The sequence below is a fragment of the Arthrobacter sp. R4 genome (genome assembly GCF_051365025.1).
GTDB lineage: Bacteria > Actinomycetota > Actinomycetes > Actinomycetales > Micrococcaceae > Arthrobacter.
Window position 1 is genome coordinate 1 of sequence record NZ_JBLWIJ010000001.1, and the last position, 55,737, is coordinate 55,737.

At 63.6% G+C, this 55,737-nt stretch carries 51 protein-coding genes, 2 tRNA genes, 1 rRNA gene, 1 pseudogene and 2 riboswitches (1 of these 57 only partly in view); of the genes and pseudogenes, 30 read left to right on the top strand and 25 right to left on the bottom strand.

Features of this window, described 5'->3' with window-relative positions; genetic code table 11:
• The first annotated feature begins 204 nt into the window (after window positions 1-204).
• Window positions 205-321: ribosomal RNA gene (gene rrf, locus ACLKOZ_RS00005) — 5S ribosomal RNA — on the top strand.
• A gap of 151 nt (window positions 322-472) precedes the next feature.
• Complete coding sequence (locus ACLKOZ_RS00010) at window positions 473-979, top strand: SRPBCC domain-containing protein (RefSeq protein WP_436472134.1); 507 nt, start codon at window positions 473-475, stop codon at window positions 977-979.
• Here ACLKOZ_RS00010 and ACLKOZ_RS00015 read toward each other — a convergent pair.
• The gene (locus ACLKOZ_RS00015) at window positions 971-2,017 is read right to left on the bottom strand and encodes a LacI family DNA-binding transcriptional regulator (protein ID WP_436472135.1); all 1,047 of its coding nucleotides are present in this window, start codon (window positions 2,015-2,017) and stop codon (window positions 971-973) included. The genes ACLKOZ_RS00010 and ACLKOZ_RS00015 overlap by 9 nt on opposite strands.
• A 5-nt stretch (window positions 2,018-2,022) precedes the next feature.
• Window positions 2,023-3,750, bottom strand: a complete 1,728-nt coding sequence (locus ACLKOZ_RS00020; protein ID WP_436472136.1) for a glycoside hydrolase family 13 protein — start codon at window positions 3,748-3,750, stop codon at window positions 2,023-2,025.
• Window positions 3,751-3,951: 201 nt separating this feature from the next.
• On the opposite strand from ACLKOZ_RS00020, the gene ACLKOZ_RS00025 reads away from it, so the two are divergent.
• Window positions 3,952-5,322: an FAD-binding oxidoreductase gene (locus tag ACLKOZ_RS00025; protein WP_436472137.1), complete on the top strand. Its 1,371-nt coding sequence runs from the start codon at window positions 3,952-3,954 to the stop codon at window positions 5,320-5,322.
• Window positions 5,323-5,448: 126 nt separating this feature from the next.
• Here the strand turns inward: ACLKOZ_RS00025 and ACLKOZ_RS00030 are convergent, their stop codons facing one another.
• The 4 genes from ACLKOZ_RS00030 to otsA form a co-directional block, all read right to left on the bottom strand.
• Window positions 5,449-6,867 (bottom strand): DUF4032 domain-containing protein, encoded by a 1,419-nt coding sequence (locus tag ACLKOZ_RS00030; protein ID WP_337346298.1) that lies wholly within the window; start codon window positions 6,865-6,867, stop codon window positions 5,449-5,451.
• Window positions 6,868-7,039: 172 nt separating this feature from the next.
• Window positions 7,040-8,122: an ABC transporter ATP-binding protein gene (locus ACLKOZ_RS00035; RefSeq protein ID WP_337346299.1), complete on the bottom strand. Its 1,083-nt coding sequence runs from the start codon at window positions 8,120-8,122 to the stop codon at window positions 7,040-7,042.
• Between the two features lie 220 nt (window positions 8,123-8,342).
• Window positions 8,343-9,188, bottom strand: coding sequence for a trehalose-phosphatase (otsB, locus tag ACLKOZ_RS00040; RefSeq protein WP_436472138.1), 846 nt, complete (start codon window positions 9,186-9,188; stop codon window positions 8,343-8,345).
• Complete coding sequence (gene otsA / locus ACLKOZ_RS00045) at window positions 9,178-10,680, bottom strand: alpha,alpha-trehalose-phosphate synthase (UDP-forming) (protein WP_436472139.1); 1,503 nt, start codon at window positions 10,678-10,680, stop codon at window positions 9,178-9,180. Before otsA ends, otsB begins: the two co-directional genes overlap by 11 nt.
• 179 nt (window positions 10,681-10,859) lie before the next feature.
• Between otsA and ACLKOZ_RS00050 the strand changes: the two genes are divergently transcribed.
• The 5 genes from ACLKOZ_RS00050 (at window position 10,860) to ACLKOZ_RS00070 (ending at window position 14,966) form a co-directional block, all read left to right on the top strand.
• Window positions 10,860-11,747 carry a DsbA family protein gene (locus tag ACLKOZ_RS00050; protein WP_436472140.1) on the top strand — a complete coding sequence of 296 codons (888 nt, stop codon included), beginning with the start codon at window positions 10,860-10,862 and terminating at the stop codon, window positions 11,745-11,747.
• Between the two features lie 152 nt (window positions 11,748-11,899).
• Window positions 11,900-11,976 (top strand) — tRNA-Thr (locus ACLKOZ_RS00055).
• Between the two features lie 137 nt (window positions 11,977-12,113).
• Window positions 12,114-12,341, top strand: a complete 228-nt coding sequence (locus tag ACLKOZ_RS00060; RefSeq protein ID WP_436472141.1) for a helix-turn-helix transcriptional regulator — start codon at window positions 12,114-12,116, stop codon at window positions 12,339-12,341.
• A complete protein-coding gene (locus tag ACLKOZ_RS00065) occupies window positions 12,341-13,576 on the top strand; it encodes a tyrosine-type recombinase/integrase (RefSeq protein ID WP_436472142.1) in 1,236 nt (411 codons plus the stop codon). Before ACLKOZ_RS00060 ends, ACLKOZ_RS00065 begins: the two co-directional genes overlap by 1 nt.
• Before the next feature lie 580 nt (window positions 13,577-14,156).
• Entirely contained in the window at window positions 14,157-14,966 is an 810-nt protein-coding gene (locus ACLKOZ_RS00070; protein ID WP_436472143.1) for a DUF6994 family protein, read from the top strand.
• Window positions 14,967-14,993: 27 nt separating this feature from the next.
• Here ACLKOZ_RS00070 and ACLKOZ_RS00075 read toward each other — a convergent pair.
• A pseudogene (locus ACLKOZ_RS00075) lies at window positions 14,994-15,453 on the bottom strand (IS5/IS1182 family transposase); the annotation flags it as partial.
• A 655-nt stretch (window positions 15,454-16,108) separates the two neighbouring features.
• On the opposite strand from ACLKOZ_RS00075, the gene ACLKOZ_RS00080 reads away from it, so the two are divergent.
• The gene (locus ACLKOZ_RS00080) at window positions 16,109-16,234 is read left to right on the top strand and encodes a hypothetical protein (RefSeq protein WP_436472144.1); all 126 of its coding nucleotides are present in this window, start codon (window positions 16,109-16,111) and stop codon (window positions 16,232-16,234) included.
• Between the two features lie 32 nt (window positions 16,235-16,266).
• On the opposite strand, the gene ACLKOZ_RS00085 is transcribed toward ACLKOZ_RS00080, so the two are convergent.
• Window positions 16,267-16,950, bottom strand: a complete 684-nt coding sequence (locus tag ACLKOZ_RS00085) for a DUF6994 family protein (protein WP_436472145.1) — start codon at window positions 16,948-16,950, stop codon at window positions 16,267-16,269.
• Window positions 16,951-17,246: 296 nt separating this feature from the next.
• Between ACLKOZ_RS00085 and ACLKOZ_RS00090 the strand changes: the two genes are divergently transcribed.
• The gene (locus tag ACLKOZ_RS00090; RefSeq protein WP_436472146.1) at window positions 17,247-17,372 is read left to right on the top strand and encodes a hypothetical protein; all 126 of its coding nucleotides are present in this window, start codon (window positions 17,247-17,249) and stop codon (window positions 17,370-17,372) included.
• A gap of 22 nt (window positions 17,373-17,394) precedes the next feature.
• On the opposite strand, the gene ACLKOZ_RS00095 is transcribed toward ACLKOZ_RS00090, so the two are convergent.
• The 6 genes from ACLKOZ_RS00095 to ACLKOZ_RS00120 all read right to left on the bottom strand — a co-directional run bounded on the left by ACLKOZ_RS00095 (window position 17,395) and on the right by ACLKOZ_RS00120 (window position 22,697).
• Window positions 17,395-18,084 carry a DUF6994 family protein gene (locus ACLKOZ_RS00095; RefSeq protein ID WP_436472147.1) on the bottom strand — a complete coding sequence of 230 codons (690 nt, stop codon included), beginning with the start codon at window positions 18,082-18,084 and terminating at the stop codon, window positions 17,395-17,397.
• Between the two features lie 1,465 nt (window positions 18,085-19,549).
• Window positions 19,550-19,675, bottom strand: a complete 126-nt coding sequence (locus ACLKOZ_RS00100; protein ID WP_436472148.1) for a hypothetical protein — start codon at window positions 19,673-19,675, stop codon at window positions 19,550-19,552.
• Window positions 19,672-20,457: a metallophosphoesterase family protein gene (locus ACLKOZ_RS00105; RefSeq protein ID WP_436472149.1), complete on the bottom strand. Its 786-nt coding sequence runs from the start codon at window positions 20,455-20,457 to the stop codon at window positions 19,672-19,674. The genes ACLKOZ_RS00100 and ACLKOZ_RS00105 overlap by 4 nt, the downstream gene beginning before the upstream one ends.
• Window positions 20,454-20,771 carry a hypothetical protein gene (locus ACLKOZ_RS00110; RefSeq protein ID WP_436472150.1) on the bottom strand — a complete coding sequence of 106 codons (318 nt, stop codon included), beginning with the start codon at window positions 20,769-20,771 and terminating at the stop codon, window positions 20,454-20,456. Before ACLKOZ_RS00110 ends, ACLKOZ_RS00105 begins: the two co-directional genes overlap by 4 nt.
• Window positions 20,772-21,406: 635 nt before the next feature.
• Window positions 21,407-21,790: a hypothetical protein gene (locus tag ACLKOZ_RS00115; RefSeq protein WP_436472151.1), complete on the bottom strand. Its 384-nt coding sequence runs from the start codon at window positions 21,788-21,790 to the stop codon at window positions 21,407-21,409.
• Window positions 21,791-22,010: 220 nt separating this feature from the next.
• Window positions 22,011-22,697, bottom strand: a complete 687-nt coding sequence (locus tag ACLKOZ_RS00120) for a hypothetical protein (protein ID WP_436472152.1) — start codon at window positions 22,695-22,697, stop codon at window positions 22,011-22,013.
• 902 nt (window positions 22,698-23,599) lie between these two features.
• Here ACLKOZ_RS00120 and ACLKOZ_RS00125 point away from each other — a divergent pair.
• Window positions 23,600-23,669, top strand: a tRNA-Ser gene (locus ACLKOZ_RS00125).
• 179 nt (window positions 23,670-23,848) lie between these two features.
• Here the strand turns inward: ACLKOZ_RS00125 and ACLKOZ_RS00130 are convergent.
• From ACLKOZ_RS00130 to ACLKOZ_RS00140, 3 genes are all read right to left on the bottom strand, one after another.
• Window positions 23,849-24,808, bottom strand: a complete 960-nt coding sequence (locus ACLKOZ_RS00130; protein ID WP_436472153.1) for a 2-hydroxyacid dehydrogenase — start codon at window positions 24,806-24,808, stop codon at window positions 23,849-23,851.
• On the bottom strand, window positions 24,805-26,004 hold the full coding sequence (locus ACLKOZ_RS00135) for a pyridoxal phosphate-dependent aminotransferase (protein ID WP_436472154.1): 1,200 nt from the start codon (window positions 26,002-26,004) through the stop codon (window positions 24,805-24,807). The genes ACLKOZ_RS00130 and ACLKOZ_RS00135 overlap by 4 nt, the downstream gene beginning before the upstream one ends.
• 142 nt (window positions 26,005-26,146) lie before the next feature.
• Window positions 26,147-26,494: a hypothetical protein gene (locus tag ACLKOZ_RS00140; protein WP_376049184.1), complete on the bottom strand. Its 348-nt coding sequence runs from the start codon at window positions 26,492-26,494 to the stop codon at window positions 26,147-26,149.
• A gap of 164 nt (window positions 26,495-26,658) precedes the next feature.
• On the opposite strand from ACLKOZ_RS00140, the gene ACLKOZ_RS00145 reads away from it, so the two are divergent.
• The 3 genes from ACLKOZ_RS00145 to ACLKOZ_RS00155 all read left to right on the top strand — a co-directional run bounded on the left by ACLKOZ_RS00145 (window position 26,659) and on the right by ACLKOZ_RS00155 (window position 28,111).
• Window positions 26,659-26,856 (top strand): hypothetical protein, encoded by a 198-nt coding sequence (locus ACLKOZ_RS00145; RefSeq protein WP_337350404.1) that lies wholly within the window; start codon window positions 26,659-26,661, stop codon window positions 26,854-26,856.
• A gap of 108 nt (window positions 26,857-26,964) precedes the next feature.
• Entirely contained in the window at window positions 26,965-27,267 is a 303-nt protein-coding gene (locus ACLKOZ_RS00150) for a DUF4193 domain-containing protein (RefSeq protein ID WP_436472223.1), read from the top strand.
• 292 nt (window positions 27,268-27,559) lie between these two features.
• Window positions 27,560-28,111, top strand: a complete 552-nt coding sequence (locus tag ACLKOZ_RS00155; RefSeq protein ID WP_436472155.1) for an AMIN-like domain-containing (lipo)protein — start codon at window positions 27,560-27,562, stop codon at window positions 28,109-28,111.
• A 139-nt stretch (window positions 28,112-28,250) separates the two neighbouring features.
• Here the strand turns inward: ACLKOZ_RS00155 and ACLKOZ_RS00160 are convergent, their stop codons facing one another.
• Genes ACLKOZ_RS00160 through ACLKOZ_RS00170 form a run of 3 tightly spaced genes read right to left on the bottom strand, consistent with a single transcriptional unit; the run spans window position 28,251 to window position 31,898 of the window.
• Window positions 28,251-29,813, bottom strand: coding sequence for an APC family permease (locus ACLKOZ_RS00160; protein ID WP_436472156.1), 1,563 nt, complete (start codon window positions 29,811-29,813; stop codon window positions 28,251-28,253).
• A 13-nt stretch (window positions 29,814-29,826) separates the two neighbouring features.
• A complete protein-coding gene (locus ACLKOZ_RS00165; RefSeq protein ID WP_436472157.1) occupies window positions 29,827-30,852 on the bottom strand; it encodes an agmatine deiminase family protein in 1,026 nt (341 codons plus the stop codon).
• A complete protein-coding gene (locus tag ACLKOZ_RS00170) occupies window positions 30,849-31,898 on the bottom strand; it encodes a nitrilase-related carbon-nitrogen hydrolase (RefSeq protein ID WP_436472158.1) in 1,050 nt (349 codons plus the stop codon). Before ACLKOZ_RS00170 ends, ACLKOZ_RS00165 begins: the two co-directional genes overlap by 4 nt.
• 204 nt (window positions 31,899-32,102) lie before the next feature.
• Here ACLKOZ_RS00170 and ACLKOZ_RS00175 point away from each other — a divergent pair, with 204 nt between their 5' ends.
• Complete coding sequence (locus ACLKOZ_RS00175) at window positions 32,103-32,582, top strand: Dps family protein (protein WP_436472159.1); 480 nt, start codon at window positions 32,103-32,105, stop codon at window positions 32,580-32,582.
• A 106-nt stretch (window positions 32,583-32,688) separates the two neighbouring features.
• Here ACLKOZ_RS00175 and ACLKOZ_RS00180 read toward each other — a convergent pair whose 3' ends face one another.
• Window positions 32,689-34,269: an MFS transporter gene (locus ACLKOZ_RS00180; protein WP_436472160.1), complete on the bottom strand. Its 1,581-nt coding sequence runs from the start codon at window positions 34,267-34,269 to the stop codon at window positions 32,689-32,691.
• A 69-nt stretch (window positions 34,270-34,338) separates the two neighbouring features.
• Between ACLKOZ_RS00180 and ACLKOZ_RS00185 the strand changes: the two genes are divergently transcribed.
• The 6 genes from ACLKOZ_RS00185 to ACLKOZ_RS00210 all read left to right on the top strand — a co-directional run bounded on the left by ACLKOZ_RS00185 (window position 34,339) and on the right by ACLKOZ_RS00210 (window position 42,731).
• The gene (locus tag ACLKOZ_RS00185; protein WP_337346313.1) at window positions 34,339-34,878 is read left to right on the top strand and encodes a TetR/AcrR family transcriptional regulator; all 540 of its coding nucleotides are present in this window, start codon (window positions 34,339-34,341) and stop codon (window positions 34,876-34,878) included.
• 117 nt (window positions 34,879-34,995) lie between these two features.
• A riboswitch (glycine riboswitch) is annotated at window positions 34,996-35,094 on the top strand.
• A riboswitch (glycine riboswitch) is annotated at window positions 35,095-35,242 on the top strand.
• Window positions 35,243-35,280: 38 nt separating this feature from the next.
• Complete coding sequence (gcvP, locus tag ACLKOZ_RS00190) at window positions 35,281-38,181, top strand: aminomethyl-transferring glycine dehydrogenase (protein ID WP_436472161.1); 2,901 nt, start codon at window positions 35,281-35,283, stop codon at window positions 38,179-38,181.
• Window positions 38,182-38,191: 10 nt separating this feature from the next.
• Complete coding sequence (gcvT, locus tag ACLKOZ_RS00195; RefSeq protein ID WP_436472162.1) at window positions 38,192-39,340, top strand: glycine cleavage system aminomethyltransferase GcvT; 1,149 nt, start codon at window positions 38,192-38,194, stop codon at window positions 39,338-39,340.
• 57 nt (window positions 39,341-39,397) lie between these two features.
• Complete coding sequence (gcvH, locus tag ACLKOZ_RS00200; RefSeq protein WP_376045266.1) at window positions 39,398-39,781, top strand: glycine cleavage system protein GcvH; 384 nt, start codon at window positions 39,398-39,400, stop codon at window positions 39,779-39,781.
• The gene (gene glyA / locus ACLKOZ_RS00205) at window positions 39,778-41,103 is read left to right on the top strand and encodes a serine hydroxymethyltransferase (RefSeq protein ID WP_436472163.1); all 1,326 of its coding nucleotides are present in this window, start codon (window positions 39,778-39,780) and stop codon (window positions 41,101-41,103) included. Before gcvH ends, glyA begins: the two co-directional genes overlap by 4 nt.
• A 200-nt stretch (window positions 41,104-41,303) precedes the next feature.
• Window positions 41,304-42,731 (top strand): L-serine ammonia-lyase, encoded by a 1,428-nt coding sequence (locus ACLKOZ_RS00210; RefSeq protein ID WP_376045267.1) that lies wholly within the window; start codon window positions 41,304-41,306, stop codon window positions 42,729-42,731.
• Here the strand turns inward: ACLKOZ_RS00210 and ACLKOZ_RS00215 are convergent.
• Complete coding sequence (locus ACLKOZ_RS00215) at window positions 42,728-43,273, bottom strand: TspO/MBR family protein (RefSeq protein ID WP_436472164.1); 546 nt, start codon at window positions 43,271-43,273, stop codon at window positions 42,728-42,730. The genes ACLKOZ_RS00210 and ACLKOZ_RS00215 overlap by 4 nt on opposite strands.
• A 155-nt stretch (window positions 43,274-43,428) precedes the next feature.
• Here ACLKOZ_RS00215 and ACLKOZ_RS00220 point away from each other — a divergent pair, with 155 nt between their 5' ends.
• The 3 genes from ACLKOZ_RS00220 (at window position 43,429) to ACLKOZ_RS00230 (ending at window position 47,457) form a co-directional block, all read left to right on the top strand.
• Window positions 43,429-44,502, top strand: a complete 1,074-nt coding sequence (locus ACLKOZ_RS00220; protein WP_436472165.1) for a lipid II:glycine glycyltransferase FemX — start codon at window positions 43,429-43,431, stop codon at window positions 44,500-44,502.
• Window positions 44,503-44,582: 80 nt separating this feature from the next.
• On the top strand, window positions 44,583-45,935 hold the full coding sequence (locus ACLKOZ_RS00225) for a peptidoglycan bridge formation glycyltransferase FemA/FemB family protein (protein WP_436472166.1): 1,353 nt from the start codon (window positions 44,583-44,585) through the stop codon (window positions 45,933-45,935).
• Between the two features lie 34 nt (window positions 45,936-45,969).
• Entirely contained in the window at window positions 45,970-47,457 is a 1,488-nt protein-coding gene (locus ACLKOZ_RS00230; protein ID WP_337346322.1) for a threonine/serine ThrE exporter family protein, read from the top strand.
• Window positions 47,458-47,462: 5 nt separating this feature from the next.
• Here the strand turns inward: ACLKOZ_RS00230 and ACLKOZ_RS00235 are convergent, their stop codons facing one another.
• Complete coding sequence (locus ACLKOZ_RS00235) at window positions 47,463-48,305, bottom strand: siderophore-interacting protein (RefSeq protein WP_436472167.1); 843 nt, start codon at window positions 48,303-48,305, stop codon at window positions 47,463-47,465.
• Window positions 48,306-48,319: 14 nt separating this feature from the next.
• Entirely contained in the window at window positions 48,320-49,090 is a 771-nt protein-coding gene (locus ACLKOZ_RS00240) for a uracil-DNA glycosylase (RefSeq protein WP_337346324.1), read from the bottom strand.
• Between the two features lie 124 nt (window positions 49,091-49,214).
• Here ACLKOZ_RS00240 and ACLKOZ_RS00245 point away from each other — a divergent pair, with 124 nt between their 5' ends.
• The 5 genes from ACLKOZ_RS00245 to groL all read left to right on the top strand — a co-directional run bounded on the left by ACLKOZ_RS00245 (window position 49,215) and on the right by groL (window position 53,771).
• Window positions 49,215-49,544, top strand: a complete 330-nt coding sequence (locus ACLKOZ_RS00245) for a DUF3263 domain-containing protein (RefSeq protein WP_337346325.1) — start codon at window positions 49,215-49,217, stop codon at window positions 49,542-49,544.
• A gap of 51 nt (window positions 49,545-49,595) precedes the next feature.
• Window positions 49,596-50,228 (top strand): LytR C-terminal domain-containing protein, encoded by a 633-nt coding sequence (locus tag ACLKOZ_RS00250; protein ID WP_436472168.1) that lies wholly within the window; start codon window positions 49,596-49,598, stop codon window positions 50,226-50,228.
• A gap of 153 nt (window positions 50,229-50,381) precedes the next feature.
• Window positions 50,382-50,588, top strand: coding sequence for a cold-shock protein (locus tag ACLKOZ_RS00255; protein ID WP_337346327.1), 207 nt, complete (start codon window positions 50,382-50,384; stop codon window positions 50,586-50,588).
• The gene (locus tag ACLKOZ_RS00260) at window positions 50,585-51,850 is read left to right on the top strand and encodes an ABC transporter substrate-binding protein (RefSeq protein ID WP_436472169.1); all 1,266 of its coding nucleotides are present in this window, start codon (window positions 50,585-50,587) and stop codon (window positions 51,848-51,850) included. Before ACLKOZ_RS00255 ends, ACLKOZ_RS00260 begins: the two co-directional genes overlap by 4 nt.
• Before the next feature lie 292 nt (window positions 51,851-52,142).
• Complete coding sequence (gene groL / locus ACLKOZ_RS00265) at window positions 52,143-53,771, top strand: chaperonin GroEL (protein WP_337346328.1); 1,629 nt, start codon at window positions 52,143-52,145, stop codon at window positions 53,769-53,771.
• Window positions 53,772-53,875: 104 nt separating this feature from the next.
• Here groL and ACLKOZ_RS00270 read toward each other — a convergent pair whose 3' ends face one another.
• Entirely contained in the window at window positions 53,876-55,186 is a 1,311-nt protein-coding gene (locus ACLKOZ_RS00270) for an ABC transporter substrate-binding protein (protein ID WP_436472170.1), read from the bottom strand.
• Between the two features lie 207 nt (window positions 55,187-55,393).
• On the opposite strand from ACLKOZ_RS00270, the gene ACLKOZ_RS00275 reads away from it, so the two are divergent.
• Window positions 55,394-55,737, top strand: partial view of an RNase H family protein gene (locus ACLKOZ_RS00275; RefSeq protein ID WP_436472171.1) — the 5' portion only. 637 nt of this gene lie beyond the right edge of the window; the window shows 344 of its 981 coding nt (coding positions 1-344); the start codon lies at window positions 55,394-55,396; the stop codon falls past the right edge of the window.

Genomic DNA, 55,737 nt, shown 5'->3' on the forward strand with positions numbered 1-55,737 from the left:
TCCGTGAACGGCATTCAAAAGACGTTCACACCAGGAAAGGGTAAAAAGAAACAAGACTGCTTGCGTCCACTATGTGGTTCCCAAACAACAAACCCGTTGCTTGAGAACATAACTGAATAACAACACCACCGTTCCCTAACAGGAACAGTTGTAACCAGACTTCCCACCCCCCGGCACACACCGGGCAGGGTCGGGTAACAGGGTTACGGCGGTCATAGCGTGGGGGAAACGCCCGGTCCCATTCCGAACCCGGAAGCTAAGACCCACAGCGCCGATGGTACTGCACCCGGGAGGGTGTGGGAGAGTAGGTCACCGCCGGACACACATTAGGCTCAGGCCCCGACAAACACGTCGGGGCCTGACCCATTTAACACACCCCCAACCACCACCGGAACCCGGCAGGCACACCAGAAGATTCCCCACGGGTGCGGTCCTGGGGGTGATTGATGGGGCGCGGGTAAAGTTGCTGTCCATGGATAACCTCTTCAGCCATGCCGGCCCCGCCCCGGATCCTGCCGATGCTCCGGACGCTCTGGACCCCCTCATCCTTACTGTGAGTGTCCCCTGCCACGTTGCCCAGGCCTTTGCCGGCTTTACCGACCACACGCACCTCTGGTGGCCGCTGGAATCCCATGGCGTCTATGGGGCTGGGTCGTACGTGGAATTCGAAGAGAACCTGATCCTGGAAACGGCCGACGACGGCAGGACATCTATATGGGGGACGATCGACGACTGGCAGCCACCGCTGTCTTTCCATGCGACCTGGCACCCCGGGACCACGGCACTGTGGTCCACGGAGCTGCGTGTCGCCTTCAGGGCCGTTCCTGAGGGCACCGAGGTCCGCCTCGTCCACGATGGCTGGGAGGGCGCTGAGGACCCGGCACGGGCGCGCGCTGAGTACGCCGCAGGTTGGCCCGTAGTGCTTGAGCGCTATGTGCGCTTTATGGGCGGCACTCCGGATGAAGGCGAACTAGGATAGCGCCGAGGGCGGTACGGCCGTACTCGTGCGGATGATCAGCTCCGTGGGGTACTCCCGGTCGGTTGCAGTGGGGGGAACGGCCGTGCGGCCATTACCGGGGATCCCGGCGTCGAGCGTTTCGAGCAGCAGCCGGGCTGCGAGGGCACCTTGGCCGCGGGCGTCCTGGTCGATGGTGGTTAGGCCAAAGACGACCCCCAGTTCGTGGCCGTCCATGCCTATGACGGACAGGTCCTCTGGAACCCGCAGGCCGAAGTCCCGGGCAGCGAGGATAGTGCCTATGGCCATCTCGTCCGAGGCCGCGAAGACCGCCGTCGGCCGTTCCGTGCCCAGTCCCAGCAGCCTTCGTGCACTCGCGTAGGCGCCCTGGATGGTGAAGTCCGCTGAGATCTGCCACTCGGGCCGGACGGGCAAGCCGGCATCCTTCATGGCAGCCACAAATCCGGCCTGGCGGATTCCAGGCAGCTTGAACTCCTGATTCAAGGCGGGATCACCGGTCAGGTGGGCGATGCGTGTGTGGCCCAGCTGGATCAGATGGTTGGTCGCCAGGCGGGAGAGGCCCGAATCATTGATTCGAAGTGTAGAGGCTCCTGCCAGCGCTCCGCCGATGCCCACAATGGGGCGATGGACGGCCAGGAGCTGCTGGATCTCGTCGTCGGTGAGCACCAACGCCACGGCGATCACTGCGTCGAGCCGTTTCCGGAGCAAGAAGTCCTTCAGGACGCTCTGGCGCCGCGCCGGCTGGTCGCCCACGTTGTACAGCGTGAGGTCATAGCCGGCGTCCAGCAGGGTCTCGGAGACTCCCTCCAGCACGGATGAGAAGTACCAGCGGTGCACGGACGGCAGCACGAGGCCAACATTATGGTTGCGTCCCGACGCCAGGCTCGACGCATGGTATGACGGGACAAAGCCAAGTTCCTCGGCAGCTGCCTTCGCTAGTTTGCGGCTCTTAGCCGAGACGTTCGCCTTCCCGCTCAGTGCCCGGGACACTGTGGCAATGGACAGGCCGGCGCGGTCGGCAACGTCTTTGATGCCTGCCATAGGTACTACTCCGTGTCGCCGTGCACCAACTGCAGCCAGACGGTTTCACCGGAGGCCAGGAAGTGGCCGGAGTCCGGATCGGCACTGCGGAGAAGGACGTTGCCTGCCGGCATTTCCAGTGGCTCGTGGTTAAGGTTCATAAGCACCAGCGTAGTGCCGTTGACATAAGCGAGGGACGAACCGGTGCACCATTCCTCAGCCCACGCCAAGGAACCACGGCCCAGGCCCAGTTCCCGCCGCAGCGCCAGGGTGCGGCGGTACAGGTTCAGGTGCGACGACGGCGACGCGGCCTGGACGTCCCGCGCCAGCTCGTTAAACGCGGCCGGCAGCGGGAGCCACGGCTGCTCCCCGGAGCCAAAGCCCAGGTGGAGTTCCGCAGCCTTCCAAGGAAGGGGAACCCTGCACCCATCGCGACCCAGCCGTTCCCCGCCGGTCCTCGCGAAAGTGGGATCCTGCCGCATGCCTTCAGGGATGTCGATCCCATCCGGCAGTCCGAGCTCTTCACCCTGGTAGAGGTAAGCCGCTCCGGGAAGGCCAAGCATAAAGAGCGAAGCCGCGGCAGCACGCCTTCGGCCCAGGGCGGTGTCGGGCTGCGGGTCCGCGGGACCGATGCCGTCACCGTCGCGGGGGCCGAAGCCGTTGTAACCAAAGCGGCTGGCGTGCCGCACTACGTCGTGGTTGGAAAGCACCCAGGTGCTGGGGGCACCCACGGAGTCCAGGACTGTCAGCGAGTCCGTGATGACGCCCCGCAGCCGGTACACGTCCAAGCCAGCGTGCAGGTACGGGAAGTTGAAGGCCTGGTGCATTTCATCGGGCCGGACCCAATCCGCGAGGCGGTGGAGGTCAACGCTTGCTTCAGCGCAAAGAATCCTGTCCGGACCGTATTCGTCCAGGATCCGGCGCCAGGCGCGGTAGATGTCATGGATGGCCGGCTGACCAAACATGGGAGCCTCGTGGCCGGGGAAGCCATCCGAGCTGCCGCCGTCGGCCCGCCCGCCCCATGCCGGAAGGCCTGGAGCCTTGACGAGCGCGTGCGCCACGTCCACGCGGAAGCCGGACACGCCGCGGTCCAGCCAGAAGCGGAGAACACGTTCAAACTCCGTATGGACGGCAGGGTTGTCCCAGTTGAAGTCAGGCTGTGATGAATCGAACAGGTGCAGGTACCACTGCTCCGGGCGGCCATCGGGTCCAATGACGCGCGTCCACGCCGGTCCGCCGAAGTGGGACTGCCAGTTATTGGGAGGCTCTTGGCCTTCATGGCCGCTGCCGTCGCGGAAAATGAACATGTCGCGCTCGGGGCTTCCGGCCGGCGCGGCCAATGCGGCCTGGAAAGCCGTGTGCTGGTCCGAGCAGTGATTGGGGACCAGGTCAACGATGACCCGCAGGCCCAGGCGGTTGGCCTCGGACATCATGATGTCAAAATCGCCCAACGTGCCGAAGAGCGGGTCTACGTCGCAGTAGTCGCTGACGTCATACCCGGCGTCCCGCTGGGGAGACCGGTAGAACGGGGACAGCCAGACAGCGTCCACATCAAGCTCAGCAAGTTGCGGCAGCTCCGCCGTGATACCGGCGATGTCGCCGATGCCGTCCCCGTTGAGGTCGCGGAAGGACCGGGGGTACACCTGGTAAATGACCGCTGAGCGCCACCAGCCCGGGGCTTTGTCGGCGTCGTGGATGAGGGTCAGCGGACCGGCCAGTGGTGCGGTGGCGGTGATCACGGAATCAACAGACATGCGGAAAAGCATATCCGGGTAGCGCAACAAATGGAAACGCTTCCATCTGTGTGAACACAAGCCTGCTTACGGGTTTATGGCTTGTACTCGACCTTGTCTGGAAGCGTTTGCAGTTGGCTTGTTAAGCATCATTGCTGGTCAGGTCGCCAGCAGGCCCGCCATAGACTGGAGGAAAACAGCGACGACGAAACTGGAGGCTGCGTGGGCAGCATCGTAACGGAACTCGAAAGTGTCCTTGGGCCGGGTCAGGTCGATGCCGACGAGGTCACACTCGCCCGGTACGCGGTGGATCAGGCTCCGGTGGTGGACTTCCACTTGCCGCTGGCGGTGGTGTTCGCCGAGTCAGTCGAGGATGTCCAGGCGGCCGTGCGGTGTTGCGCCAGCAGGGGGATCGCGCTGGTGGCCCGCGGCGCGGGGACCGGGGTTTCCGGAGGCGCCCACGCCAGCAGGAATTCGGTTGTTTTGTCCCTGGAACGGATGGACCGCATCCTGGACCTTAACCCCGACGACGAGACCGCCGTCGTCGAACCAGGCGTCATTAACGCTGTCTTGAACCAAGCTGCTGCCGTCCACGGCCTGATGTACGCGCCTGATCCGGCGAGCTTCCGCACCTCCACGATCGGTGGCAACGTTGCCACCAACGCCGGTGGCCTGCGGTGCGCGAAGTATGGGGTCACGCGGGACTCTGTCCTGGCACTGGACGTGGTACTCGCAGACGGATCCCTGATCCACACCGGGCACCAAACGTTCAAAGGTGTTGCCGGGTACGACCTCACCGGACTCTTTGTGGGCTCCGAGGGGACGCTGGGCATCGTGGTTGGCATTACCGTCCGGCTGAAGTACCTGCCGCGGGACGTGCACACCATCGCGGCGTTCTATCCGGACTTCAGGCTGGCCGCCGCTGGTGTCCTGGCCGTGGGCAGGGCCCGTGTCCAGCCGGCCATCATGGAACTGCTCGACGGCGGTACGCTGGCCCAGCTGGACAGCATCCACGGCTCGGACCTCAGCGCGCGCGGACGCTCCTTGCTGCTCATCCAGACCGATGGTTTCGGTGCCGCGGCGGAGGCAGAAGTTGTCCGTAGGGTGCTGGCGGACGGCGGAGCCTTGGTCACCACCGAGTCCACCGCCGAGGCCGAGCAGTTGGTGGAGTTGCGGCGCAACAGCCGCGGTGTGGAGGTCGACGACGAATACCGGGTGGGGGAGGACGTTGCCGTTCCCCGCTCACGCCTGGTGGATTACGTGGCGGCGCTGGAGGGCATCGCTGCTGCCCACGAGGTCAGCCTCAAGGTGGTGGCACACGCCGGTGACGGCAACCTGCACCCGACGTTCTGGGTGGACCGCCTGGACAATGCGGTGGATGAGGGCGCCATGGAACGCCTGAACCTGGCCCTGGATGATTCCATCGACGCAGCACTGGAGATGGGTGGCACTATCACCGGCGAACACGGCATCGGACAATACAAGTTGCGCTGGCTGGGACTGGAGCAACCGGAACCGGTCCGGGAGCTGCAGCGCCGGATCAAAGAACTCTTTGACCCGGCGGGCATCCTGAATCCGGGCAAGGCCATTTAAACCCGCTGCCCCCCCGGCCCAACTAGGTAGCAGCAGATGTCGTTATGAGCGCTCAAAACGACATCTGCTGCTACTTAGTTGGGTGGGGGTATTAACACAGCCGTGCTGCCACGCGAGGGAAGATGGTCAGTCGTCGACGTCCGGGTATTCGTCGATGCTTTCATCGGCGCCGTACCTGGACTCCTCGGTTTCGACTTCGAGGATCTTCAGCATCTCGGTGTCCGGGTTCAGCATGATGGCTGCCTCATCCCGGCGGTGCCGAAGGATGGAGTCGATGTAGGACTGAACCGCTTCCGCCAGGGGAATGTGCCGTTCCTGCTTCTCTGACATATACCACCGGTGCTCCAGCACTTCGTGGACCGCTTCGGCGGGCTCAAGCTTGCGGGAAAGGTCCCGCGGGATGGACCGGACGATTGGCTCGAAGACCTGGCTGACCCAGAGGTGGGCGCTGTATTCTTCGTCCATCTCGGGGTTGTTGTCCGCCCGGAACGAGTCCATGTCGTTGAGCAGTCGCCGTGCCTGGTTCTCCTGGGCATCCAATCCGGTCAGGCGCAGCAGCCGGCGCATATGGTGCCCGGCGTCCACCACCTTGGGCTGCAACTGGATCGTGGAACCATTCTGCGTGGTTTTGATGGCATATTCTTCGACGTCGAAACCCAGCTCGTTGAGTCGGCGAATGCGGGCGCCCACCCGCCAGCGTTCGCCGAGTTCGAAGGATTCCTTTTCTGTCAGCTCGGTCCAGAGGCGCCGGTAGCTGTCCATAATGAGTTCGCTGGTGGCAACGGGATCCACCTTCTCCTCGATCAGGCCGCCGTCCAGGAGGTCCATCAGCTCACCTGCGATGTTGACCCGGGCGATTTCGAGATCGTACTCTCGCTGCCCAGTGGACAGATCCGGATACAGCTCGCCGGTCTCCGCGTCCACGAGGTAGGCCGCGAAGGCGCCGGCGTCACGGCGGAACAGGGTGTTGGAGAGCGAGACGTCGCCCCAGTAGAAGCCGATGAGGTGAAGACGGACCATCAGGAGGGCCTGGGCGTCAATGAGGCGGGTGAGGGTGTCCTTGCGCAGCATCTGGGAGAACAGCGCGCGGTACGGCATCGAGAACTTCAGGTGGCGGGTGACGAGCACCGGATTCAGGGGCCGGCCGTCCAGCGTGGTCCGGCCCGTGATCACGGCTACGGGTTCAACGCAGGGCACGTCCAGCCGGGCGAGTTTCCGCAGCATGTGGTACTCGTGGCGGGCCACATGTTCGGATGTTTCCTTGATGGCGATGACAGAGCCGCCCAGATGGGCGAAGCGCACGATGTGCCGGGAGATGCCGCGGGGGAGGGCGGCAAGGTTTTCGGCAGGCCAGTCCTCAAGGGCGATGTGCCACGGGAGGTCCAGGAGCTCCGGATCTGCGGCAGCCGCCGTGATGTTCAACGAGCTGGAGACCGCGGAGAGTTTGTCGTCATTGGCGCTGGCGGCCTCAAACCGTGGCAGTTTACCGATCTGCGCGTAGTCGGTGGGTTCGTCGTGCCACTGGGCGCTGTTTTCCTCGGTCATGGGGTCAATTCTTCCGTACATAGGGCGGCGGGGCCTAAACATTGGACTTAACGCCGACGGCGGCCCGTCCAGAAAGGAGGGCCGCCGTCGGTTGGTTAGCGCGCTGGTGGATGGGCCCACGCAGGCAGGGTTCCCTGGCCGAAGCGAAGCGAGGCTAGGGTGCCGGTGGGGATTAGTCGCCCAGGCGCAGGCCGGTCTTGGTGTCGAACAGGTGCACGTGGCCGGACTGCGGACGAACGTAGATGGCCTCGCCCTTCATCGGAGGACGGCGACCGTCGACGCGTGCCACGATGTCGTGGTCCTTGCCGTCGAGCGTGGTGTGGCCATAGACGTAAGCGTCGGCACCGAGCTCTTCAACAACGTCAACCTCGACCTTGAGGCCTTCACCCTGCGGTGCGGTCTCGAGGTCCTCCGGGCGGGAGCCCAGCGTGACGGTGCTGCCGTGGGCTTCTTCGAGGACGTCGCGCGGCACGGGGTAAACCGTTCCGCCGAACTGGACGCCGCCGTCGACGACGGGCAGTTCCAGCAGGTTCATCGCGGGGGAGCCGATGAAGCCGGCAACGAAGACGTTCTTGGGCTTGTCGTAAAGGTTGCGCGGGGTGTCAACCTGCATGAGCAGGCCGTCCTTCAGCACAGCTACGCGGTCACCCATGGTCATGGCCTCGACCTGGTCGTGGGTCACGTAGACGGTGGTGACGCCCAGGCGGCGGGTCAGGGACGCGATCTGCGTACGGGTCTGGACACGGAGCTTGGCATCCAGGTTGGAAAGCGGCTCATCCATGAGGAAGACCTGCGGGTTACGCACAATGGCACGGCCCATGGCAACACGCTGGCGCTGACCGCCGGAGAGTGCCTTCGGCTTGCGGTCCAGGTACGGCTCGAGGTCAAGAAGCTTTGCTGCTTCGCGGACACGCTCGGCGCGCTCTTCCTTGCTGACGCCGGCAATCTTCAGCGCGAAGCCCATGTTGTCTGCAACCGTCATGTGCGGGTACAGCGCGTAGTTCTGGAAAACCATGGCGATGTCGCGGTCCTTCGGCGGAACGTCGGTGACATCGCGGTCGCCAATGAGGATACGGCCGGCGTTGACGTCCTCAAGGCCTGCGAGCATGCGCAGGGAGGTGGACTTACCGCAACCGGAGGGTCCAACGAGGACCAGGAATTCGCCATCGGCGATGTCGATGTTGAGCTTATCGACGGCGGGCTTTTCTGTGCCCGGGTACAGACGCGTAGCGTTATCAAAAGTAACTGTAGCCACAGTTATCAATCCCTTCACCGGCAGGTACGTGCCGGACGATCCGTTGTGAATGGTTCATGTTTGTTCAGTTGTTCACGGTTTTTCAGCCGCGTACTCCCCGGCCGAGGCCGAGGAGTATCGAGTGACGCCGCACGGTTCTTGTGCGCCACATCACAAGCAAGAGTATGTCAGATCAAACCCGAATTGGACTAAATGTTACGGACGTCACACGTGAGGTTCGCTACTGGCCACGTCCACTGAAGTTCTCGGGTTCCTCTTCAGCCACCGCCAGGCTGCGCTCCTGCAACAGGGTTTCCAGCAGTTCCGCGACGTGCACGGGGGCTTCCACCCTGAACTGTGCCTGCGTGAAGTCCAGCCCGACTTTCACGCCAACGTCGCCTGATTCCAGCCGGGCCAAGGCGTCCTCGTCCGTGGTGTCATCTCCTGCGAATAAGACGGCAGTTGCCCCGGTGATCTGGCGCAGGAAGGTCACGCCCTCACCCTTGGAGGCATTAACGACGGAGGTTTCGAGCACCTGCTTCCCAGTCTTGAGGAACACGCCGTGGCGGTCCTGCAGTACGGCACGCGCAGCGGACACGGCGTCCTCCGCAACATCCGGGGTGGCCAGCCGGGTGTGGAGGACAACGCCGGCAGGTTTGTCCTCAAGGAGGGTGCCGGGTGCCTGTTCCACGATCTCCTCCAGGATGCCACGCACTTCCGCGAGCAGCGCGCGCTGGTCCTCGTCCAGGGTCAGCTCCGTGGAACCGGGGCCTAGCCAGGCTTCGGCGCCGTGGCTGCCGATCAGGAGGGTGTCCACCGGGGGAGAAGCCACCGCGCGCAGACTGGCGAGGGCGCGCCCGGAGATGAGTGCCGTCGTCGTACGCGGCAAGGCGGCGAGCCCGGCAAACGCCGTGGCGGAGCGCGGAAGCGGGCGGGCGTCGCCGGCATGGTCCACAATCGGCGAGATGGTGCCGTCAAAGTCCATGGCCACCAGCAAGTGTTCGGTCTGCGCGATGCGCCGGAGGGCGTCACGAAGTTCCGGGGAGAGCGTCAGTGGGCCCTTGGCGGGGCGGGCATCATGAGTCATCTCGGACCACCTTTTCGTTGAGCGCCTGGAGGAAGTCCGCGGACCAGTGGTCCACATCGTGTTCCAGGATCTGCTTGCGCATGGACCGCATCCGGCGGGCGGAGTCCTTGGGCGACATGTTGACGGCCCGCATGATGGTGTCCTTCAGGCCGTCGATGTCGTGCGGATTCATCAGGAGCGCCTGCTTCAGCTGGTCTGCCGCGCCGGCGAACTCGCTGAGGACCAGGGCGCCGTCGTTCTGCGTGCGGGCGGTCACGTATTCCTTGGCCACGAGGTTCATGCCGTCCCGCAGGGCAGTGACCAGCATGACGTCGGCTGCAAGGTAGAGCGCCACCATTTCCTCCACCGGGTAGCTGTGGTGCAGGTAGCGCACGGCTGTGTTCTGGATGGTGTCGTAGGTTCCGTTGATGTGGCCCACGGTGCCCTCGATCTCCTCGCGCAGGAGCCGGTACTGCTCCACCCGCTCCCGGCTGGGGCTGGCCACCTGGATGAGGGTGGCGTCTCCGACGGTCAGCTTTCCTTCGTTCAGGAGCTCTTCGAAGGCCTTGAGCCGGTGGCGGATGCCCTTGGTGTAGTCCAACCGGTCCACGCCCAGGAGGATGGTTTTGGGGTTGCCCAGGTCCTGGCGAATCTGGCGGGCGCGCTCGATGATCTCCGGTTTGTTGGCCAGTTCGGTGATCTGCGCAACGTCGATGGAGATGGGGAAGGCCTGGGCCCGGGCGATGTGCGTGATTTCGCCGTCGTGGCCCTTCACGTGCACCTGCTGCTGCTTGACGCTGGCGCCCAGGAACCGCCTCGCGGAGCGCATGAAGTTGCCGGCATCACTGGGGCGCTGGAATCCGACCAGGTCCGCGCCCATGAGGCCGTCGATGATTGCCTGCCGCCACGGCAGCTGGGCGAAGATCTCCGGGGGAGGGAACGGGATGTGGTTGAAGAACCCGATCCGAAGGTCGGGCCGCGCTTCGCGCAGCATCCGGGGAACCAGCTGCAGCTGATAGTCCTGGATCCACACGGTTGCGCCGTGGTCGGCATGGCGTACGACGGCGTCCGCGAACCTTCTGTTGACCCTGCGGTAGGCGTCCCACCAGGTCCGGTGGAACTCCGGGGGTGCGATCACGTCGTGGTACAGGGGCCACAGAGTGGCATTGGAGAAGCCTTCGTAATACAGCTCGACGTCGTCGGTGCTGAGCTGGACCGGGACGAGATCCATCCCGCCGTGGCTGAACGGTTTGACCGTTTCATCCGGGGCGCCATGCCAACCCACCCACGCGCCGTCGGTCTTTGTCATCATCGGGGCCAGGGCAGTGACGAGACCGCCGGGCGAGCGCCTCCATCCGGAGCCGTCGTCGCCGCTCTCGCCGGCATTGCAACGGTCTACTGGCAGCCTGTTGGACACCACCATGAAATCGTATTTTGTGGTCTCGCCATGGACGTGTCCGGCGGGGCCGGAGTCAGTCGCGGCGATAGGTTTTTCCTGGACAGGTGTTTGCATTGCGGCCCCCTGGGGTTGCTTGTGCCTCTAAACCCACCCTAACGGGGCGGAATCTTCCGTGCTATTCGTCCGTTGGTCAAGGGGAGGAATAGTTGAAAGCGCAAGCTCTCAGGTTTCTCCCCTAAAATGATGGAGTTGCCACTGAGTGGTCCCCCCACGTCGATCGACCCAAGGAACACATGAGCCCCGCAAATGAAGTACGTAAGTCCAAGGCTGAGCGAACCGCGGAGGCGCGCGAGAAGGCGCGCCTGATCCGTGAGGCGCAGCTTAAGAAGGACAAGCGAAACAAGCTGCTGATCGGCTGGGGCATTGTGGTGGCAGTGGTTGCCATCCTGGCGATAGTGGCACTCGTGGTAACCACCACCATGCGGCAGAACGCCCCGATCGCCGACCAAGGACCGACGCCGGCCAATGGGAACGTGCATGGCGGCATCACTTTGCTGGCCAACACCGAAGTGGCCAAGCTGGATGCGTCCACTGTGGATGCTGCATCTGTAGGGAACCCTCCGGAGACGGCTCCGGCGGAAGTGATCGCCCCCGGTGCCGAGGCTGAGGCCGGCAAGCCGGTGAAGGTTGTCCTCTATGTCGACTTCATCTGCCCCGTCTGCAAGAACTTCGAAGCCCAGTACAACGAGCAGCTCACTGCCCTGCGCAACGAAGGCAAGATTACGGTGGAATACCGCGCGCTCGGCTTCCTGGACAACCGGTCCACCACGAACTACTCCTCGCGGGCAGCCAACGCCGCTGCGTGCGTAGTCAACCAGTCTCCCGAGAAGTACGCGGAATTTGTGGACGCACTGTTCGCCAACCAGCCTGCCGAAGGCGGCGCCGGACTCTCCGATGACAAGCTCAAGTCCATGGCCTCTGATATGGGCGTCAACATCGACAGCTGCGTCAATGACAAGACCTACCGGCCGTACGTTAAGTTCACCACCAAGGAAGCTGCGGCCATCGGCGTTACCGGTACGCCCACGGTATTCGTAGACGGCAAGCAGTGGGGCAAGGGCGACAGCGCCCAGACCCAGTTCCCCGACTTCCTGCAGGCTGCCATCGACGCGAAGGCATAACCCACCCAAGGCTGTATGACCGAGGCCCGGTCCCGGGATGCTTCCGGGGCCGGGCTTTTCCATTGACCCTTGTCCGGTTCCAGCGTTTTTACCAGCGGGCGGACTTGGGCTAACCTTATCTAGCGCCGTTCAGGCGCAGCCCGTGAGGGCATGCCTCCTTAGCTCAGTTGGCCAGAGCACCGCTCTTGTAAAGCGGGGGTCGTCGGTTCGAATCCGACAGGAGGCTCCACGAACCCCTCCGTTCCGGCGATTTCGCCCCGAACAGAGGGGTTTTTCTTGCTCGAAAACAGGGCACTACACGTTTACGACACGCTTTTAGGAAGACGGACGTTGGCCCGTCGGCGATCGGACTGCATAGGGGAAACCATGCAGACGAGCAGAAAGACCTTGGGACCGGCACCGGACCAAGGCAACGCACCGCAACTCCTGACCACCGGGGAAGTGGCCCTCTGGCTGCAGGTGGCACCCAAGACCCTCCGCAACTGGCGCTCCGCCGGGATCGGGCCAACGGCCCTGAAACTCCATAGCGTCGTCCGCTACGACCGGGCCGCTGTCGAAGCTTGGATCGGCAAGACCTCGAAGGCTGCTTCCTGATGGGGCGGTCGAGCCTCCCGGTTGGTGCCTGGGGAACGATCAGTGCCAAGAAAGACGCAGCGTCCGGAAAATGGCGGGCCAGCTGTAGGTTCCGTGGCTGGGATGGTGTCACGCGGAACTACAGCAAGTTCGGGTCAACCAAGGGCAAAGCCGAGACAGCCTTGCTGGCGTCCATGAAAGAGCGCCAGCTGCTCGCAGGTCGAGTGACCGCCAACCCTCCGCTCAACGATGTCGCCGAGAAGTGGCTCGCCAGTATCGAGGTCCCTAAGGTCGTTGTCGACGGCAATGGGAACATGATCGCGGCCGCCAGCACGGGTGGCATCCGGCGACAGACCTGGGACCAGTACGAAGGGCTCATCTACCGCCTCATCGAGCCCGCCCTCGGCGCGCTGAAGATCAATGAAATCAACACCTCCACCTGTGACAGCTTCCTTAGGTCGCTGGTAGTGGGCGGGAAAGGGCACACGAATGCCCGGTTGGCCAAAACGGTGCTGACGCAGATCATGTCCTACGCCATCAGGCACGACCTGTACGTGGGTGGCAATCCAGTGCGGGAGGTCGATCGGCTGAACAGGCCACGGAAGAAGCCCGTTAGCTTGAGCGCGGCTACACTGCACGATGTTCGCGAAGCTGTCGGGAGTTGGCGGACAGAACCCGGCCAATTCGGTCCCCGCCCAAGCAACGTACTCGCAGATGTCGTTGACGTTCTGATCGGCACCGGGGCACGCATCGGGGAAGTCCTGGCAATCCGGTTGGAAGACATCGACCTGTCAGGCGACGTCGGAAAGATCGCACTCACCGGAACGCTGGTGAAGCCCCGTCACGGCCCCAAGTACCGCCAGAGCTTCCTCAAGAGCCGCAGCAGCGAGCGGGTCATCCCAGTGCCTCGGTTTGTCGTCGACGTACTCATCCGCAGGAGCTTCGAATCACCGGAAAACAACAAAGCGGGGGCCCTGTTCTGGTCCAGGACCGGCACCTACGTTCAGGCGTCAAGCGTACGGCGGCAGCTGCGCTCCGCACTGACCGCGTCCAAGATGGAAAACACGGCAGTCATCACTCCGCACGCCTTTCGGCGGACGGTTGCGTCCCTTCTGGCCAGCGAGCTGACGGACGGGGCAGCCGCGGCCATGCTGGGTCACGCGGACGTCTCCATGACCCATGCCGCCTACATCGAGAGGCTGAGGGACGTGGCGGACTACACCCCGGTCTTGGATCGGCTGGCGCCGAAGGCCTAAAGGCCGGGCGAAAAGGTGGTGCGCTCCTCGACCCCGCACTCGCGGCGGGGAGGAGCGTGCCACCACTCACAGAGGATCTGCGGGGAAGACCGCAAGCCAAGCGTTCTCCACAACTTATTATCCTCAGCTGGCAGCGGGACGTTGCACGAACCGTCACCTTGCCGCCTGCGTGGACCACCGTGTTCTTCGCGGTCTTGGTGATCGTCAAGCACCAGGCAAGAACTTGCCCGTCACCGAAAGGGCCGCCCTTCTTACCGAGGGCGGCCTTTTGTAGCCAGTGCAAGCAATGGGAGAAGGGGAATCTCGCGAGCGTCTAAGAGGTTCCGCCATTAGGTGAGGCCGCACCGGATTTATCAAAGTAGGCACAGGCTCCGATAACCATGTGATTGTTCTAGAACCCTGGTCATGGACTACATCGAGGCTTGGGAGAACCACAACGTCCCACTGTCAAGGCGGGCCCCGGACCTCGGCGGCCCCATCGGCACCCCATCAAGCTTGCGGCCGTGAACCTTTGGCGGCATCGCCGAATACCAGCGATGAAACCGCCTGAAAATACTTGACGAGCGCATACACTTCGAACATGCGCGTCTTTGACACTTCATTCGACTACATGACCGACACCGCTGCTAAGACCAAACCGGGCAACGCCGGCTCCCCGCCGGACTCCGACTCCGGCACCCCAAAGGTACGCGACCCGGATTCGCACAGTCCAAGGCTCCGGGCGGACCATCAGCTGCTGTGGACCAAGACGCTAAACTCCGGCGTCCTCTTCGAACCGACCGCGCCGCCGAAGCGTACGGACGGCTACCTCATCTTCACTGACCCCTCCGAGGCGAGGCATTGGTACGGCAGTGATGCCATCACACACTCCTACACCGACCGGGCACGTACGAGGTCTCTGGCGAACGCCATCGCCTCGCTGAACGAGGCCGAGCGGTCCCGCTACCTGAAGCCGCCCTACACCATCGGCAGTGCGATGATCTGGCCCGTCAGGAAGAAGGACCGACCCACGATGAACCAGGCCCGGGGGTTCAGGTCGCTCATCGCCGACCGGATGGATCTGACCTTGGAGTGCATCCGGCGTCATTACGCAGGAGAACCGGAGAGCCCCCTAGCCGATGTCATCAACGCGTACGCGGACTTCTTTGCGCTCTTCGAGGGGTTCAAGGAGTTTGTGGAGTTCTTCCACTTTCAAGACCTCGTGACGCCCGACTACGAAGAGGTTCGGTTCTACCTGCCCTTCGACAACTTCAAGCGTTCCGGGATGCCGGCCACAAAAGACGAGTACGTGACGTACCGGGAGACCACGCTGGAGTTCATCGCGGCACGGAACCGTCGGATGGCCGCCTGGGTCATCGAGAACCGCCCCGAGATTGAGGTCCGCCAGTAGCGTCTTAGCTGCTCTGCCGCTGGGTTGGGGACGGCCTGCGGGCCGGGTGTCACAGCGGTTAGTGGTCCAGGCGTCGCGGATCAGGCCCCGGACGGTGATGATCTCGTTGGCCAGGGCGACGAACGCGTCGCTGGCGCCAATGCGCCGCCCGGTGCAGATGGCGAGCTTGCCCATGGTGGCGACCTCGGCCTCAAAGCCGAATTCGTCGAGCAGGCCGCAGGTTTTGGCCGCGTCGTAGCCGGCGCGCAGGTGCTCGGTGATCACCGGAGGCAGCCGGAAGTCGAACCGGCCGAGCCGTTCCAGCTTGGGCCGCAGTAGCGGGGAGTCGTGGCGGTTCGCTGCCGCGAGCACGGTGCCTACCGGAATGCCGTTGCCGTCGAGCAGCAGGGTATTGTGCCTGACGTGCCGCGGTCCACCGGGGCCGGCCCGTGGTCTTGACGACGCATCCGTCCCCGGTCGGGTCCGCGAATTCTGTGCCGACGATCCGGGCCGGGCCACCACCTATCGGCGGAACCTTCAAATGCTGAAGAAACTGGAGCCAATGTCGAACTGCGCCTGCGTGAAGGTGTACCCCTTGGTGAACGAGGATGCGGCACTTCTCAAAAGACGTGTACCTTCACGAGCGCGCGATCTCGGGCGAGGGAGGCGCTCCCAACGCGCCGGAGCGCTGGGCCTGCTAGCTGTAGTGGTCGCCCGAGCGTGAATGCCTGTGAGGCAGGTTCGCATCGATAATGTCCTGGCGGGAACTCCGCCCCAAGCTAGCCCGGGGCATGATCGGCATCCATCCCTGAACGCCAGCCCACCAGGTCAGGGCGTCAACAGAACCGTGGGCAGTCCCGCCTGCTCCAGGATTGGCGTTTAGTATGCCTGATGGCACGCGTTCCAAAAGACGGGTACTCAGAACCACCCTGACTCCTTCGGGCGGGACCTAGAAAGCACGGGCCCACGGCATTCCTGGTGGCCCAGCCGCGGAGGTCCCCACTTGCGGCTATGCTGCTGCATCGCGGGGACAGAATCGGCACGACACCGGTCAGGCCGACTACGAAGTGAGCCAGACCGGCCTCTAACGTCCCGAAGACCAACCGTATAAGTCGCTGGGAAAGCCAGCACAGGACTGAAACTAGAACACTTCGGAGACCAGTTTGAACTCGACCTTCTTGGCGTCTGCAGTCAGCCTCGCACCCGATACGGCCGAGGAAGCAATCCTCACCGTTCCGGGCACGGTGGAAGGTCTGGTGGATTGGGCACAGCCGCTCGTCGCTAAATGAGCTGCATCCAGCGATGCCGTCATCGAGGAGGACTAGGGTTCCCTGTCGATTCTGCTGTTGCGTGCCCCGATGAAGTCAATGCTGGCCTGTAGATAGCTGAGGTACTCGTCCTTGTTTTTCGGAACGGCCGGCGTTTTGAAGTCATCGAACGGGTGGAAGAACCGGACGGTACCGTCATCCTGCAAGAGGTCCTGCAGTAGGAAGAATTCGACGTACCCCTTGAAGTCTCCGAACAGCTTGAAAAATTCCTCGTACCTGAGCAGCACCTTTCCCAGCGGGTTCGGCTGGCTGCCAAGATAGTGGCGCCGGATGCACTCCACGGTCAGGTCCGGGCGATCGGCGATTTTGGCGAGGAATCCCCGTGCGCCATTGATCGTCATCATTCCGCCGACCCTGTTGGACGGAAACACGATGGCGCTGCCAACCGTGTAGCCGGGCCATTTCGGCAGCTCATCGTCCGGGATCTCACGTATGACACGCCGAGCCCGCTTCTGCAGCCTGGTGGTGAAGCCGTCACTGGCGAGGAAAAAGTCACCTAGGGAGGAGTGGTGCTCCAGGTGGTGACGTACCGGTGACAGGTCGAAGTGCCCTCCAGTGGGCAACTCCTTACCCCACAGCAGCTGTTGGTACCTGCGCATGGTGGGGCTATATCGGTCCGGGTCTTTGCCATCCGGAGTGTCTGAATGAAAGTCGAAGCTTGTATCGATTCCCCTCATCGAACGGCACTTCCGAATACGTTGAAATGAGCGTCTTTCTTGTCCATTGGTTCCCCTATTTGTCAACCACTGCCTGAACTTTTCTTCTGATCGTGAGCGTACCTGCAGAACGGCCATCTCGGGGTGGAGGCTTTCCCGAGTGATCGGATGGGCCGTCCTGAAGCCGTAGCGGATTCGGTGCGCGAAGTGGTGAGAGGCCCGGGAACACCTACGCATGTTGGGGACTCCTGCAACGGAACGAGCCCGATTAGCACCTTCCTAGGCCTGATAACCATCTGCCAAACGGGGCCCGGCCTATGCTGCCGGTCGTATGGGCGCTCATCACCCTGCTACTCAAGCAGGTCAACGCGAAGCTTGCCGGTGATGCCAAAGAGGACGAGGTGCTGGTCGTTCCTGACGCTCTGGAGGGTCTGCCTCCGTAACGTAAGCGGCCAGTGACAGCCCCTACAGCGCTTCGGCGATCCTGCGGTTTCGCGCCCGGATGAAATCGTTGCTGGCTTGCAGATACCGAAGGTAGTCAGGCTTGCTTTTCGGTACGGCCGGCGTCCTGAAATCAGCGAACGGGTGGAAGAACCGGATGGCCCGGCCGTCATCCTCTACGAGGTCCTGCAGCAGGAAGAAATTGACGTACCCGCGGAAGTCCCCGAACAGGTCGAAGAAATCCTTATACCTGAGCAGGACCTCTGCCAGCGGGTTCCGCTGCACTCCGAGATAGTGGCGGCGGATGCATTCCAAGGTCAGGTCGGGGCTGTCGGCGATATTAGCGAGAAACCCGCGTGCACCATTGATGGTCTGTTTTCCGTCTACCGTGTTGGCCGGAAAGACGATGGCACTGCCGACTGTGTATCCGGGCCATTTCGGCAGCTCGTCATCAGGGATCTCACGTATGACGCGCCCCGCCCGTTTCCCCAGCCTGGTGGTAAAGGCGTCACTGGAGAGGGAAAAGACGCCCCGGGAAGATCGGTGCACGAGGTACCTGCGAGGTTCTGGCGCAAGGTCAAAGCGCCCTCCGGTGGGTAACTCTTTGCTCCACAGCAGCTGGTGGTATCGGCGCAGCGTCGGACTGTACTTGTCGGGGTCCTTGCCATCCGAGTCTGAATGGAAATTGAAACTCGGGTCAATGCCTTCGGTCATTTTTACTGCCCCCTGGAGCCCCGTTTTGAATCCGACGTGTGGATTCTATTGCTCGTCAGCGTACTGTCAGAACAGCACTTTGGAGGAGGTCTACGCGACAGGCTACTAGGGGAGGGCGCACTGGCCTCAAGCCGCAGCGGACTTACGGTGCACCAACTCGGCGAGTCCATCCTCGCCGACATCCCGGACAACGGGTTGGTGGGAAGCGCGGAAACACCTCCGCATGTTCCTCAGTGAAGCCCCCGTTCGCGGGGCTCACTTTCGTCGAGAAGATCGTCCACGCTGAGCAGCTGTGGGAAGTAAAAGATCGGCGCCGCAGCCAGCCAGTTTTTCACCTCGCGCCGCAAGGCAGCAGCAGGGCTTGTCCGCCTCGCCGAACGCCGGATAAACCAGGGTCGGACACTGAACTGCACCGTCCTGCGCCTCGACAATGAGGACAAGCCCGACTGGGAAACGCCAGCTACGACGTAGCCCAGGTCTTCGCCGCCACCGGCTATCCGGCAGGTGGTACCGACGGGGTTCGTGCAGTCACCATCGACTGCATCGAGGCGATCCTTACGGTCTAAGCGGTGTTGTTGGCGGCCCCGGGTTAGAAGCCGCAGACCTCGGAGACGGTGGCTGCCGGGTCGCTGATCCTGGACCCCGCCGACTGCATGACCTCCTTGCCTTCTGGCGCAACCTCAGCGATCGTGCCAAACAGCTTACAAAGCCTGCTGCCCTACGGGATTCAGGCATCGTCACCCAGTATGAAAGTTCGCAAAAAAGATGGCTGAGCTGCTGGCGCGCCTCTGACCAGCCCCTTCAACCATTGGCAGGGCCTGAGGCGGTACGTCAACCATGGCGTGTACCCAACGACACCTGTCGCGGCTCGGGGAGCATAGGGCAACACCATGGAACAACATACTGAGGGTGCCGTCGCGCGGGCCGCCAAGGGAGGCCTTTTCGGCGGAACGGACCCCAGTTGGAGGCGCCCGTCAACGGGCACGTCGGTCGCGATCGGCCGGGGAGCACCGATCATTCCCGTTGAGCCACCCACCCAGGGCCTGAAGCCGGTCCGGCTGCCGGTGATGGGTGCGCAGGTGCCCAGCCACTGTGGACCAAACTCTTTGGTCCTTCTGACACAGGCCATTGTCGCCGGGGATAGGATCCGCAGGGCCCCCCTCTCACAGCCCATCACAAGACCCTCTAAGCTAAGTGCCCCAAATCCATCCCGGCGACAATGGCCTTCAGAGGGACTAGGCGGCCCATTCGCACACGAGCCCGCCCTTGCCTCATACCAAAAAGCCCCGGAACGGCAACCGTTCCGGGGCTTTCCTGCGCCCTAAGCCTGTTTAGTCCTGCAGCGTGTCCACGGCCTTGGCCGCATGGACGATGCTTTCCCAGCCGCGCCGGCCGGCCGTGACGGTCTTGCCGTCCACTTCCACACCCTTGTTCAGGTGGGTCGTCCTTTCCGGCCCGTGCCCGGTCAGGCCCAGGCGTCGGCTGGAGGACCCTCAAGCTGCGTGTCGACGGCGCGCCTCGCAGGAACGTTGGGGCTGAAGCCGTCGAAATGGAGGGTCTTCCAGGCCCCCCGGCCTCTGGCGTTGGTCATCTTCCTTTGATCAGGAGGGGTTCGATCCGGAGCCGGTTGTCACCCGGCCAGATCAGCACACCGTTTCCTGCCGGGTTGTTTTCCATCCCGAGGACATCAACCCGCGTCAGTTGTCCATCGGGATGCTGCAGCTCGTGGGTAAGCCTCTGATGCCAGTGGCCCGAAAGGACATGAGCTGGCCTGAGTGTGGTTACGACCTCTCGCAGCAAAAGCCGGGTGCCGTTGGCCCGTTCTACGACGTGCGCGGGAAGGTTGAATTCGCTCCGCACGGGTATGCCAGCAGGAACGTCGTGGGTGATGAGGATGTCGACTGGTCCGCCGCCGATCAGATGCTCTGCCTGGGCCGCGGTGGGCTCTTCATCGGCCCACCAGTCTTTCCCTTCTGTTCGCCACTTTTGATCGATGGAATAGGCTCCGCCAAGACCGCCGACCTGAAGACCCTCGACCTGGGTACGTCCACCTTTAGGCAGTACACCGAGGTTGCTTCGCCAAGAGATGAGTCCATCCTCCTGAGTCTCGCGCTTGTTGATGATGCTCAAGTTGTCATGGTTGCCCGGCGAAACAATCAACATCAAGCCGTATTCGACCAGTGCCCGATTCACTCGCTGCTCGTAGCGTCCGCGTTTGGCACCGGGCCAATCAAGAGAGAAGTCACCCACGTGGATGATTGTCTTCACGCCTTCTCGCGCCGCGCAGGCGATTGCCTTCACTGCCCACCCCTGGTCGCCATGCCAATCCCCGAAGACTGCGATGGGGGATCGGGATCCCGTCGCATCGCTCACTGGTCCGCCACCGTCAGGTCTTCGATGAGGACGACGGGCGATGTTGTCCTCATCGTGGGGATACGGTCCGCACGGACTTGTAGCCAGATCAGCGCCGGGGCCCCAACCCTGCAGCTCTCAAGCAGGAGGAGTTCCATGGCCTCTCCATCCCGGCGCAGTTGCGAAAACCCTGCGACCAGATACTCAAAAATCGGTGCGGTCGCGGCCATGGTCCGCATTAGTGTCCGGGCGTCCAAGTCGAGCAAGTAGTGACTACCGGTCGCAGTAGTCACCAAGTACCGGCCGGCGTCAGCGTTCCGCAGTTCCTCTCGCATGACGGTGAGCGTATCGGGCGGCACCGACATCGAGGCGTCCCTGTACACGGTTGCTAGGGCTGCCCGTGCACTGAAAAAAGACTTAGTCGCCTGCGGAAAATGGGGTTGCCCGCTCGAGATCCGGTCTATGTTCGCTCATTTCGCGGCCCATCCAGATCGCTCGGAACGCTGACAGGGCATGCCCGGCTAAGCCACCCAAGAGCTGGTTCCCGTCGCAGTAAGCGAATGACTTCTGGGGTAGCCAAGACCAGCAGTGCGACCTGCAAATCCCGCGTGACCAGATGCTGAAATGCTGCCACGGCATCAGTCCGTGCGTGATGGCGCGGAGTTTCCGGTCCTCGTTCTGCACCGTTACGAACGGTTTCGCTCACGCCGAAACGCCCGCACGAAAGCGACGATCCCGACGAGGAAGATCACAAGTCCGGCCACCGCCACGATGCCCCGCACCGGTGTGAGCGTGCTGAACGCAAGCGACAGGGAGGCAAAGATGAGCGCCGACGAGCGCCCCCAACGCCCACAGCCAGGCCGGCGTGGGTGGCCTCTTCCTCGTATTCACTCGGATCAGCATGAAGGAGGATGCATGGGCCGCGGGTGCCATCCGTGCAAAGCGAAGACGCTCCAGAAACGACCGTCGCCTAGGGGACTAACGGGCCCGCATCCGAATCCTCGTCAGGTTCATCACCGAATTTGATCTCCGTCACTAGCTCGGACAGAACCGATCGCACAGTTGCGACGATTTCCGATGCGAGCGGATCGGCGACTGCGTGACGCTCACGGAGCACATCAGCCAACCTCTCCCCCACTTCATCCTCCGTGAGCAGCCACTGCGACACCTCGGCGACCATCCAGTGTGCGGTGTCGTACGCGACTTTCCGGACGACCGGCTCATATTCCGCCCGCCACGCAATTTCACCGTGCTTGCGAGCCACCTCGATCTCCATCTCGCGAAGCAAGGCAAGCTTTTTGGCTTCCATGAGTCGCTGGGCGGCCGCGCTAAGGGCCGTGTCAAAGTCCGTCATTCGGATGGTTCTCCTTTCCGTGCAAGAAGACTAGATCGCTTGAAGTCGATAACCAAAACCCGAGATCTGGTCACCACCGGTACGGTTGACCGCAAGGTAGGGGTCACCCACACCGCACCTTCAGAAGTTAGAGCGCAAACCTAAATTCCATCACGTTCCGTGGCCGAATGATCTCAACGAATTTTGCCTAAGGTCACCCTGCTCCGAGGCAGTGGCAGCCTCATCTCGGGAGGCATTCCCCGATGAAACCTAGGTAGCAGACGGCCGTATGGGTTACCGCAGGTTCATAGTCATCGTTACCCACTTTACGGCTCGACACTTCAGCCCTCCGACTGAGGTGCCCGGGGCCTCCCAAGCTTGAAACTACCCAGCCCGGCCGATCCTCTGCTTTCATTTCATCTATGGTCCTTAGATAGGAATTGCATGTTACTGAACCCAAAAATGCCAACTCAATATCAGCACACGCATAATTATACTGATCGACGTGGGCATTAATGCAATCATTATAAGATTGCCCCACCCAGCAGACCGGATTATCGTCCTCTCTAACAATATACTTGCCGGTGAGATGCTGTTCCGAGGTGAACGTCTCTGGGCTCTCTGGCCGATCCGTAACCGTGTGCACCTCGGCTGTTTCAACCGCGACCACCACTACAATCTGAACGGCCGTCACAGCGCCCATCGTCCAGGCGACTTCCCTGCTCAACCTCTTTGTACGCTGTTTATTGCTACCATCAGCGCCTGTAGCATTCCTGATGCCCGCCGACCTGATCACGAGATCGATCACTAGACTGGTAATTGCAATCGTTAGAACGGGCCCAATGTAGTAAAACCAATACCCCTGCATCCATAGCACTGCTATACCGGTTGCACCTAAAACGACGAGGGCCCAGTAGGTGAACCTCATGGAGGTAGTTAGCGGAAGGACGACCTTCGACAAACAGCTTGCGCAACCAGCCCGCATAAAACCGAACGGCCCCGCCTTCGGTTTGGCGGAGAAATGCACACCACAGGCCTCACAATAGAGATCGTCAATCTTTTTCAATACTCAGTGCTTTCTGAAGAAGGACGCCAGCCCGAAAGCTGGACCAAACAGTTCAACAAACATAAGGCCAAGTTTGAATATTGACGAATATGGGACTGCCCCGAGTTTCGTTGACTCTCTGTCAACAAAAGCCGGGGCAGTCCCGCCTGACCTTTATATAGATATTTCACTGTAGTGCCGCAGCCACAGAGAAACCTTGGGAAATTCTTGGGACGTCTCGCTGGTCGCATTCGGTACTACTGTCCGCACCCCCGATCGCCGGTGCTACGTGTTCGGCGATGTTGCGCAGAGCTTGAAGTTGGAGTCCACTCCCCGGTTGATTAGGCACTGCCACCAGCAACGGCCAGTTGGCGGACGGCCTCGTCCCCAAGAATGAGAGCCGACGTAATGGTGGATGTCCGAAAACATACGCCATTGCGCTGGACTAGGCTGTGCTCGCTTACCGCTCAGGTAGGGAGAACTAGGTGTCGGTAACGTGGTGGGTCGGCCTCAGCTCTAGTGAACCTCCTGTGAGAACAGACGGTCGTCGTACAGGCAACTACCGTCACTGAGGGCGCGTTGTTGGCGTATACCGGCTGCCATCCCCCGGGCGGGGGCGCGAGCCCGCGGGGCACGCCTCCTGTCGATCGGCACGCTTCCGGAGAGCGATCCACGGAAACGACACGTTTACGACACGCTTTGAACGGGAACTGCCGGGACCACGCGGGTATGATTTCGACATCAATAGCTGCAAAATTGCTGGTCAGAGGCTGGTTCAGGGCACCGCCGGGAGCACCCGGGATACCCCGCCGCGATAAGCGGGGGTCGTCGGTTCGAATCCGACAGGAGGCTCCAGATACCCCTCCGTTCCGGCGATTTCGCCCCGAACGGAGGGGTTTTTCTTGCCGCGACACTGGGCACCACACACTTGAGGAAGATGGGCGTGTCCCGGCCAGGAACGAGTACGAGCCCCGTCCTTCCGGACGGGGCTCGTACTTTATTCACTCGGCTGGCACGTCAGTGCCCGACTGCCCCTAATTTAGTGGGGCAGGTGGTCGTTCGTCGCTGAGCACGGCGAGCACGTTCTCTGCTGCGAGCATCGCCATGGCGGTACGGGTCTCGACAGTGGCGGAGCCGAGGTGCGGCACGAGCACCACGTTCTCGAGTTCGAGCAATCCGGGGTGCACGCTGGGCTCCTTCTCAAAAACGTCGAGCCCCGCGCCCGCAATCTGCCCCTCGCGAAGCGCCGATGCGAGCGCCGCTTCGTCAACGATCGGTCCGCGCGCGGTGTTGACGAGGTACGCCGAGGCCTTCATCGCGGCGAGTTGTTCCGCGCCGATCAGATGGTGTGTGGCAGGCCCGTAGGGGCAGTGCAGCGAGACGACGTCGGAGATGGCCAGCAGCTCGTCGAGCTCGACCCTCCGGGCGTCCAGTTCGGTTGCGACCGTGGGGTCGATCTCACTGCGTGACTGGTAGACGATGTCCATGCCGAAGGCCCTTGCCCGGCGAGCGGTCGCCTGGCCGATGCCGCCCATGCCGACGATGCCGAGGGTCTTGCCCTGCAGGCTGCTGCCGAGCAGGAAGAACATGCCCCACTTCCACTCCTGGCCGGAGCGGATGAGCCGTTCCCCCTCGCCGAGCCGGCGGGTCGCAGAGAGGATGAGGCCGAGCGCGATGTCGGCAGTGGCCTCCGTGAGCACGCCGGGTGTGTTGGTGGCGACGATGCCCCGTTCGGTGCAGGCCGGCACATCGATGTTGTCATAGCCGACGGCGACGTTCGCGACTACTTTGAGCTGCGGGCCGGCGGCGTCGAGCAGTTCGGCGTCGATGCGTTCGGTGAGCAGGCTTACCACGGCGTCGGCCCCGGCTACCCGGCGCAGCAGCTCCTCGCGGCCAATCGACTCCGGACCCGGCCAGGCATCGACTTCGTGCTCGGCGCGGAGCTTCTCGAGTGCGGTTTCGGGTACCCGTCCCGTGACGACGACCCGGCTCATGCCGTCTCGATCCACTTGCGCAGGCGGCCGAGGCCATCGCGGATATCAGCGACGTCGATGCCCGAGTAGGCGAGCCGGATGTACTGCCGGTCCTCGCCTGGTTGGCGGCGGCCGAAGTGCTCGCGGGTGCAGAATGAGACGCCGGTTTCCTGCAGCGCTGCCGAGGCGAAATCGCCGACTGCCGTGTAACCCATGCGTTCCATGGCATCAGTGACGTCGGGGAAAAGGTAGAACGTCGACTGCGGCACGGCGACGTGAACGCCGGAGATGTCGTTCACGAGTTCGCATGCGGCATCCCGGCGCTCGCGCAGGATGTCGAGCATCTGCTGAACGGGTTCCTGGGTGCCACGGAGCGCTTCGATGCCTGCCCATTGCACGTAGTGCGTGGTGCACGACTCATCGTTCGTATTGAGTGTGCTGAGAATCTTGGCGATCTCGATCGGGGCGACGGCGCACCCCAGGCGGGACCCGGTCATGGCGAACTTCTTGCTGAACGTGTAGAGGATCACGGTGCGCTCCGCCATTCCGGGAAGCGACGCGATCGAGCTTGAGACACCCTCATAGCGCGTCTCGAAGTACGCCTCATCGGAGAGTACCCAGAGGTCGTGCTCCTGCGCGAGCTGTGCGATTGCCTCACGCTCAGCCGCCGTCGACTCGGCGGAGATGGGGTTCTGAAGGTCGTTGTAGATGATTGCGACAGTATTCGGGGTGATCGATGCCCGCACCTGGTCGAGGTCGATCGCGAAGCCTTGGCTCGTGGGCAGGTAGCGGTATGGTACGGCCGTGCCACCAAGGTACTCGATCTGGGATTCGTAGATCGGGAAGCCCGGGTTGGGATAGAGCACTTCCTGGCCGGGGTTCATCACAGCCTGCAGGAACTTGGTGATGACGGGCTTGCCGCCGGTCATCACGACGACGTTGTCGGGGGAGAATGTCATGCCTCGGCGGGCCCCGAGATCGTCGGCGAGGGCCTCGCGCAGCTGCGGGATGCCGGGGCCGGGACAATAGCCCGTATAGCCGTCGGCGATGGCCCGATTCATCGCTTCGACGATATGGGGGGCTGTCGGAATGTTGATATCGCCGAGATGGAAGGGGTACACGAGGTTCCCCTTTGCTTTCCAGGTGGCCGCGGCTTGGGCGACGCTGAAGGCGGTTTCGGTGCCCAGGCGTTCGAGCCGGTGCGCAAGTTGCTGCATACTGTTCCACTCCTCATCGAGTTGACGATCGATCCTCTGCGGATTCAAGTCATGACTAATATATCAGACCGCAAGATGTGATATCCGGGATATATCCCAAGGAACAGTCGAACAGCCCAAGGACGGCCCCAGGCTGAAACGTTTACTCCGAATCGATCAGCTCCAGAAGCTTCTTTGCGGCGTCCTTGATATCGTCATGCCCGTATTGGGCGGCCCGGCTCTCCAACGAGATCACGGCGCAGCGGTGCACCTTCTTGAAATCGCCGAACGGAAAGCTCACGCTGCCTTTGGTTTCGTCCGACTTTTCGTCGTCGCGTCCCAGGTGCCATTGGGCGAAGTCGTCAAAGCCATGCTTGTCGATAAAGGCGTTTTCGTCGTCGGCCGACGGCGCGTGCTCACTCCAGTCATCGCGGACATCGCGTTCCACCTTCCCGTCCCTGACGAGTTCACGGGCATGCGTCAGGGCTTTGCGGTTGAGTTTGACTGCCATGGTGGTGCCTCCTCGGGTCGCAATGGAGAATACTTGCATTTTCAGCGTAGGACTGACTTGCACGGGCCGCCAGAACCCAGGCCGCTACACAAAGGCGTCAGGGCTTAACAGCCGCGAGACGGCTACGAAATGAGCCCACAACATTCAGCCCGTACGTTCGGTTCATGACTCCTCCGTTGCTTGCTTCCGCCAGTTCATGGCTCGCCGATGTGTTCCTCTGCGATTCGGTTGACCAGGCGGCAGATGCGATGGCTGACGCCACTCGCTGGGGCTGGCTCCCGGCACTTAGCGGCATCGCTGTTGCAAGCGACCACGCCAGGGCCGCGCACGCTGCTGAGGCTTCGAAATCCAACAAACGGTAGCAATATGTCTGGTTGGGCACACTATTCTCCAAGTCACGGCATAATGACCTAAACTGCTTCACTGAGGTGCCTGAAATGGCGCTGCGCAGCAACGAAAGTGAACCCGCTATGGCTACCGATTACGACGCTCCACGTAAGCAAGAAGAAGAGTCTCCCGCCGAGTCGCTGGAAGCCCTCCAGGCCACCCGTTCAGGTGCCGCCCAGACCGCGGTTATCGACGTCGACGAGAACGACACCGCCGAAGGCATCGACCTTCCGGGAGCAGATCTCTCCAACGAAGAGCTGACCGTCATTGTTGTTCCCGAACAGTCCGACGAATTCACCTGCTCGTCCTGCTTCCTGGTCCGCCACCGATCCCAGGTCGCCCGCGAAAAGAACGGCATGAAGTACTGCCGGGACTGCGAAGGCTAGCTGCCCCACGCCCATGTGAAAGGCGCCGTCCACGCTCGTGGACGGCGCCTTTCTGCGCTCCGGCCCGGAACCTCGCAAAGCCGCGTGCCGGCGTCGTTATGATGCATAACGCTAGTGTCCAGAAACGGTGTTAATAGGGTTTCTTTTGCCCCCGCAGAGCCCCCATGATTACGCCCGCGTGACCGGAGTCCGGCGCTTTTAACGGTTCCGCGCCGAAGCGGATACAACCCTTCTTAAGGGCTTTTGAGGCTCCTACGCTTGAGCTATCCAATCACTCGAAAGGTGGCCCACAATGAAAAAGATTCATACGTGGCTCGCAGTCATTTTGATGGCTGTCGGATTGGGTTTCCTGGCTCCGGGGCCTGCCTCGGCAACCACGTCCTATTGCGGACTTGTTTGGGGATCGCTGGAAAAGAGCAATCCTACGATGAGCGCCGCATCAGTAACCAACGTGCGGACGGGGCAGCATTACTGCTTCGACCGGATGGTGGTTGATCTCAACGGCCCTGTGGCCGGCTACAACGTCCGCTACGTCGACTACGTGGCACAGGACGGCTCCGGACACTTGGTTCCCCTGCGGGGGCAGGCGTTCCTCAGCGTCACCGTGACCGCGCCGTCCTACGACGTCGAAACCGGCGCCGCTACGTACAGCCCGGCCAACCAGGCCGAACTGACCAACGTGGCGGGCTACCAGACCTTCCGTCAGGTAGCTTGGGCAGGCAGCTTTGAAGGCTACACAACCGTGGGCCTTGGCGTCCGCGCACGGCTCCCATTCCGGGTATTTACCCTGGACGGACCGGGCTCCGGATCAAGGCTCGTGGTGGACGTAGCGCACTTCTGGTGACCATCGGTTCAATGGCGAACCGGCGTTGAGATAAGCACAGTAAACCCAAGAACGGCACCCTGTTCCGGAAATCCGGGCCAGGGTGCCGTTCTGTGTGCTCGCGGTCGGGCAACCGCGGAGGCCAGCCAGCGCGTGGCGCCTACTCGGGCACCACCAGTGCGGGGGTGTCGCGTCGGATGGTCTCACCGCGGAAGAACCCGGGGCGAAGGCGGGCCATGATCACCATGAACACTGCACCGAGCGCCAGGATCCCGATACCCAGGACAAACACCAGCCCCACGCCGAAGACCTCTGACCCGCTGCCGAATTCCGGAGCCCAACTGTCCACGGCCGTTTGCAGGAAGACCACAAACAAGCCGACGCCGCCCAGTACCGGGCACAGGAGCCGCAGTACGAAGTTGCGGACGCTGCTGAAAACGCTGTTCCGGAAGTACCAGGCGCAAGCGATCGCGGTGAGGCCGTAGTAGAAGCAGATCATCAGGCCGAGCGCCAGGATGGTGTCGTTCAGGACGTTCTCGCTGATCACATGCATCACCGCGTAGAAGCCGGCAGACAGGACGCCGGCGGCAATGATGGCGGTGCGCGGCGTCGAGAAACGTTTGCTCAGGCGACTGAGCGGCTTGGGAAGCGCGCCGTAGTGGGCCATGGCGAGCAGGCTGCGTGAAGGTGACATGAACGTGGACTGCAGCGACGCCGCGGAGCTGGAGAGCACGGCGAGGGACATCAGGATGGCGAATGGTCCCATGATGGGGGAAGCCAGGGCGATAAAGATATTCTCCTGGTTATCGGGGTTGCTGAGCCCGTTGCCGGTATCGCCGATCCCGGCGAACATCATGGTGGAGATGCTGATCATCAGGTAGATGCCCAGGACGATGACGGCGGTGAGGGTCCCTGCCAGTCCAGCCGTCTTCTTGCCGTTGGTGGTTTCCTCGTTCACGGTCAGGCATACATCCCAGCCCCAGTACACAAAGATGGACAGCGAGATGCCGGCCGCGATTTGGCCGAACGTCTCGATCCTGGTGACGTCAAACCATTCCCAGCTAAACGGGATGGCTGTTTCAGACGTGGACCAGTTAGCGAAGGCCATGGCCACGAACAACCCCAGGACCAGCAGTTGGAACCCCACCAGGCCGTACTGCACCAGCTTGGTGGTGTGCATGCCGCGGTAGCTGATCCACACCGCCAAGGCTACGAAGACGAAGCAGGTCAGCACGTTCAGCGGCTTGTTGGCGGCGAGGTCCGCCAGCTCGGGTGAGCCCGTCAGCTGTGACAGGAAGAGGTAGAAGAAGTCCACTGCCACGGCGGCCAGGTTGGACAGCACGATGATGTTTGCCGCCAGCAGTCCCCAGCCACCCATCCAGCCAACCCACGGACCGAAGGCTTTAGTGACCCAGGTGAACGTGGTGCCGCTGTCCGGGGAGTCGGCGTTGAGCTCCCGGTAGGCCAGTGACACCAGGATCATGGGGATGAACCCGATGAGGAAGATCACGGGCAGCTGTAGCCCGGCCTCGTTGATCGTCGGGCCCAGGGCACTGGTCAGCGTGTACGCCGGGGCGATGGTGGAGATGCCCAGGACCACAACGGCCAGCAGGCCCAGCTGCCCGCCCTTGAGGCCCTTGGCCGTAATGCCGTGCGCAGTGCCCGGCGCGTCAGCCCCACCGGGCTGGCCGGCGGGGGTGCTCTTGCGGATAGTTTGCGTCATTGTCCAGCGCTTTCTACGAGGCAGCAGGCTGCTGTTGGGTGATGCAATGAATGCCGCCGCCACGGGCGAAGAGCTCCCGGGCGTCGATGCCGACCACACGCCGGCCGGGGTAGGCCTCGGCCAGGATCTGCAGCGCCTTGTCATCGTTCGGGTCCGCGAACGTACACGCGATGACACCGCCGTTGACCACGACGTGGTTGATGTAGCTGTAGTCCACAAAGCCCTCCTCATCCCACAGAGTTTCCGGAGCGGGGACTTCGATGATGTTCCATTCCCGTCCGGCCGCATCCCTGGTGGTGCGGAGGTGCTCGATGATGTCCCGGCTTACCTGGAAGTCCGGGTGGCGGGAGTCCCGCTGGGAATGGACCAGCAGCGTGCCGGGGGAGGGGATGGCTGCCACGATGTCCACATGGCCGCGGGTGCCGAACCTCTCCGAGTCCCGAGCCAGTCCGCGGGGAAGCCAGATGGCGTGGGTTGCACCGATAGTCCGGGCGAGCTCCGCCTCGACGTCCGCACGGCTGAGTCCCGGGTTACGGCCCGGATCGAGCTGCACTGTTTCGGTAACCAGCACGGTTCCCTCGCCATCCACCTGGATGCCGCCGCCCTCATTGACCAGGGCGGAGAGAATGTGGCGGGCGCCTGAGCGGCCGGAGATTTCGCCGGCGACTAGTGCGTCCTTGTCCCAACGGGCCCAGTCCTGGGCGCCCCAACCATTAAAGACCCAGTCGACGGCGCCAAGGTGCCCGTCCTGGTCCAGCACAAAGGTGGGGCCGATGTCCCGCATCCACGCATCGTTGAGCGGGGCCGCGAGTACCTCGACGGCAGGGTGGAGATAGCGGGCGGCGATGCCGACGTCGTCGGGGTCCACCACCATGGTGACCGGTTCAAACTCGACGGCGGCATTGGCCACCGCCGCCCACGTCGACCGGGCAGTGTGGGCAGCTTCCTCCGTGTCGCCCAGCGTGTACCCTCCGGTGGGGAAGGCCATCCAGAGCCGCTCCTGGGGAGCGGTCTCGGCGGGCATGCGCCAGGAACTCATGCGCTCACCCCTTCGACTACGGCTGCTTCGCCGCCGAGCGGCAGGTCACGCCGCACGGGGTCTGTGAGGCGGCCGTAGGTGTCGGGGCGGCGGGTGGCCAGGAAGGGGAAAAGGGTAAGCCAGTCGCGCCGCTGGTCCAGGTCGAGGTCTGCCACCAGAACGGCGGAGGCGTCCCGCGGGGCCTGGGCCAGAATCCGGCCATAGGGATCGGAGATGAACGAGGAGCCGTAGAAGTTCAGGGTCCCCTCGCTGCCCCAGCGGTTAGGGGCGATCATAAAGAGCCCGTTGGCGATGCCGTTGCCCACGATGACCTGCTGCCACAGCGGCTGGGTGTCGAAGTCGGGGTGGTCCGGTTCCGAGCCGATCGCGGTGGGGTAGACCACGATTTCGGCGCCGCCGAGGGAGTACAGCCGGGCTACCTCGGGGAACCATTCGTCCCAGCAGGTGGGCATGCCCAGCCGGGCGCCGCCCAGTTCCGCCGGCGCGTGGACCTCGTAGGCATCGGCCGCTGCGGGCCCTTGGCGGAAGAACTTGTCTTCGTAGTAGCCGGCGGTGACCGGGATGTGCAGCTTGTGCGTGCGGGCCAGCAGCTCACCTTCCGGGGAAACCAGGATGGCGGTGTTCAGGCCCAGCCCGTCATCGCTGCCGTCCGGGTTGTCTGCCTTCTGGTACAACGAGGCGTGGACGGAGACCCCGTGGCGGCGGGCTGAGTCCGCGGCGAAGCGGAAGGTGGGTCCGGTGAGCAGGTCTTCAGCGGTGTCGGAGGGCCGGGGCCGGTCCGCCGGTGGCTGTACGGCTCCGCGCCGGGGAACGTCGTTCTCCGGGCGGGTGTCCGCGGGGTAGCGGGAAAGGGTGAGTTCGGGCAGGAATACTACAGTGGCACCGAGCCTGGCGGCACGGCCGATGCCCTCGTCGAGTTCGGCCTGCAGGACGGCAGTGTCCGCATGCCAGCGGTGCTGCACGACGCCGACCCGGAGGGCAGGGCGTTCGGACGGCGCTGTCCGGGCCAAGGAGTCGGGCGAGTCGAGGCAGGAAATTTCAATCATGTGCTTACTTCCAGTGAGACGACCGTCACTAAATGAATGACGTTCATTTAGTATGGACGGCATCCGGCTTTCGCGCAAGGGCTTATATGAATCCCATTCTTTTATGTCACCTCGTTCGGAATAGTAAGCTCACTGAGAAATTTTGCTCCGTAGGCTCATCACGGCTGATACGGTCAGGATCACTGGACCAATCGAGGAGGATTCATGAAAGCTTCACCGACCCTGACCAACAACCTCCAGGCCGTTCTCGCGGACCTGATCGAACTGCACATCCAGGGCAAGCAGGCCCACTGGAACATCGTCGGCACCAACTTCCGGGACCTCCACCTGCAGCTGGACGAAATCGTCGATGCCGCCCGCCAGTTCGCCGATGACATGGCCGAAAGAATGCGGGCCCTGCATGCCCTCCCGGACGGCCGCAGTGCCACGGTGGCCAAGAGCACCAGCCTGGCCCCGTTCCCGGCGGGCCTTATCAACACCAAGGATGCCATTGAGCGGATCGTCGCCGCCCTTGAGGCCGCCGTTGGGACCATGCGCAAGGTCCATGACGAAGTGGATGAGGAAGACCCCACCACCGCAGACCTGCTGCATGAATTCATCGCCAAGCTGGAACAGTATGCGTGGATGGTGAATGCGGAGACCATGAAGGCCTCCGCCAGCGTCACCGCACCGGACGCAAAGTAGCGAATAACGCGCAGTAAAGCGCCCGGCGCCGGAGCCATCTCCGGAGCCGGGCGCTTTCTTGTTGCGAATGACGCTGAGCCCTGCCGGCTTCGTGGAATGCGCTCGCCTAGTGCGCCTTGGGAACGCGGTGAAGTGCGACGGCGGCAAGCACCGCAGCTCCTGCCAGTAGGACCAGGGCGATCCCCGCGGTGATATGCACCCCGGAATCGAAAGCCGCACGCGCTGCGGCGCGGAGGGCTTCCGCGAGCGGTGCGGGCAACGTGCCAGCGAGCTCCATGGCACCGGCCAGGGTTTCGCCCGCCTGGTGAGCGCCGGATCCGGATGTGGCCGCTGCGAGACCGGCGGGTACCAGCAGGTTGTGCTGGTACGAAGCGGTCAGGATGGAGCCCAGGACGGCGGTCCCCAGCAGCGACCCCACTTCGTAGCCCGTCTCGGAAATGGCGGCTGCCGCGCCTGACTTCTCGGCGGGAACAGCGCCCAGGATGAGGTCGTTCGAGATGGTCTCGGCCGTTCCCACCCCCAGGGCCAGGATGAGGAGTGCTCCCAGCAGGAGGGCCGGGCCGGCGCTGTGGTTGCCGAAGGCCACGAGCCCGTGGCCGGTTGCGCTCAGGGCCAGCCCACCGGCCACGACAAAGCCCGGACGGACCTTCCGCACCAGGGGTACTGCCACCAGTCCGGCCACCACTGTTGCCACAAGGGCCGGGATCATGGCCACGCCGGAGGCGGACGGCGTCATGCCCTCCAGTAACTGGAGATGCTGGGCGAGGAACAGGATAAAGCCATTGAAAGAAAACAGCGCCAGGACGTTTGCCGTGATGGCCGTACTGAAAACCCTGTTGCGGAACAGGGACATGTCCAGGAGGGGGCTCGCCAGCCGCAGTTGCCGGCGGACAAAGACGAATCCCATGGCAAGGCCAAACCCTATGACGAGCAGCGGAAGCGTCCCTATGCCTTCAGTGGCAAGTTCTTTGATGCCATAAACAACGGGCACCATCACCAACAGGGAAAGCAGGATGCTTGGCACGTCAACCCGCCCGGGGTGTGGGTCCTTGGACTCCGGGATGAAGGCGGGACCGAAGGCCAGGAGGGGCAGCATGATGGGTACGGCGACCAAAAGGATGGCGCCCCACCAGAACTGCTCCACCAGCCAGCCACCGAAGATCGGCCCCAGCGCTGCGCCGCCGGAAAAGCCGGCCGCCCAGATGGCCACGGCCAGCCGGCGCCGGTTGGGGTCCGGGAAGATATTGCGTATGAGGGACAGGGTGGACGGCATCAGCATGGCCCCGAAGAATCCCAACGCCGCCCTGCCGGCTATCAGCCACTCTGGGCTCGGGGCGAATGCTGTGGCCGCCGAGACTGCCGCGAAACCGACACTGCCGACCAGCAGCAGCCGCCGGCGTCCAATCCGGTCACCCAGGCTGCCCATGGCAACCAGCAGCCCGGCAAGCACGAGGGGATAGGCGTCCACAATCCACAGCAGTTGGACGCCTGAGGTCTCCAGGCTTCTCGCGATGGCAGGCAGCGCAAACGTCAGCGCCGTGTTGTCCACGGCAACCAGGAGTACCGGAAACATGAGCAGTCCCAAAGCGAGCCAGTCCCGCCACTGCCCGGAAGTGCCGGCGGGTATTGATGCGGTGGTGGGTGGCGTGCTGCGGGTGTTCTGCCGGGAGGTTGCGGACGGTGTCATGGAAATAACTGTACCGTCTGGACGGTATAGTTAAGAAATGAGGGACCCTTAGGATGCATGATTGGACCCATGGCCAGAAAACCCGTCGCGCGAGATGCCGTCCTCGACGCCTTTGAAGAACTTCTCATCGACGTCGGGGAGCGTGCTGCCACCCTCGATGCAGTTGCCAAAAAGGCCGGGGTGTCCAAGGGCGGCCTGCTGTATCACTTTCCGAACAAGGAAACGCTGATCACCGCAACCCTTGAGCGCCTGGACCGCCTGGCCGGTGAGGACCTTACAGCCATGGCGGCAGCGCCTGAGGGTGCCGCGGCGTACTTCATCCGGTCCTCACTGTGGTCGGACACCCCCATGGACCGTTCGTTTGTTGCCGCCACCCGCCTGGCCGAGGTGGCCCACGAGGAGGCCCGCCGTCGTTTCGCCGCCATCCAGCAGCAGTGGCTGGAGTTGATCGGGGCGGACGTTGGCAAGGCGATGGCCAAGGCCGTGCTGTACATGGGGGACGGGTTGTACTTCAACGCCATGTGGGAGAGCGGGCCGTCCGGCAATGCAGACGGCAGGCAGGGTGACGTTGCCGAACTCCTCGCAGCGGTAGAGCGGCTGAGGGGCTGAGTGGCGCCAGGCCGGTCCAAGGTGGTGACGCGGTCACCATTTGCCCGAAAGCCTGCGGCATAGGACAATTGGTGATGGCTGTCACCGGCCAATCTCAATCCCAAATGAATAAGCCTTTGATCTGCGGCGGGAGAGTTCTGCTAGTAGGTACAAGCAGGCGCCGTAGGAGCAAATCCTCCCCAGGAATCTCTCAGGCCCATGTACCGCCGCGGCGAGGCAACTCTGGAAAGTAGCAGGCTGTCCGCCTGAGGTGTCCCGGTTCGTTCCGGAACACCCGGACCGGTTTGCTCACCGACGGTGCAAGTGTGGTCCCGCAGCAGCGGAACCGCACGGAAACTCTCAGGTCCAATACAGAGTGGGGAGGAACCCGAATCGATGTGGCGTACCCTCGCCGCCTGAATTATGGAGTTCCTTGTGACCGTCTATCCGGCCTCCGCCGCCCCAGCTACCGCTACTTCAGCCTCTGCGCCCTTTGTTGACAGGCACATCGGTGCCCGCCGTGAGGCTGACGTCGACGCCATGCTTAAGGCCGTCGGTTACGACACCGTCGATGCGCTGGTAGACACCGCGGTTCCGAAGGACATCCGCCAGGACTCCGCGCTGGAACTCTCAGCAGCGTTGAGCGAGGTTGAGACGCTCGCCGAGCTTCGCAGGATCGCCGCCAAGAACAAGACCGCCGTGCAGATGATCGGCCAGGGCTACTACGACACCGTGACGCCTCCGGTGATCCGCCGCAATATCCTCGAGGGCCCGGCCTGGTACACCGCGTACACGCCCTACCAGCCGGAGATCTCCCAGGGCCGTCTTGAGGCGCTGCTGAACTTCCAGACCATGGTCCAGGACCTCGTGGGCCTTCCCGTCGCCAACGCGTCCCTGCTGGATGAAGCCACCGCCGTGGCTGAAGCCGTGCTGATGATGCGCCGGGCCAACAAGAACAAGGACGCCCGCGATGGCAAGACCGTCCTGGACGCCGACTGCCTGCCGCAGACCATCGCCATCGTGAAGGGGCGTGCTGAGGCCCTGGGCTTCGAGGTGGAGGTCGCTGACCTTTCCAAGGGCCTGCCCGACGGCGTCATCAACGGTGTGGTGCTGCAGCAGCCAGGTGTTTCCGGCCGTGTCTTCGACCACTCCGCCGTGATCGCCGACGCCAAGTCCCGCGGTGCCCTGGTGACCGTGGCCGCGGACCTGCTGGCACTCACCCTCATCACGCCTCCCGGCGAGCAGGGTGCCGACATCGCCGTCGGCTCTGCCCAGCGCTTCGGCGTCCCGCTGTTCTACGGCGGCCCGCATGCCGCCTACATGGCAGTGCAGAAGGGCCTCGAGCGCTCCATGCCGGGCCGCCTCGTTGGGGTCTCCAAGGACAACGCCGGCGTGCCGGCCTACCGCCTGGCGCTGCAGACCCGTGAGCAGCACATCCGCCGTGAGAAGGCCACGTCCAACATCTGCACCGCGCAGGCACTGCTGGCCATCGTGGCCTCCATGTACGCCGTGTACCACGGTCCGGACGGCCTGAAGGCGATCGCGCAGGCCGCCCACCACCACGCGAAGACCCTCGCTGCGTCCCTGAAAGCCGCCGGCCTGGACGTGCTCCACACCAGCTTCTTCGACACTGTCACCGTTTCGGTACCGGGCAAGGCCGCCGCGATCGTCGCCGCCGCCGAAGCCAAGGGCATCAACCTGCGCAGCATCGATGCCAACACTGTTGGCTTCTCCACCGATGAAACCACGACGCCGGCAATCGTCGATGACGTACTGGCCGCCTTTGGTGCCGAGGCTGTTGACGCGGCCGCTGGCACCGACCCTGCGTTCGAGCTGGATGCCGCCGTCGAGCGTTCCTCCGACTACCTCCAGCACCCCGTGTTCAGCACCCACCGTTCCGAGACCCAGCTGCTGCGCTACATCCGCAAGCTTTCGGACCGGGACCTCGCGCTGGACCGCACCATGATCCCGCTGGGCTCCTGCACCATGAAGCTGAACGCCACCGCCGAGATGGAAGCGATCTCCTGGCCGGAATTCGCCTCCATCCACCCGTTCGCGCCCGACTCCCAGACCGAAGGCTGGCGGGAACTGATCGCGGACCTCGAGTCCCAGCTGACCGAGATCACCGGCTACGACCAAGTATCCATCCAGCCCAACGCCGGTTCCCAGGGCGAGCTCGCCGGCCTGCTGGCTATCCGCGGCTACCACCGCTCCCGCGGGGACGAACAGCGCAACATCTGCCTGATCCCAGCTTCGGCGCACGGCACCAACGCGGCCTCGGCCGTCCTGGCCGGCATGAAGGTGGTTGTGGTAGCCACCGCCGCCGACGGCACCATCGACCACACCGACCTCTACGCCAAGATCGAGGCCCACAAGGACGCACTGTCCTGCATCATGATCACCTACCCGTCGACGCACGGCGTCTACGACGCCGACGTCCGCGAAGTCTGCGACGCCATCCACGCCGCAGGCGGCCAGGTGTACATCGACGGTGCCAACCTGAACGCCCTGGTGGGCCTGGCCCAGCCCGGCAAATTCGGCGGCGACGTCTCGCACCTGAACCTCCACAAAACCTTCTGCATCCCGCACGGCGGCGGGGGACCCGGTGTAGGCCCGGTCGCCGCAAAAGCACACCTGGCACCGTTCATGCCGGGCAACGCTGCCACCTGGACCGAAGGCGACGGCGTCCCGATCTCAGCCTCCCGCTTCGGCTCCGCAGGTGTCCTGCCGATTTCCTGGGCCTACGTGAAGCTCATGGGCGGTGCTGGCCTGACCGAGGCCACCAAGTCGGCACTGCTCGCGGCCAACTACATCGCGGCCCGCCTGAACGACTTCTTCCCGGTGCTGTACACGGGCGAAGGCGGACTGGTGGCGCATGAGTGCATCCTTGACCTGCGTGAGCTGACCGCCAAGACCGGCGTCACGGCCGAGGACGTGGCCAAGCGCCTGATCGACTACGGGTTCCACGCCCCCACCCTGGCATTCCCCGTGGCCGGGACACTCATGGTGGAGCCCACCGAGTCCGAGGACCTGCACGAGATCGACCGTTTCATCACGGCGATGATCGCCATCCGGGCCGAAATCGACCAGGTGGCCCACGGCGACTTCACCGTCAACGACAGCCCGCTGCGCAACTCCCCGCACACGGCTGCTGCCGCCATCAGCACCGACTGGGACCGTGCCTACCCGCGCGAACAGGCCGTGTTCCCGGTGGCCTCGCTCAAGCAGGACAAGTACTTCCCACCAGTGGGCCGCATCGACGGAGCCGCCGGCGACCGGAACCTGATCTGCTCCTGCCCGCCGCTTTCCGAGTTTGAAAACTAAGGACTCCACGATGACTGAGAACTACACCGCGCTCTACGAAGAGCACAAGAAACTCGGCGCCTCCTTCACCGACTTCGGTGGCTGGCAGATGCCGCTCAAGTACAGCTCCGAACTGGCCGAGCACCACGCCGTCCGCAAGGCGGCAGGCATCTTCGACCTCTCCCACATGGGCGAAGTCTGGGTCACCGGCCCCGATGCCGCAGCGTTCCTGGACTACGCGCTGGTGGGCAAGATCTCCGCCATGGCCGTGGGCAAGGCCAAATACTCGCTGATCTGCAACGAGGACGGTGGAATCATCGATGACCTCATCACGTACCGCCGTCCTGCCGCAGAAGACGGCACAGACCGCTTCCTGGTGGTCCCCAACGCCGGCAACGCCAAGACTGTGGCAGCTGCGCTGGCCGAGCGCGCTGCCGGCTTCGACGTGGTGGTGGACGACGTCTCCGCCGAGACGTCCTTGATCGCTATCCAGGGACCTAAAGCGGAGGAACTCCTGCTACGTCTGGTCCCTGCCGCCCAGCACAGCCTGGTCACGGACCTCAAGTACTACGCCGCCGTCGAGGTCCCGATCCTGGTGGCAGGCGCCGGCCAGGAACTGCTGCTGGCCCGCACCGGCTACACCGGCGAGGACGGCTTCGAGATCTTCGTGGCCAACGAGGACGCCGCCGCGCTCTGGCAGGCCATCGTCGCCATCGCGGACGAAGGGGAACTCGTGCCTGCAGGCCTCGCCTCCCGCGACTCGCTCCGCCTCGAAGCCGGCATGCCGCTCTACGGCAACGAACTCTCCCTGGAAGGCGACCCGTTCGCCGCCGGCCTGGGACCCGTCGTCGCGCTGTCCAAGGAAGGCGACTTCGTGGGTAAGGCGGCGCTCGCCGCCAAGAAGGAAGCCGGTGCCGGAGTTACCACCGGCCGCAGGCTGGTTGGCCTTAAGGGACTCGGGCGCCGGGCCGGCCGCGGGCATTACCCAGTCCTCAACGACGGCGCCGTGGTTGGCGAAGTCACCTCCGGCCAGCCCTCGCCCAGCCTTGGCTACCCGGTGGCCCTGGCCTACGTCGACGTCGCTTTCATGGAGCCCGGCACTGCCCTGGACATCGACCTCCGTGGCAAGACCGAGCCCTTCGAAGTCGTGGCACTGCCGTTCTACAAGCGCCAAAAGTAGTCCCGCGCCACCCGACGCTCTCTCAGTTTTCACAAAACCAAACTAAGGAAATAACACATGGCTAAAGTTGCCGCAGAACTGCAGTACTCCGACGAGCACGAGTGGGTTGCCCGCGAGGACGGGAACCTCGTGTCCATCGGCATCTCCGCCGTGGCCACGGACGCCCTCGGTGACATTGTGTACGTGGACCTGCCCGAGGTCGGCTCGACCGTGACCGCGGGGGAGACCTGCGGCGAGGTGGAATCCACCAAGTCCGTCTCCGACCTCTACTCCCCGGTGACGGGCGAGGTCACGGAGACCAACCCGGCCGTCGTCGAAGATCCCGCACTGATCAACAGCGACCCGTACGGCGCCGGCTGGTTGTTCAAGGTGGCCGCCGAGTCTGACGGCCCGCTGCTCTCCGCGCAGGACTACGCGTCCAAGAACGGCGGCGAGCTGTGAGCACGGCAAAGTCAGCAACCGCGGAGTTTACGCAGGTCGTTTCCCCATCCCTGGACGCGGACCTGTCCGTCCTGGACCCGGAGATCGCGGCCAAGATCGACGACGAACTGGGCCGCCAGCGCGACGGCCTGGAAATGATCGCCTCGGAGAACCACACCGCCGTGGCAGTGATGCAGGCACAGGGCTCGGTCCTGACCAACAAGTACGCCGAAGGCTACCCCGGCAAGCGCTACTACGGTGGCTGCGAGCACGTCGATGTGATCGAGCAGTTGGCTGTCGACAGGGTTAAGGCCCTCTTCGGTGCCGAGTTCGCCAACGTGCAGCCGCACTCCGGTGCACAGGCGAATGCCTCGGTGATGCACGCGCTGATCAAACCGGGCGACACCATCATGGGCCTGAACCTTGCTCACGGTGGCCACCTGACCCACGGCATGAAGATCAACTTCTCCGGCCGCCTGTACAACGTGATCCCGTACCAGGTCCGCGAGGAGGACCACCGGATCGACATGGCCGAGGTGGAGCGCCTGGCGCAGGAGCACAAGCCGCAGCTGATCGTCGCCGGCTGGTCCGCATACGCCCGGCAGCTGGACTTCGCAGAGTTCCGCCGGATCGCCGATTCCGTGGGCGCCTACCTGATGGTGGACATGGCGCACTTCGCCGGGCTCGTGGCCGCAGGGCTGCACCCCTCGCCGGTGCCGCACGCCCACGTCACCACTTCCACCACGCACAAGACCCTCGCCGGTCCGCGCGGCGGCATCATCCTGACCAACGACGCCGCGATCGCCAAGAAGATCAACTCGGCTGTGTTCCCGGGCCAGCAGGGCGGGCCGCTGGAGCACGTCATCGCAGGAAAAGCCGTGGCCTTCAAGATCGCCGCGTCCGCCGAGTTCAAAGAACGGCAGGAACGCGTCCTGGCCGGTGCCCGGATCCTGGCCGACCGCCTGGTCCAGCCAGACGTCACCGCCAAGGGCATCAACGTGATCTCCGGCGGCACCGACGTGCACCTGGTCCTGGTGGACCTGCGCAACTGCGAACTTGACGGCCAGCAGGCCGAGGACCGGCTCGCGGAGATCGACATCACGGTTAACCGCAACGCCGTGCCGTTCGACCCCCGTCCGCCGATGGTCACCTCCGGGCTGCGCATCGGCACCCCGGCGCTGGCCACCCGCGGCTTCGGCGAAGCCGCCTTCCGTGAGGTCGCGGACATCATCGCCGAGGCTCTGAAGGCCGACGCCGGCACGGACCTTACGGGCCTGCGTCACCGCGTAGAGGTCCTCGCCGCAGCCCACCCGCTCTACCCTTCGGTCGCCAACCTCGCCTGAGTGCCTCGTTGCGGCTGGGTCCGCGCCGGCGGACCGCTTTCGAAAACCGCGGCCCGTCGGACCCTCGGAGGGGGCCGGGCATCCGGCAGCATGCGTCTAAGGGAGCGTCACGTCCGCGCAGCGGGCGTCTTCGCGACCGAGCATGCAGAGGATGTCCGGTTCCCTCCCCACCCCACCACTTACCTAGTTAGGAACTGACCATGGCTGTTGGTGTCTTTGATCTTTTTTCGATCGGGATTGGACCTTCCAGTTCACACACTGTGGGTCCCATGCGGGCTGCTGCTGTGTTCGCAGAGGAGCTTCAGGCCTCAGGGAAGCTGGGGGACGTCGCGAGCCTGCGGGTTGACCTGTACGGCTCCCTCGCCGCGACGGGCCACGGGCACGGGACGATGACGGCGATCCTTCTCGGCTTGGAAGGCTTCCATCCCGAGAAGATCCTGCCTGACGAGGTGGAGGAGCGGCTGGCTGCGATCGCTGAGACGGGAACGCTTCAGTTGGCCGGTGCTGGCGGTGGGAACGGTGTTCCCCTGCCCTACGGCGTGAAGGACATGGTCCTGCGCCCGCTGACCATCCTGCCGCGGCACACCAACGGCATGACCTTCACCGTTTCTGACTCTGACGGCGAAATCCTCCACAGCGCCACTTTTTTCTCAGTGGGCGGCGGTTTTATCGTCCGCGAGGGCGAGGAGGACGCCGCGCTGAAGGAACTGGACGAGTCCAAGAAGGAACTTCCGCTTCCGTTCCGGACAGCGGCCGAACTGCTGGGCCGCTGCCAGTCCAAGGGCCTGTCCATCGGTGAGGTCATGTTCGTCAACGAACGCGCCTCCCGGTCCGAGCAGGAGATCCGCGCAGGGCTCCTGCACATCTATTCGGTGATGGAAGGTTGCGTGGAAACCAGCCTCAAGCGCGAAGGGCTGCTGCCCGGCGGACTGAAGGTCCGCCGTCGGGCCCCCGACTGGCACGAGCGTCTCTTGAAGGAAAGCCGGGACCACGATCCCGACTACCGGGACCCCAAGTACTGGCAGGAATGGGTAAACCTGATCGCCCTTGCCGTCAACGAGGAGAATGCCTCCGGCGGGCGGGTGGTCACCGCCCCGACCAATGGTGCCGCCGGCATCATCCCGGCTGTCCTGTACTACGCGCTGCACTTCGCCCCAGGGATGGAGAATGCCACGCAGGAAGACCGCGACGACGTCGTGGTGAAGTTCCTGCTCACGGCCGGCGCCATCGGGGTGCTGTACAAGGAACAGGCGTCCATTTCCGGCGCCGAGGTGGGCTGCCAGGGCGAGGTGGGGTCGGCGTCGTCCATGGCCGCCGCAGGCCTGGCCGAGGTGATGGGCGGGACACCGCAGCAGGTGGAGAACGCCGCGGAAATCGCGATGGAACACAACCTGGGCCTGACCTGCGACCCCATCGGCGGGCTCGTACAGGTGCCGTGCATCGAACGCAACGCGATCGCTGCTGCCAAGGCCATCAACGCGGCGAAGATGGCGCTCTGGGGTGACGGCTCGCACCGCGTGTCCCTCGACGAAGTCATCGTGACCATGCGCGAAACCGGCAAGGACATGAGCTCCAAATACAAAGAAACCGCCATGGGCGGCCTCGCCGTCAACGTTGTTGAATGCTAGTTATGCAGCGCCGCCCAGAGATTCAGGGATGACGCAAACACGATCCAGGTGACGTAGGGCAGCAGGAGTAGTCCTGCTGCCGGGCTGATCGGTCCGAACCGGAGCACCGTGAAAGCCACAGCCACGATCAAGGCAAGGATGATCGCGAACGCCAGCCACAGTGCAGTGGTGCCCAGCACAGGGTAGAGGCCAAAGAAAACCGGGGTCCACAGCAGGTTGAGGATCAACTGGATACCGTAGGTGACCAGCGCTGGCCTCGACTCCGGCACACGGCGGCGCCACACCAGCCAGGCGGCCACGGCCATGGCCGTGTACAGCAACGTCCAGACCGGACCGAAAACCCCATTGGCCGGCGTCCACGGAGCTTTGTCGGCGGTGACGTACCAGCCGTTGACGTTGTTTACGGTGGCAAAGGCCCCCAGCCATGCGACCAGTGCTGAGGCTCCCAGGAAGATGGCGAGTGCCACAATCTGCGTGCCCGGTCCGTAGTTTCCTGCGGGGTTGCCGGAGCGGGGCGTGGACTCTTCAGGGTGCGGCTCCATGCGTCAACCCTTACGAAGCGTGGACCCCGAGTCAAGGCGGCCACGGGCCCGCGGAAAAGCCCGTACCGGTTCAGGCTTTAGACTTGTGGCTACATGTCTGCCCACAGCCACACGTACAGAACCGCGCACAAGACCAACAGACAGGACACGCCCCCTTGCGAGAATTCACCGCCCGCTTTGCCACAGGCGAGGAAATTGAGAACTGGGACAAGCACGTCACTGCGAACCCGAACGGCGGCAATATGCTGCAGTCTGCGGCCTACGCTTCGGTGAAGAACGGCAACGGTTGGGCTGTCCGCTTCCTGGTCCTGGAGAACAGCGGAACCGCCAGCTACAACCTGGTCCTGGAGAAGAAATTTCCGGTGCTGGGCCGTCTCTGGTACCTCATCAAAGGGCCCGACGTCCGGGCCGCGGAGGACCTCAAACCGGCCTTGGCCGCCTGTGCCGAATTTGTCAAAGCACGGAAGCTGAACGTTTTCGCCATCAAAGTGGAGCCGGACATCGTCGCCTCACCGGAAGCCCGGGCTGAGCTGGCTTCCGCCGGCCTGGTGAAGGCCCCCAACATCCAGTCGAACGACTCCACAGCCCTGCTGGACATCTCCGCGCCGGAAAACGAGGTGTTCCGGTCCATTTCCTCACGTGCCCGCAACGCCATCCGCCGGGCAGAGCGCGAGGGCTGTGAAGTGGTCCAGCGGGAGCAGGGCCCGGAGACCTACCGCGCCCTCTATGACCTGATGGCCGACACCGTCAAAGCCAAAGGATCCATGCCCCTTCGCAGTTATGAGTACTACGCCCGGTTCTGGGACGAGTTCTGTGACCGTGGCCAAGGCAGCTTCTTCTTCGCCTACGAGGACGGGAAACCGAGCGTGGGCGCCTTTGTGATCAACTATGGGGCCAAAGCGACGTACAAAGACGGCGGGTCCACCCAGAACCGGAAGCAGTACGGTGATTCGCACCTGGTCCAGTGGGCCGCGATCCGCAGGATGAAGGAGCTCGGCTGCGCCGAGTACGACTTCTGCGGCACCCCGCCCGCGGACAGGATCAAGGACAAGTCCCACAACCTTTACGGCATGGGCATGTTCAAAACCAGCTTCAGCAAAACAGTCACGGACTTTGTGGGCTGCTACGACTTCGTCCTCGCACCCGTCCGGCACCGGCTCTGGGTCAAGGGCGCCGAGCGTGTTTTCCGGCGCCTCGAAACCATGCGTACCGGCAACCAGTTCTACTGAGCCGCCGCCACACTCCACCGTCCACAACATCTCAGCGCTGCCACCATTCGGCAGCACATCCACAGGTGAGGAACTTTCCCGTGAATTCAACCAAGGCCGCGACCGAGCTCGAGTTCGCTATCCTCAGCGACGCCGACTTCGAGGCCTTCTCAGTCAGCCACCCGCAGAACAACTTCATCCAGTCCGCCGACTTCGCCCGGTTCCAGCGCGCCCGCGGGCAGGCAGTGGAGCTGTTCGGAGTCCGTCGTGATGGCGAACTGGTGGCCGCCGGCAAACTGAACTACACCACCAACCGCTTCGGGTACACAGTGTGCGAGTGCGCCAAGGGGCCACTGATGGACTACACGGACTCCGCCCTGGTGCGTGCCGTCGTCGAACTCCTGAAAACCAGGGCAGCGGAACGCAAAGCCGCTGAGCTGCGGATCTCCCCGAACCTTCCCTTCATCGCACGCGACGAGGACGGGGCCGAACACCCAGAGATCACGGACAACCGCCCGCTGGTAGCAGAGCTTGCGCGGCTCGGATTTGCCCACCAGGGCTCGGACATGAACTTCGCCAACGTGAACTGGATGTTCATCAAGACCCTCGACGGCGTCACGGACGCCGAAGAGCTCATCATGGGCACGAGCTACCGCACGCGCAAAGCCATCCGGAAGGCCGAAAAGAACGGCGTCTTCCTGGAACAGGCGACTCTGGAAACCCTGGACGAGTTCTACGACGCCCTGAGCACGGCCGGCGACGAAAAGGGCTTCATCTACCGCGAACGCGAATACTACGAGCAGCTGCTGCGGACCACTTCGTCCGAGTTCACCAAGCTCATGATGGCAAAGATCGACATCCCCGCGTACCGCAAGTCCATCACCGAACGCCTTGAATCCGAGACCGCTGCGGCGGCCGACCTCCGCCGTGAGGTCGAAGAGACCGGCAGCAAGAAGAAGGCGAACCGCCTCAAGGTGGTACAGGACCTCGTCGACAGCTATGAGCGCAGCCTCAAGGACATTGAGCGGTTCCCGGATTCCGTTGGCGTGGCAACGGTGGCGGCCATCCACTTCGTCTGCTTCGGCGACGAGTTGGTGTGCGTCATCGGCGGCACCAAACAGGACTATATCTACTTCAACGGAGCCACCTCCCTCTACTGGGGCATGATGCTCCATGCGCTGGAAAAGGGCTACAGCCGCTACAACTTCTACGGCACCTTCGGCATCCAGGGACAGGACGAGGAAGGCCACGGAGGCTACGCCTTCAAGAAGGGGTTCGGCGGCGAGGTGGTCCAGCTGCTGGGTGATTTCGTGATGCCGGTGCGGCCCGTGATTTTCCAAGCCAACCGGATCGCCCGGGCGGCGGTGGCGGCTGCCCGCACGCTGCTGGGCAGGCTCCCGCTGAAACGCCAGGCTTCCGGCGAAGAACCAGCCCCCGCCGAGAACACCGCATAAAGACCACGATAAGCACCCCCGGAAGAGGACCAGCGTGACAGATCGACCCGGGGATCCCCGGAACAGGCCTCACACTGACGGCCTGCCGAAGACTGAGCCACTTTCCCCCTCCCAGGTCCGGCAGAACGCCGCGGCAAAGCGGATGCTGCGGCGCCTGGTCCAAGGGGAGAACCCACCGACGGCGCCGCTGAGTATCGTGGACAGGCTCGCAGGCAGCCCGTACGCCAACCCCATGATCCAAGTGGGAGGCGTGGACACTTCCGCCCGCAAGACCCTGGACTTTGCCCTGCACCTGGCCGAGACCATGTTCCGTTATGGCGCCGGCGCATTGGAAGTCGAGACGAGCATCATCGCCGTGACGGCAGCGCTGGGGCTGAAGAACATCGAAGTGGACATCACCAACCAGTCGGTCGGGATCAACTACGCGCCCAAGGACCAGACGCCCATCGCCCTGTTGCGCGTCGTGCGGTCCTGGACCAACAACTACGCCGGGCTGGCCAAGGTCCATCAGCTCGTTACGGACATCGTGGCCGGGGGAGTGGGCCGGGACGAGGCAATCCGCCGGCTCGATGAGGCCATCACCAGCCCCAAGCCCTTCCCGCGTTGGATGGTGACCGTGGCCTTCGGCGTTTTCGCGGCAGCATTCGTTGGCGTACTGGGTGGCGGTCCCGTGTCCTCAGCCATCGCCTTTGTGGTCAACATCGGGGTGAGCCTGCTGTCGCGCCAGCTGGGCCGCTGGCGAGTACCTGACTTCTTCACCACCGCGACGTGTTCGTTTGTGGTGACTTTCATGGCACTGCTGCTGTGGCAGTTCAACCTCACCACCGCGCCGGCCATCGTGGTGGTGGGCGGTATCCTGCTCCTGCTGCCCACGGGCCGCCTGGTGTCCTCCGTGCAGGACGCGATCAACGGCTTCCCGGTGACTGCCGCCGGAAGGTTCCTGTCCACAGTCCTGATCTTCGGCGCCCTCGTGGCAGGCATCGCCGTCGCGTTGGTGGTCGGTTCCATGACGGGGATGCAGGAAATCGACGTTACGGAAACATTCAGCCCCGCCTATGACCTGTGGGTGCTGGTGGTCCTCACGGCCCTGGCTGTCATGGCCATCGGGGTCACCGAACAGACGGCGTGGAAGCTGCTCCTGCCCACCGCTGCCGTGGGCGTCGCCGGGTACCTGGTGCTTCTCGGCGCCAGCTCGCTGGGGATCAGCGACAGGTTCTCGCCGGCGTTGTCCGCCGTGGTGATCGGTCTGCTGGCCCGGGTGGTGGCATTGAAGATGGGTGCGCCCCAGCTGGTGGTCGCCGTGCCGGCGGCGTTGATCCTGCTGCCGGGCCTGACGATCTTCCGGTCCATGTATGTCCTGTCCATCGAGGAATCCGAGATCCTCCTGGGCGCAGGGGGCATGCTGAACGCCGGCGCCATCGTGCTCGGCGCAGCGGGCGGGATCGTCCTGGGCGACACCCTGGCCAGGCCGTTGACGCGGAGCCTGGCCAGCAACGAGCGCAGGCGCGCCCGCCGGCGATAACGGGGCTAAATCTGCCCGATGGGCAGCTTCTTCTCGGCCTGGAAGTCGTCTTCGACCCGGCCCGCGGCCCAGTAACCGGACAGCGAAACCTGCTTGCGGTCCAGGCCCTGCTGGACAAAGAACACCTCGCGCAGGCCCTTCATGTAGCCGCGCTCGCCATGGGCAAAGACGTCGACCTTGCCGACGGCGGGCCAGTCGGCGTTCGCGACTGCCGACACCAGCAGGTCGCCTGTGCCGGCCGGTGCGCCGTTGCGCCGGAGCCACGTGATCTTGACACCGGCGGGGGCTGCGATGGGCTGGATGTCGGCGTCGGAGTCAACCTCGAGGAAAGCCACGCCCCGTGCCTCCGTTGGCAGGGCTTCCAAGGAGGCTGCGATGGCAGGCAGGGCGGCTTCATCGCCGGCGAAAAGGTACCAGTCGGCGTCGGGCGCCGGGTTGTAGGCGCCGCCGGGACCGGTAAAGGTCAGCGGGTCGCCGGGCCGGGCGGCGGCCGCCCACGGTCCGGCCAGTCCTTCGTCGCCGTGGATCACAAAGTCGATGGCCAGCTCCTGTGCCACGGAGTCCACCCATCTGACGGTGTAGGTCCGGGTGAAGGGCCACTGCTCACGGGGCATGGTCTCGCGGATGGTCCACAGGTCCAGCGGCTGGGCGTAGTCAACGCCTGCCTGGGGGAACACGATCTTCACGTAGCGGTCAACAAAATCGTTGTTGACGTAGTCGGCGAAGCCGTCGCCGCCGGCAACGATCCTGACCATGTGCGGCGAAAGCTGCTCGCGGCGGACCACGGTGAGGTTGATTTGGGGACGCGACTTTTTGGTGGCGCTGGTGGCAGCGGGAACGGTGCTCATAAGGCCAGCCTAAGCTAAGGGAGTGGTGGGAGTTCCCAGGTTACGCCAGGGCTTCCTTGCTCGTTCAGCAGCGCATTGGCTTGGCTGAACGGCCGGGAACCGAAGAAACCGCGCGACGCCGACAATGGGCTCGGGTGCGCGCTGGACACTACCGCGGCGCCGGACAAAAGGGGCCGGACTGCCTCCGCGTCCTTGCCCCACAGCACAGCCACCAGCGGAAATGCGCTGCCGTCAGCCTTCCGTCGCCCGGCCACCGCGGTGACTGCCGCCGTCGTGATTTTCTCCCAGCCCTTTCCGCGGTGGGAACCCGCGGCTCCGGCACGCACGCTCATGACCCGGTTCAGGAGCAGCACGCCCTGGTCTGCCCAAGCGCTGAGGTCGCCGTGCACGCGCGCCGGTACTCCCACATCGGCCTCGAGCTCCTTGTAGATGTTTGCCAGGCTGCGCGGAATGGGTCGGGTCTGCGGGGCCACAGCGAAGGACAGGCCGACGGCGTGCCCCGGGGTTGGGTACGGGTCCTGCCCCAGGATCAGTACCTTGACGTCTGCCAGCGGCTGCCGGAACGCGCGGAGGACATTCGACGGCGACGGCAGCACCTGGTGCCCGGCCGCGACGTCGTCAGCGAGGAACCTCAGTACGGCACGCAGGTCATCTTCCACCCCGGCCAGGGCGGCGGCCCAGTCGGCGGCCATCAGTTCGTCCAGTGGCAATACAGCCATCTCGGCATAACCGACGGGCTCCGCCGCTTCCGGCTCCAGCTCGAACAGGGGTTCCGAATCAAACACGCCCCCATTGTCTCAGTACTCCCGTTTGTCCACTGCCAGCCCGTTGCGGCGTAAATGACAACGCTGTTATTCGTCCGTAACATGGGGGTGAGACTTTTAACCTTATCCAGCGAAGGAGTATGCCGTGGCGGAACCAGCCCGGGAACACCTGGCAGAGCCTGGCGAGCGTGGCTCCCTGCTGGCTGACTTTTCGCTCCGGGACTCGCCGCTCGGCGAGCGGGAGCAACAGATGCTCGCCCTTGAGCGGCAGTGGTGGAAGTACGCCGGTGCCAAGGAACAGGCCATCAGGGAACTCTTTGACCTGTCAGCTACGCACTACTACCAACTGCTCAACGCGCTGATCGACTCCGAGGATGCGCTCGCGCACGATCCCATGCTCGTCAAGCGATTGCGTAGACTACGTACGTCGCGACAACGGGCACGCACCGCACGTCGCCTGGGTTCGGACGCGTAACTCCGCTCGTGCTGAGCCATCAGCAACAATCAACAAGGATGTCTCTCCACTATGACCAGATACGCTCGGGATGAATTCGACAAAGTTCCGGAGGCTGCCTCCCGCCAGGGTGTCCACCGTTCAGCTTCGGCACCGTCCAGGCCGCGGCTATGGCCCATGCTCGCCGTGGGCGTTGTGGCACTTGCGGTCGGCCTGGTCTCCTTTCTGATCCTGCCTCAGCTGGGATTCACCCAAGCCGGCAGCCAGGCGTCCACCAGCATGGAGTCATCTGCCCCCTCGGAGGCAGCCTCTCCCTCTGCCAGCGCTGAACCTTCCGCAACCGCAGAGCCCACTGCCAGCGCCGAGCCCTCACCGAGTGGCGAACCTGAGCCGAGCCCCACACCCTCCGCCGCGGCCTCCCAGGCCGCCGTGAACAAGACCCAGGGCCTGGCGGTCTACAACGCCGCCGGAACAGCCGGCCTGGCGGGCAGGGTCAGCTCCACCGTCCAGGCGGACGGTTGGACCCTAGGCCAGGTAGGAAACTGGGGCGGCGCACCCCAGCAGACGTCGGTAATTTTTTATGCTGGTCCGGCACAAAGGGCCAACGCGGAGGCCCTCTCCGAACTCCTGAACATTCCAACGATGGTCGACAGCGCCGACTTCCAGGTTCCGCTGGTGGTTGTGCTGGGGCCGGGCTTCCAGTAAACGGGTTACACCTGAATAACTATTGAACACCGACGCGGCCCTGTGCCTCGGCTCGTCCGGGGACCATTGGCTAGAGTGATTTCAGGCTTCGGTCCGTAACGAGCGGCACACAGTGGCGTGGGCCTTACGGACGCTACTGAAAGAGTGGGCATCATGGCACTGGGAACCGTGAAGTGGTTCAACGCTGAAAAGGGCTACGGCTTTATTACGGTGGACGGCTCGGGTGACGACGTCTTTGTCCACTGGTCCGCCATTCAAGGCGAGGGATACCGCGCACTCGATGAGGGGCAGCGGGTGGAGCTTGAAGTCGGCGAAGGCGAGAAGGGCCCGCAGGCAGAAAGTGTCCGGCCGGCAGAGTGAAGTCCGTAAGTTTCCGATCTTCCTTGGTCCGTGTCCCAGCAGCGGCGGCCCTCCTTCTTGGGCTGGCCGGGTGTGGGGCTGCTGCTGGAAATGCCCGGCTTGACTCCGTTGAAGCCTCCGGCGATGGAACGCTGCGCGTTGGCGTGATCCTGGACAGCACCGGAACGCGGGACTTCCTCAGTGGCTCGCAGCTGGCCGCGGCAAAACTGGCCGTGCAGGAAATCAACACTACCGGCGGGCACAAGGGCAAACCCATTGAACTGTTGCCCCGGGCCGCCGGCGACTCCGGCGCGCAAGCCAAGGAGCTGGCCAAGGCCAAGGCCGACGTCGTGATTGGACCCACTGATTCCAGCAACGCGGCTGCTGCCATTGACGTTCTCTCCGCCGCGAAGATTCCGCTCATTTCACCGGCCAATTCGGCGGCAGGGCTGAGTAAGTACAAAAGCGGCGGCTACTACTTCCGGACTGCACCGGCCGACGTCGCCCAGGCTTCGGTGCTTGTGAAGCTCGCCAAAGACGGGGGCGCGAAGAGCCTGGCGATCGTTCACCAGGACAGCAGCTACGGCAAGGATGTTTCCGCAGCGGTGGCCAGTGCGGCCAAGGACGCAGGCGTGGAAACCTCCAGCACGTCAGCGTTCGAGCCCGGCGATGCGCAACGGGCCGCAGCTGCTGCCCGGAAAGCGGCCCCGGATGCAGTGGTGCTCATTGCGCGGGATGGCGCCCAGGGGGCCATCGCTGAGCTGAACAACGCCGGACTGTCCGGCAGTAAAGTCATCCTCAGCGACGGCGCTTTCGCCCAGTATGGTTCCGGGTTGGGGTCAAAAGCGCTCGACGGCGCACGGGCAGTGGTGCCCGGCGTATTCCCCTCCGCGGACTTCCAGGCCCGCCTGCTGGCGGTCGATCCTGGGTTGAAGGACACCTCTTTCGCCGCTGAGACGTACGACGCCGTGACGGTGGCTGTCCTGGCTGCCGCGGCAGCCGACGACGACGCCGGCCGATCAATAGCCGCACACCTCATAGCTGTCTCCGGAGGCACGGCCCCCGGCGCGGAACCGGCGAAGGCCGCACCCTGCCAGTCCTACAAGGACTGCGTGTCAGCGCTGAAGACCGCAGGTGCCGCGAACTACGACGGCCAATCCGGTCCGATCGGCTTCGACGCCAACGGCGACATCACCTCTGCGAACTTCATGGTGTTCACCTACGGAGCTGACAACAGGGCAAAGCTCAGCGGTCGTGAATCCGCGGGTCGGGCCGCAGGCTGATCGCCGGGAGCGAAACGAGGCCCCGCAGGCACTGGTTACCGGGACTATTCGCTTGCACTCTCACCTATGGAGTGCTAATTATTGACTTAGCACTCTTACGTACCGACTGCTAAAGCGACGCCCGGCTCAGGCCGGTTACGAAGCCCAGGTGCCGGTCGAGGAGCGAAAGAAATACTTACTGGAGTGAGATCGGGAACCTGAGGCGTACAGAGGCCAAGGGTGAAGGATCGTCCGTCGCGGGCACTTCGGTGGGTTCATTCTTAACGTCTGTCCCGAAAGGACTACTGCCGTTATGGCCAAGATCATTGCATTTGATGAAGAGGCACGCCGCGGCCTTGAGCGGGGCCTGAACATCCTCGCCGACGCCGTTAAGGTCACCCTCGGCCCGCGTGGACGCAACGTCGTCCTCGAAAAGAAGTGGGGCGCCCCCACGATCACCAACGATGGTGTTTCCATCGCCAAGGAGATCGAGCTGGACGATCCTTACGAGAAGATCGGCGCCGAGCTGGTCAAGGAAGTTGCCAAGAAGACTGATGACGTCGCTGGCGACGGCACCACCACGGCCACCGTGCTCGCCCAGGCACTGGTTAAGGAAGGCCTGCGCAACGTCGCGGCCGGCGCCGATCCGCTGTCCCTCAAGCGCGGCATCGAGAAGGCTGTAGAAGCCGTCACGGTGGAACTGCTCGCTTCGGCCAAGGAAATCGAAACCAAGGAAGAGATCGCCGCCACGGCTTCCATCTCTGCCGGTGACGACGAAATTGGTGCCCTCATTGCCGAGGCCCTGGATAAGGTCGGCAAGGAAGGTGTTATCACCGTCGAGGAGTCCAACACCTTCGGCCTGGAGCTTGAACTCACCGAAGGCATGCGCTTCGACAAGGGTTACATCTCCGCGTACTTCGTCACCGACACCGATCGCCAGGAAACGGTCCTCGAGGACCCGTACATCCTGATCGTCAACTCCAAGATCTCCAACGTCAAGGAACTGGTTGCTGTCCTGGAAAAGGTCATGCAGTCCAACAAGCCGTTGCTGATCATTGCCGAGGACATCGAGGGCGAGGCCCTGGCCACCCTGATCGTCAACAAGATCCGTGGCACCTTCAAGTCCGTCGCCGTCAAGGCTCCGGGCTTCGGCGACCGCCGCAAGGCTCAGCTGGCCGACATCGCCGTTCTGACCGGCGGCCAGGTCATTGCCGAGGAAGTTGGCCTCAAGCTGGAGACCGCTGGCCTGGAACTCCTGGGACGCGCCCGCAAGGTTGTCGTCACCAAGGACGAAACCACCATCGTTGAAGGTGCCGGCGACGCCGACCAGATCGCTGGCCGCGTTTCCCAGATCCGCGCCGAGATCGAAAACTCCGATTCCGACTACGACCGCGAGAAGCTGCAGGAACGCCTGGCCAAGCTGGCCGGCGGCGTTGCAGTCATCAAGGCCGGTGCCGCAACCGAGGTTGAGCTCAAGGAACGCAAGCACCGCATTGAGGACGCTGTCCGCAATGCAAAGGCTGCCGTAGAAGAAGGCATCGTCGCCGGTGGTGGCGTTGCACTGATCCAGGCTGGCGCCAAGGCGTTCGCGAACCTGAACCTGACCGGTGACGAAGCAACGGGCGCCAACATCGTCCGCGTTGCCATCGACGCCCCGCTGAAGCAGATTGCCTTCAACGCCGGCCTTGAGCCGGGCGTTGTTGTGGACAAGGTCCGCGGCCTGCCCGCAGGCCATGGCCTGAACGCCGCAACCGGCGAATACGTCGACCTGCTTGCTGCCGGCATCAATGACCCCGTCAAGGTGACGCGCTCTGCCCTGCAGAACGCGGCCTCCATCGCCGGCCTGTTCCTCACCACTGAGGCTGTCGTGGCCGACAAGCCGGAGAAGAACGCTCCGGCCATGGGTGGCGGCGACGACATGGGCGGCATGGGCGGCTTCTAGTCTCCAAGCGCCCGGAATACGTTCCGCGCAAACAATGCGGCCCCCTCCGTTTGGAGGGGGCCGCATTTGTGCGTCTTGGCAGGCTCTGCAGCCGCCGGGCTCCGCTACTTCCGTGCCGTTGCCAGCATTCCTTCGACTTCTTTCTTGAAGGCTTCGGCTGCTGCCTGCGGAGTCAGGCGGTCGTACAGGACCTCGTCGGTGAACCGCTTGATGACGTTCTGGACGCTGCCCGCGCCCACCGGCGGGACGGGTGGAGCGTCGGCGATGTCCGGCGCGATGTCCTTCAGGAAGGCCACAACGGTTGTGTCTGCGGGCTTGAGGGTGGACGTGATGCTCTCGACGATCTCAGAGTTGCTGGGGACGCCGCGGTCAGTCATGAGGATGGCACCGGCAGCCGGGCTGTTCGCCAGGTAATTAATGAAGGTTGCGGCCGCCTCAGGATGCTTGGAGCGAGAAGACGCAGACCAGAACATCGTGGGCTTGTAGTACATGCCGTTGTCTGCGGACTTACCGTCCAGGCTGGGGGCGCGGAGCATTTTGATGCTGCTGCCTGTAGTGGTTTCCAGCGAGCCGAGCTGGTTGGTCCACCACCACGCCATGCCGACCCGGTTGGTGCCGAACAGGCTCTCCTCCAAGCCTGCGCCGGAGTCCTCGGTGGCCACGGTGGCGGGCGGGCTTGCCTGGGAGTCACGCTGTTCCTTGAGCCGTTCCCAGAAGGAAGCAGCGGTGGCTGTGTCGAAGTCCAGCTTTCCGTCCTGGGAGTAGAGGTTCTCGCCGTGCTGCCGAAGCCAGATGATGAGGTCTGCTTCGTTGCTGCCATAGGCCGCACCGTAGCTCTTCCCGTTACCCGCCGCGCTGAGCTTCGCGGCAGTGTCCATGAAGTCACTCCATGTCCACGTGGTGTCGTCGGGTAAAGGGACGTTGGCTGCTTCGAAGACCTTGGTGTTGGCCATGATGACGTACGCATTCTTGCCGGTGCTCAGGCCATACTGTGCGTCGTCGTATTGGCCGGAGGCCAGTGATTCCTTGTCCAGCTTGGAGGTGTCGACCCCGCTTTGCTTGGACAGGTCAAGCAGTGCTCCGCGGCCGCCATACTCGGCGATGTACTTCTGGTCCATCTGGATGACATCCGGTGCATCGTTGGCGGCGGTCTTAGTGGCCAGTTTGTCCCAATAACTGGCCCATTCGCCGGGCTCGGATTCGATCCGGATGTTGGGATGCTCAGCCTCGAACGCGTCGATGACCTTTTCGGTCTGGGCGTTGAGGTACTCGTTGCCCCACCAGGCGAAACGCAGGGTGACCTGGTCGTTGCTGCTGGATCCTGCGGGCGCGCCGCAGCCGGTGGCGAGCAGCGACACCGCGACGGCGACTGCGCCGAGCTGGAATCTCCTGCGGCTGATGGCCTGAATCTTCATTGATGTGCCTTCCTCGAAGGGTGGGGTCCACCCCGCCTGTGTTCCCTTGCCGCGTCCATGCCGGTGGGAGAGCGTCAAATGAGAAAGCGTTTTCTCACTCAGGTTTCCGATTCTGCCCCGCATCGACTTCAGCGTCAAGAGTTTTCGGTAAGCGGTTTCCCGGCGGTCGCCGAATTCCATGTCGGCGTCGTCTGGCAGGATGGTTCCGTGACGATTACTGCAGCGGCCGACGGTTCGGCTCTAGGAAATCCAGGTCCGGCTGGCTGGGCATGGTACGTGAACGACGACTGCTGGCGGGCCGGAGGGTGGCCTCACGGCACCAATAACCAGGGCGAGCTGATGGCCGTGCTGGACCTGTTCCGTGCCACAGCCCACGTTCCCCACGAAGACTTGAGAGTTTTGTGCGACAGCCAGTACGTGATCAACTCCATTACCAAATGGATGCCTGGATGGAAGCGCAAGGGGTGGCGGAAAGCGGACGGAAAGCCAGTCCTGAATGTTGAACTGTTCAAGGAATTGGACCGGGAACTCGCCGGGCGGAAGTACACGTT

Bases quoted from the DNA above. Each gene is read 5' to 3' on its own strand.
- ACLKOZ_RS00010 (WP_436472134.1), top strand. From the start codon at position 473: ATGGATAACCTCTTCAGCCATGCCGGCCCCGCCCCGGATCCTGCCGAT.
- ACLKOZ_RS00015 (WP_436472135.1), bottom strand. From the start codon at position 2,017: ATGGCAGGCATCAAAGACGTTGCCGACCGCGCCGGCCTGTCCATTGCC.
- ACLKOZ_RS00020 (WP_436472136.1), bottom strand. From the start codon at position 3,750: ATGTCTGTTGATTCCGTGATCACCGCCACCGCACCACTGGCCGGTCCG.
- ACLKOZ_RS00030 (WP_337346298.1), bottom strand. From the start codon at position 6,867: ATGACCGAGGAAAACAGCGCCCAGTGGCACGACGAACCCACCGACTAC.
- otsB (WP_436472138.1), bottom strand. From the start codon at position 9,188: ATGACTCATGATGCCCGCCCCGCCAAGGGCCCACTGACGCTCTCCCCG.
- otsA (WP_436472139.1), bottom strand. From the start codon at position 10,680: ATGCAAACACCTGTCCAGGAAAAACCTATCGCCGCGACTGACTCCGGC.
- ACLKOZ_RS00050 (WP_436472140.1), top strand. From the start codon at position 10,860: ATGAGCCCCGCAAATGAAGTACGTAAGTCCAAGGCTGAGCGAACCGCG.
- ACLKOZ_RS00060 (WP_436472141.1), top strand. From the start codon at position 12,114: ATGCAGACGAGCAGAAAGACCTTGGGACCGGCACCGGACCAAGGCAAC.
- ACLKOZ_RS00065 (WP_436472142.1), top strand. From the start codon at position 12,341: ATGGGGCGGTCGAGCCTCCCGGTTGGTGCCTGGGGAACGATCAGTGCC.
- ACLKOZ_RS00070 (WP_436472143.1), top strand. From the start codon at position 14,157: ATGCGCGTCTTTGACACTTCATTCGACTACATGACCGACACCGCTGCT.
- ACLKOZ_RS00085 (WP_436472145.1), bottom strand. From the start codon at position 16,950: ATGAGGGGAATCGATACAAGCTTCGACTTTCATTCAGACACTCCGGAT.
- ACLKOZ_RS00090 (WP_436472146.1), top strand. From the start codon at position 17,247: ATGCTGCCGGTCGTATGGGCGCTCATCACCCTGCTACTCAAGCAGGTC.
- ACLKOZ_RS00095 (WP_436472147.1), bottom strand. From the start codon at position 18,084: ATGACCGAAGGCATTGACCCGAGTTTCAATTTCCATTCAGACTCGGAT.
- ACLKOZ_RS00100 (WP_436472148.1), bottom strand. From the start codon at position 19,675: ATGACCAACGCCAGAGGCCGGGGGGCCTGGAAGACCCTCCATTTCGAC.
- ACLKOZ_RS00110 (WP_436472150.1), bottom strand. From the start codon at position 20,771: ATGCGAGAGGAACTGCGGAACGCTGACGCCGGCCGGTACTTGGTGACT.
- ACLKOZ_RS00115 (WP_436472151.1), bottom strand. From the start codon at position 21,790: ATGACGGACTTTGACACGGCCCTTAGCGCGGCCGCCCAGCGACTCATG.
- ACLKOZ_RS00120 (WP_436472152.1), bottom strand. From the start codon at position 22,697: ATGAGGTTCACCTACTGGGCCCTCGTCGTTTTAGGTGCAACCGGTATA.
- ACLKOZ_RS00130 (WP_436472153.1), bottom strand. From the start codon at position 24,808: ATGAGCCGGGTCGTCGTCACGGGACGGGTACCCGAAACCGCACTCGAG.
- ACLKOZ_RS00135 (WP_436472154.1), bottom strand. From the start codon at position 26,004: ATGCAGCAACTTGCGCACCGGCTCGAACGCCTGGGCACCGAAACCGCC.
- ACLKOZ_RS00140 (WP_376049184.1), bottom strand. From the start codon at position 26,494: ATGGCAGTCAAACTCAACCGCAAAGCCCTGACGCATGCCCGTGAACTC.
- ACLKOZ_RS00145 (WP_337350404.1), top strand. From the start codon at position 26,659: ATGACTCCTCCGTTGCTTGCTTCCGCCAGTTCATGGCTCGCCGATGTG.
- ACLKOZ_RS00150 (WP_436472223.1), top strand. From the start codon at position 26,965: ATGGCTACCGATTACGACGCTCCACGTAAGCAAGAAGAAGAGTCTCCC.
- ACLKOZ_RS00155 (WP_436472155.1), top strand. From the start codon at position 27,560: ATGAAAAAGATTCATACGTGGCTCGCAGTCATTTTGATGGCTGTCGGA.
- ACLKOZ_RS00160 (WP_436472156.1), bottom strand. From the start codon at position 29,813: ATGACGCAAACTATCCGCAAGAGCACCCCCGCCGGCCAGCCCGGTGGG.
- ACLKOZ_RS00165 (WP_436472157.1), bottom strand. From the start codon at position 30,852: ATGAGTTCCTGGCGCATGCCCGCCGAGACCGCTCCCCAGGAGCGGCTC.
- ACLKOZ_RS00170 (WP_436472158.1), bottom strand. From the start codon at position 31,898: ATGATTGAAATTTCCTGCCTCGACTCGCCCGACTCCTTGGCCCGGACA.
- ACLKOZ_RS00175 (WP_436472159.1), top strand. From the start codon at position 32,103: ATGAAAGCTTCACCGACCCTGACCAACAACCTCCAGGCCGTTCTCGCG.
- ACLKOZ_RS00180 (WP_436472160.1), bottom strand. From the start codon at position 34,269: ATGACACCGTCCGCAACCTCCCGGCAGAACACCCGCAGCACGCCACCC.
- ACLKOZ_RS00185 (WP_337346313.1), top strand. From the start codon at position 34,339: ATGGCCAGAAAACCCGTCGCGCGAGATGCCGTCCTCGACGCCTTTGAA.
- gcvP (WP_436472161.1), top strand. From the start codon at position 35,281: ATGGAGTTCCTTGTGACCGTCTATCCGGCCTCCGCCGCCCCAGCTACC.
- gcvT (WP_436472162.1), top strand. From the start codon at position 38,192: ATGACTGAGAACTACACCGCGCTCTACGAAGAGCACAAGAAACTCGGC.
- gcvH (WP_376045266.1), top strand. From the start codon at position 39,398: ATGGCTAAAGTTGCCGCAGAACTGCAGTACTCCGACGAGCACGAGTGG.
- ACLKOZ_RS00210 (WP_376045267.1), top strand. From the start codon at position 41,304: ATGGCTGTTGGTGTCTTTGATCTTTTTTCGATCGGGATTGGACCTTCC.
- ACLKOZ_RS00215 (WP_436472164.1), bottom strand. From the start codon at position 43,273: ATGGAGCCGCACCCTGAAGAGTCCACGCCCCGCTCCGGCAACCCCGCA.
- ACLKOZ_RS00235 (WP_436472167.1), bottom strand. From the start codon at position 48,305: ATGAGCACCGTTCCCGCTGCCACCAGCGCCACCAAAAAGTCGCGTCCC.
- ACLKOZ_RS00250 (WP_436472168.1), top strand. From the start codon at position 49,596: ATGACCAGATACGCTCGGGATGAATTCGACAAAGTTCCGGAGGCTGCC.
- ACLKOZ_RS00255 (WP_337346327.1), top strand. From the start codon at position 50,382: ATGGCACTGGGAACCGTGAAGTGGTTCAACGCTGAAAAGGGCTACGGC.
- groL (WP_337346328.1), top strand. From the start codon at position 52,143: ATGGCCAAGATCATTGCATTTGATGAAGAGGCACGCCGCGGCCTTGAG.
- ACLKOZ_RS00270 (WP_436472170.1), bottom strand. From the start codon at position 55,186: ATGAAGATTCAGGCCATCAGCCGCAGGAGATTCCAGCTCGGCGCAGTC.